Origin of the sequence: Phycobacter azelaicus (assembly GCF_014884385.1) — a bacterium.
In the GTDB taxonomy this organism is placed as follows: Bacteria; Pseudomonadota; Alphaproteobacteria; order Rhodobacterales; family Rhodobacteraceae; genus Phycobacter; species Phycobacter azelaicus.
In genome coordinates this window covers 1-56,643 of record NZ_WKFH01000003.1, presented here as the reverse complement: position 1 = coordinate 56,643, position 56,643 = coordinate 1, and the positions used below count along the sequence as shown (strand labels likewise).

50 protein-coding genes, 3 tRNA genes and 1 pseudogene (1 of these 54 only partly in view) are annotated in these 56,643 nt (G+C 61.3%); 33 read left to right on the top strand and 21 right to left on the bottom strand.

Going from position 1 to position 56,643, the window contains the following annotated elements; genetic code table 11:
- Positions 1-86: the 5' portion of a TetR/AcrR family transcriptional regulator gene (locus INS80_RS01390; RefSeq protein WP_192963827.1), read on the bottom strand. It extends 523 nt beyond the left edge of the window; the window shows 86 of its 609 coding nt (coding positions 1-86); its start codon is at positions 84-86; the stop codon falls past the left edge of the window.
- A gap of 99 nt (positions 87-185) precedes the next feature.
- Between INS80_RS01390 and INS80_RS01385 the strand changes: the two genes are divergently transcribed.
- Positions 186-815, top strand: a complete 630-nt coding sequence (locus tag INS80_RS01385) for a DUF2306 domain-containing protein (protein WP_192963826.1) — start codon at positions 186-188, stop codon at positions 813-815.
- 16 nt (positions 816-831) lie between these two features.
- Here the strand turns inward: INS80_RS01385 and hisB are convergent, their stop codons facing one another.
- Positions 832-1,419, bottom strand: coding sequence for an imidazoleglycerol-phosphate dehydratase HisB (gene hisB, locus INS80_RS01380; protein ID WP_192967144.1), 588 nt, complete (start codon positions 1,417-1,419; stop codon positions 832-834).
- Between the two features lie 213 nt (positions 1,420-1,632).
- Between hisB and INS80_RS01375 the strand changes: the two genes are divergently transcribed.
- Positions 1,633-1,872 (top strand): Lrp/AsnC family transcriptional regulator, encoded by a 240-nt coding sequence (locus tag INS80_RS01375; protein ID WP_192963825.1) that lies wholly within the window; start codon positions 1,633-1,635, stop codon positions 1,870-1,872.
- 74 nt (positions 1,873-1,946) lie between these two features.
- On the opposite strand, the gene INS80_RS01370 is transcribed toward INS80_RS01375, so the two are convergent.
- From INS80_RS01370 to INS80_RS01345, 6 genes are all read right to left on the bottom strand, one after another.
- The gene (locus tag INS80_RS01370) at positions 1,947-3,299 is read right to left on the bottom strand and encodes an aminotransferase (protein WP_192963824.1); all 1,353 of its coding nucleotides are present in this window, start codon (positions 3,297-3,299) and stop codon (positions 1,947-1,949) included.
- A 183-nt stretch (positions 3,300-3,482) separates the two neighbouring features.
- A tRNA-Gly gene (locus INS80_RS01365) sits at positions 3,483-3,557 on the bottom strand.
- 147 nt (positions 3,558-3,704) lie between these two features.
- Positions 3,705-3,779, bottom strand: a tRNA-Gly gene (locus INS80_RS01360).
- Positions 3,780-3,869: 90 nt separating this feature from the next.
- Positions 3,870-4,766, bottom strand: coding sequence for a NaeI family type II restriction endonuclease (locus INS80_RS01355; protein WP_192963823.1), 897 nt, complete (start codon positions 4,764-4,766; stop codon positions 3,870-3,872).
- A 50-nt stretch (positions 4,767-4,816) separates the two neighbouring features.
- The gene (locus tag INS80_RS01350; protein ID WP_192967143.1) at positions 4,817-5,776 is read right to left on the bottom strand and encodes a DNA cytosine methyltransferase; all 960 of its coding nucleotides are present in this window, start codon (positions 5,774-5,776) and stop codon (positions 4,817-4,819) included.
- A 173-nt stretch (positions 5,777-5,949) separates the two neighbouring features.
- Positions 5,950-6,024 (bottom strand) — tRNA-Gly (locus tag INS80_RS01345).
- A gap of 151 nt (positions 6,025-6,175) precedes the next feature.
- On the opposite strand from INS80_RS01345, the gene INS80_RS01340 reads away from it, so the two are divergent.
- Positions 6,176-6,391 (top strand): hypothetical protein, encoded by a 216-nt coding sequence (locus INS80_RS01340; protein WP_226892525.1) that lies wholly within the window; start codon positions 6,176-6,178, stop codon positions 6,389-6,391.
- A 3-nt stretch (positions 6,392-6,394) separates the two neighbouring features.
- Here INS80_RS01340 and INS80_RS01335 read toward each other — a convergent pair whose 3' ends face one another.
- On the bottom strand, positions 6,395-6,781 hold the full coding sequence (locus INS80_RS01335; protein WP_192963821.1) for an MAPEG family protein: 387 nt from the start codon (positions 6,779-6,781) through the stop codon (positions 6,395-6,397).
- Positions 6,782-7,003: 222 nt separating this feature from the next.
- Here INS80_RS01335 and INS80_RS01330 point away from each other — a divergent pair, with 222 nt between their 5' ends.
- Positions 7,004-7,672 (top strand): SGNH/GDSL hydrolase family protein, encoded by a 669-nt coding sequence (locus tag INS80_RS01330; RefSeq protein WP_226892524.1) that lies wholly within the window; start codon positions 7,004-7,006, stop codon positions 7,670-7,672.
- A 71-nt stretch (positions 7,673-7,743) separates the two neighbouring features.
- Here INS80_RS01330 and INS80_RS01325 read toward each other — a convergent pair whose 3' ends face one another.
- Complete coding sequence (locus tag INS80_RS01325; protein WP_192963820.1) at positions 7,744-11,184, bottom strand: pyruvate carboxylase; 3,441 nt, start codon at positions 11,182-11,184, stop codon at positions 7,744-7,746.
- 356 nt (positions 11,185-11,540) lie between these two features.
- Here INS80_RS01325 and INS80_RS01320 point away from each other — a divergent pair, with 356 nt between their 5' ends.
- Positions 11,541-11,852: a BLUF domain-containing protein gene (locus tag INS80_RS01320; protein WP_226892523.1), complete on the top strand. Its 312-nt coding sequence runs from the start codon at positions 11,541-11,543 to the stop codon at positions 11,850-11,852.
- A gap of 128 nt (positions 11,853-11,980) precedes the next feature.
- On the opposite strand, the gene INS80_RS01315 is transcribed toward INS80_RS01320, so the two are convergent.
- A complete protein-coding gene (locus tag INS80_RS01315; RefSeq protein ID WP_192963818.1) occupies positions 11,981-13,156 on the bottom strand; it encodes an alpha-hydroxy acid oxidase in 1,176 nt (391 codons plus the stop codon).
- 167 nt (positions 13,157-13,323) lie between these two features.
- Between INS80_RS01315 and INS80_RS01310 the strand changes: the two genes are divergently transcribed.
- Entirely contained in the window at positions 13,324-15,678 is a 2,355-nt protein-coding gene (locus tag INS80_RS01310; RefSeq protein ID WP_192963817.1) for an ATP-dependent helicase, read from the top strand.
- Between the two features lie 477 nt (positions 15,679-16,155).
- Here the strand turns inward: INS80_RS01310 and INS80_RS01305 are convergent, their stop codons facing one another.
- Positions 16,156-16,374, bottom strand: coding sequence for a DUF1127 domain-containing protein (locus tag INS80_RS01305; protein WP_192963816.1), 219 nt, complete (start codon positions 16,372-16,374; stop codon positions 16,156-16,158).
- 324 nt (positions 16,375-16,698) lie between these two features.
- On the opposite strand from INS80_RS01305, the gene INS80_RS01300 reads away from it, so the two are divergent.
- The 10 genes from INS80_RS01300 to murD all read left to right on the top strand — a co-directional run bounded on the left by INS80_RS01300 (position 16,699) and on the right by murD (position 28,419).
- The gene (locus tag INS80_RS01300; protein ID WP_192963815.1) at positions 16,699-17,778 is read left to right on the top strand and encodes an Mrp/NBP35 family ATP-binding protein; all 1,080 of its coding nucleotides are present in this window, start codon (positions 16,699-16,701) and stop codon (positions 17,776-17,778) included.
- Between the two features lie 318 nt (positions 17,779-18,096).
- Complete coding sequence (locus tag INS80_RS01295) at positions 18,097-18,318, top strand: hypothetical protein (RefSeq protein WP_192963814.1); 222 nt, start codon at positions 18,097-18,099, stop codon at positions 18,316-18,318.
- 804 nt (positions 18,319-19,122) lie between these two features.
- The gene (mraZ, locus tag INS80_RS01290; protein WP_192963813.1) at positions 19,123-19,629 is read left to right on the top strand and encodes a division/cell wall cluster transcriptional repressor MraZ; all 507 of its coding nucleotides are present in this window, start codon (positions 19,123-19,125) and stop codon (positions 19,627-19,629) included.
- 3 nt (positions 19,630-19,632) lie between these two features.
- On the top strand, positions 19,633-20,625 hold the full coding sequence (gene rsmH / locus INS80_RS01285; RefSeq protein ID WP_192963812.1) for a 16S rRNA (cytosine(1402)-N(4))-methyltransferase RsmH: 993 nt from the start codon (positions 19,633-19,635) through the stop codon (positions 20,623-20,625).
- Positions 20,622-20,984 (top strand): cell division protein FtsL, encoded by a 363-nt coding sequence (gene ftsL / locus INS80_RS01280; RefSeq protein ID WP_192963811.1) that lies wholly within the window; start codon positions 20,622-20,624, stop codon positions 20,982-20,984. The genes rsmH and ftsL overlap by 4 nt, the downstream gene beginning before the upstream one ends.
- A complete protein-coding gene (locus INS80_RS01275; protein ID WP_192963810.1) occupies positions 20,981-22,765 on the top strand; it encodes a peptidoglycan D,D-transpeptidase FtsI family protein in 1,785 nt (594 codons plus the stop codon). The genes ftsL and INS80_RS01275 overlap by 4 nt, the downstream gene beginning before the upstream one ends.
- 20 nt (positions 22,766-22,785) lie before the next feature.
- The gene (locus INS80_RS01270) at positions 22,786-24,288 is read left to right on the top strand and encodes a UDP-N-acetylmuramoyl-L-alanyl-D-glutamate--2,6-diaminopimelate ligase (protein WP_192963809.1); all 1,503 of its coding nucleotides are present in this window, start codon (positions 22,786-22,788) and stop codon (positions 24,286-24,288) included.
- Between the two features lie 2 nt (positions 24,289-24,290).
- Entirely contained in the window at positions 24,291-25,706 is a 1,416-nt protein-coding gene (locus tag INS80_RS01265) for a UDP-N-acetylmuramoyl-tripeptide--D-alanyl-D-alanine ligase (RefSeq protein ID WP_192967141.1), read from the top strand.
- A gap of 12 nt (positions 25,707-25,718) precedes the next feature.
- The gene (gene mraY, locus INS80_RS01260) at positions 25,719-26,801 is read left to right on the top strand and encodes a phospho-N-acetylmuramoyl-pentapeptide-transferase (protein WP_192963808.1); all 1,083 of its coding nucleotides are present in this window, start codon (positions 25,719-25,721) and stop codon (positions 26,799-26,801) included.
- A 220-nt stretch (positions 26,802-27,021) separates the two neighbouring features.
- The gene (murD, locus tag INS80_RS01255) at positions 27,022-28,419 is read left to right on the top strand and encodes a UDP-N-acetylmuramoyl-L-alanine--D-glutamate ligase (protein WP_192963807.1); all 1,398 of its coding nucleotides are present in this window, start codon (positions 27,022-27,024) and stop codon (positions 28,417-28,419) included.
- A gap of 51 nt (positions 28,420-28,470) precedes the next feature.
- Here murD and INS80_RS01250 read toward each other — a convergent pair whose 3' ends face one another.
- The gene (locus tag INS80_RS01250; RefSeq protein ID WP_192967140.1) at positions 28,471-29,664 is read right to left on the bottom strand and encodes a BaiN/RdsA family NAD(P)/FAD-dependent oxidoreductase; all 1,194 of its coding nucleotides are present in this window, start codon (positions 29,662-29,664) and stop codon (positions 28,471-28,473) included.
- Positions 29,665-29,841: 177 nt separating this feature from the next.
- On the opposite strand from INS80_RS01250, the gene ftsW reads away from it, so the two are divergent.
- The 15 genes from ftsW to INS80_RS01175 all read left to right on the top strand — a co-directional run bounded on the left by ftsW (position 29,842) and on the right by INS80_RS01175 (position 47,531).
- On the top strand, positions 29,842-31,011 hold the full coding sequence (gene ftsW / locus INS80_RS01245; protein WP_192963806.1) for a putative lipid II flippase FtsW: 1,170 nt from the start codon (positions 29,842-29,844) through the stop codon (positions 31,009-31,011).
- A gap of 28 nt (positions 31,012-31,039) precedes the next feature.
- Positions 31,040-32,134: a UDP-N-acetylglucosamine--N-acetylmuramyl-(pentapeptide) pyrophosphoryl-undecaprenol N-acetylglucosamine transferase gene (locus INS80_RS01240; protein ID WP_192963805.1), complete on the top strand. Its 1,095-nt coding sequence runs from the start codon at positions 31,040-31,042 to the stop codon at positions 32,132-32,134.
- A 4-nt stretch (positions 32,135-32,138) separates the two neighbouring features.
- The gene (murC, locus tag INS80_RS01235; RefSeq protein ID WP_192963804.1) at positions 32,139-33,554 is read left to right on the top strand and encodes a UDP-N-acetylmuramate--L-alanine ligase; all 1,416 of its coding nucleotides are present in this window, start codon (positions 32,139-32,141) and stop codon (positions 33,552-33,554) included.
- Positions 33,555-33,575: 21 nt separating this feature from the next.
- Entirely contained in the window at positions 33,576-34,775 is a 1,200-nt protein-coding gene (locus tag INS80_RS01230) for an APC family permease (protein WP_192963803.1), read from the top strand.
- A complete protein-coding gene (locus INS80_RS01225) occupies positions 34,772-35,032 on the top strand; it encodes a DUF2484 family protein (protein WP_192963802.1) in 261 nt (86 codons plus the stop codon). The genes INS80_RS01230 and INS80_RS01225 overlap by 4 nt, the downstream gene beginning before the upstream one ends.
- An 80-nt stretch (positions 35,033-35,112) precedes the next feature.
- On the top strand, positions 35,113-35,337 hold the full coding sequence (locus INS80_RS01220) for a hypothetical protein (RefSeq protein ID WP_192963801.1): 225 nt from the start codon (positions 35,113-35,115) through the stop codon (positions 35,335-35,337).
- Positions 35,334-36,284, top strand: a complete 951-nt coding sequence (gene murB / locus INS80_RS01215; protein ID WP_192963800.1) for a UDP-N-acetylmuramate dehydrogenase — start codon at positions 35,334-35,336, stop codon at positions 36,282-36,284. The genes INS80_RS01220 and murB overlap by 4 nt, the downstream gene beginning before the upstream one ends.
- Before the next feature lie 364 nt (positions 36,285-36,648).
- Complete coding sequence (locus tag INS80_RS01210; RefSeq protein ID WP_439650953.1) at positions 36,649-37,527, top strand: D-alanine--D-alanine ligase; 879 nt, start codon at positions 36,649-36,651, stop codon at positions 37,525-37,527.
- Positions 37,515-38,408 carry a cell division protein FtsQ/DivIB gene (locus INS80_RS01205; RefSeq protein WP_192963799.1) on the top strand — a complete coding sequence of 298 codons (894 nt, stop codon included), beginning with the start codon at positions 37,515-37,517 and terminating at the stop codon, positions 38,406-38,408. The genes INS80_RS01210 and INS80_RS01205 overlap by 13 nt, the downstream gene beginning before the upstream one ends.
- A 1-nt stretch (position 38,409) precedes the next feature.
- Entirely contained in the window at positions 38,410-39,744 is a 1,335-nt protein-coding gene (gene ftsA / locus INS80_RS01200; RefSeq protein ID WP_192963798.1) for a cell division protein FtsA, read from the top strand.
- A 404-nt stretch (positions 39,745-40,148) separates the two neighbouring features.
- Entirely contained in the window at positions 40,149-41,813 is a 1,665-nt protein-coding gene (gene ftsZ, locus INS80_RS01195) for a cell division protein FtsZ (protein WP_192963797.1), read from the top strand.
- A gap of 200 nt (positions 41,814-42,013) precedes the next feature.
- A complete protein-coding gene (lpxC, locus tag INS80_RS01190; RefSeq protein ID WP_192963796.1) occupies positions 42,014-42,961 on the top strand; it encodes a UDP-3-O-acyl-N-acetylglucosamine deacetylase in 948 nt (315 codons plus the stop codon).
- A 277-nt stretch (positions 42,962-43,238) separates the two neighbouring features.
- The gene (locus INS80_RS01185) at positions 43,239-44,087 is read left to right on the top strand and encodes an outer membrane protein assembly factor BamD (protein ID WP_192963795.1); all 849 of its coding nucleotides are present in this window, start codon (positions 43,239-43,241) and stop codon (positions 44,085-44,087) included.
- A 24-nt stretch (positions 44,088-44,111) separates the two neighbouring features.
- Positions 44,112-45,758 carry a DNA repair protein RecN gene (gene recN, locus INS80_RS01180; protein ID WP_192963794.1) on the top strand — a complete coding sequence of 549 codons (1,647 nt, stop codon included), beginning with the start codon at positions 44,112-44,114 and terminating at the stop codon, positions 45,756-45,758.
- Positions 45,759-45,845: 87 nt separating this feature from the next.
- Positions 45,846-47,531 (top strand): chloride channel protein, encoded by a 1,686-nt coding sequence (locus tag INS80_RS01175; RefSeq protein ID WP_192967138.1) that lies wholly within the window; start codon positions 45,846-45,848, stop codon positions 47,529-47,531.
- A gap of 26 nt (positions 47,532-47,557) precedes the next feature.
- Here the strand turns inward: INS80_RS01175 and INS80_RS01170 are convergent, their stop codons facing one another.
- Positions 47,558-48,460 carry a LysR family transcriptional regulator gene (locus INS80_RS01170; protein ID WP_192963793.1) on the bottom strand — a complete coding sequence of 301 codons (903 nt, stop codon included), beginning with the start codon at positions 48,458-48,460 and terminating at the stop codon, positions 47,558-47,560.
- A 91-nt stretch (positions 48,461-48,551) separates the two neighbouring features.
- On the opposite strand from INS80_RS01170, the gene INS80_RS01165 reads away from it, so the two are divergent.
- Complete coding sequence (locus tag INS80_RS01165; RefSeq protein ID WP_192963792.1) at positions 48,552-48,743, top strand: hypothetical protein; 192 nt, start codon at positions 48,552-48,554, stop codon at positions 48,741-48,743.
- Positions 48,744-48,875: 132 nt separating this feature from the next.
- On the opposite strand, the gene INS80_RS01160 is transcribed toward INS80_RS01165, so the two are convergent.
- The 6 genes and pseudogenes from INS80_RS01160 to INS80_RS01135 all read right to left on the bottom strand — a co-directional run bounded on the left by INS80_RS01160 (position 48,876) and on the right by INS80_RS01135 (position 55,714).
- Positions 48,876-49,217 (bottom strand): DUF427 domain-containing protein, encoded by a 342-nt coding sequence (locus tag INS80_RS01160; protein WP_192963791.1) that lies wholly within the window; start codon positions 49,215-49,217, stop codon positions 48,876-48,878.
- Positions 49,218-49,281: 64 nt separating this feature from the next.
- Positions 49,282-51,075: an aminopeptidase P family protein gene (locus INS80_RS01155; RefSeq protein ID WP_192963790.1), complete on the bottom strand. Its 1,794-nt coding sequence runs from the start codon at positions 51,073-51,075 to the stop codon at positions 49,282-49,284.
- Between the two features lie 73 nt (positions 51,076-51,148).
- Positions 51,149-51,799, bottom strand: coding sequence for a 2-hydroxychromene-2-carboxylate isomerase (locus INS80_RS01150; RefSeq protein ID WP_192963789.1), 651 nt, complete (start codon positions 51,797-51,799; stop codon positions 51,149-51,151).
- A 12-nt stretch (positions 51,800-51,811) separates the two neighbouring features.
- Positions 51,812-53,689: a cobaltochelatase subunit CobT gene (cobT, locus tag INS80_RS01145; RefSeq protein ID WP_192963788.1), complete on the bottom strand. Its 1,878-nt coding sequence runs from the start codon at positions 53,687-53,689 to the stop codon at positions 51,812-51,814.
- 163 nt (positions 53,690-53,852) lie between these two features.
- Positions 53,853-54,839, bottom strand: coding sequence for a cobaltochelatase subunit CobS (gene cobS, locus INS80_RS01140; RefSeq protein ID WP_192963787.1), 987 nt, complete (start codon positions 54,837-54,839; stop codon positions 53,853-53,855).
- Between the two features lie 252 nt (positions 54,840-55,091).
- Positions 55,092-55,714 (bottom strand): annotated as a pseudogene (locus INS80_RS01135) (J domain-containing protein).
- Positions 55,715-55,818: 104 nt separating this feature from the next.
- Between INS80_RS01135 and INS80_RS01130 the strand changes: the two are divergent.
- On the top strand, positions 55,819-56,073 hold the full coding sequence (locus INS80_RS01130) for a BolA family protein (protein WP_192963786.1): 255 nt from the start codon (positions 55,819-55,821) through the stop codon (positions 56,071-56,073).
- Positions 56,074-56,110: 37 nt separating this feature from the next.
- Here the strand turns inward: INS80_RS01130 and INS80_RS01125 are convergent, their stop codons facing one another.
- Positions 56,111-56,581 (bottom strand): DUF4177 domain-containing protein, encoded by a 471-nt coding sequence (locus INS80_RS01125; protein ID WP_192963785.1) that lies wholly within the window; start codon positions 56,579-56,581, stop codon positions 56,111-56,113.
- Positions 56,582-56,643: the final 62 nt, after the last annotated feature.

The window sequence follows — 56,643 nt, the reverse complement described above, 5'->3', positions numbered from 1 at the left end:
TCCTCCAGAAGGTCGATGCCCGCCTTGATCAGCGCAGGTTTGAGGTCGCCGTGGTGGTGGCGGCTTTTCACGTTTGTTTGTGACATGGGAGGTTTATCGCCGCGCAACTTGACGGCGTCAAGTTTCAGCGTATTTTGGCTGGTACTTGACAGTGTAAAGTTAATGTTGTGCCAAGGGGAAATGGGATGTCAATCAATGTGCGGCCTGCGGGCTTTCCAAAGTGGGTGGTCACCGCGATATGGGTTTCTGCGGTGCTGATCGCGGTTGGTTCCTATCGTTTTCTGATCGCAGATGTGGCCCTTGTGATGCCCGCGATGTTGCATCATGCGCTGGAGCGGCCGGTGATGTTCTATCTGCACGTTGGTCTTGCACCGATCGCACTGGCCTTGCTGCCGGTGCAGTTCTCCAAAGGCCTGCGAAAGAGCCGCCCGGCCGTGCATCGCTGGCTGGGGCGGCTTTATGGCGGTGCGATCCTTCTGGCGGGGATCAGCGGCATCTGGCTGGCCTATACGACCGAGGAGGGTCCGGTGGCCGCGGCGGGGCTGGGGCTGTTGTCGGTGGTCTGGCTATGGACGACGGGCACGGCGATCTGGCACGCGATGAAGCGCCGGATTGTGCAGCACCGTGCCTGGATGATCCGATCCGCCGCGCTGACGCTGGCCGCCGTGACCTTGCGGGTCTACCTGCCCATTGGTGCGGCGACGGTGGGGTTTGAGGCCAGCTATCCGATCATCTGCTGGCTGGCCTGGGTGCCCAATCTGATGCTCGCCGAATGGATCCTGCGCCGCCCGGCTCGCGTTGCTGCGGTGGCCTGACGGGACAGGAGATGGCTTAGAGCGCGCCCTTGGTCGAGGGGATCGCATCACCTTTGCGCGGATCGGTCTCGACCGCATCGCGCAAAGCGCGGGCCACGGCCTTGAAGGCAGCCTCGGCAATATGGTGGCTGTTGAACCCGTGGATCTGGTCGATATGGAGCGTGATGCCGCCGTGGGTGCTGAGCGCCTGGAAGAACTCGCGCACCAGTTCGGTATCGAAGGTGCCGATCTTGGGCGTCGGCAGGGTGACGTTCCAGATCAGGAAAGGGCGCGCCGACAGGTCCAGCGCGCAGCGCACCTGGGCGTCATCCATCGGCAGGTGGCATTCCCCGTAGCGGCGGATGCCCTTCTTGTCGCCGAGCGCCTTGACCAGTGCCTGACCTAGCGCAATGCCGGTATCCTCGACCGTGTGGTGGTCGTCGATGTGATAGTCGCCCTTGGCGCGGATGGTCATGTCGATCAGCGAGTGCCGCGCCAGCTGGTCCAGCATGTGATCGAAAAAGCCGACCCCGGTCTGGTTGTCATATGCTCCGGTGCCATCGAGGTTGATCTCCACCGAAATCTCGGTCTCGGCGGTGGAGCGGGTGATCTGTGCGCTGCGCATCTGCGGGCCATCCTTCGTCATGCTGCCCCGGGGGCCGTGCGGCCCCTTGGGTTGGTGCTGCGCTTATAGGGCGGTCAGGCCATGGCACTCAAGAGCGTCCATCGCGAAACCCGGTGCCTGTTGCATCCGCATCTGTGGGATTGCGCCTGCCAGCGCGTCGTGCAAGCTTGGCGGTCAAATCACATAGCCAAGAAACCCAGTGAAAGGGCGTCCATGTCGACCTGCGTTTTCATCCAGATCCGCTGCAAGCCCGGCACCACCTACAAGGTGGCCGAGGATATTGCGCTGCGGGAAATCCACTCCGAGCTTTACTCCACCAGCGGCGAATACGATCTCCTGATGAAGCTCTATATTCCCAAGGATGAGGATGTAGGCAAATACATCAATGACCACCTGCTGGTGATCCCGAATATCGAACGCTCTCTCACCACGATGACCTACAAGGTTTTCTGAGCCTCAGGTTTCAGAAACGAGAACACCCCGGTCTTGCGCCGGGGTGTTTTGGTTTTTTGGTGCGCAGTGGCCGATCAGGCGGCGATCAAGCCTTGCTCTTTCAGGCGCTCATAGGCGGTATCGATCGAGGTCTTGAGGCGTTTCAGCATCTCGTCCACCTCTGCCTTGGTGATGATCAGCGGCGGGCAGAGCGCCACCGCATTGCCGGCAACCGCACGCAGGATCAGGCCGTTTTCCTCGCAGAGCTTCTGCGCCATCGCACCGGCCGCGCCTTTTTCAAAGCTGGCGCCGGTTGTCTTGTTCGACACCAGCTCAAGCGCCGCGATCAGACCCTTGCCGCGCACCTCACCCACCAGCGGGTGACCCTCAAAGATCTCGCGCAGCTGTGCCTGCATGTGATCGCCGACCTCGGCGGCATGGCCGAACAGATTGTCGCGCTCGTAGATCTCCAGCGTTTTCAGGGCGGCGGCGCAGGCGGCGGGGTGGCCGGAATAGGTATAGCCGTGGCCGAAGACGCCGACCTCGTTCGAGGGGGCGACCATTTCCTTGTACATCCAGCCGGGAATAACCGATGCCGAGATGGGGAAATAGGCCGAGGAGAGCTGCTTGGCAAAAGTCATGAGGTCGGGCTTGATGCCCATGGTGGTGCAGCCGAAATCGGCGCCGGTGCGGCCAAAGCCACAGATCACCTCATCCGCCCAGACCAGAATGCCATGCTTGCGCAGCACCGCCTGGAGTTTCTCATAATAGCCTTCGGGCGGCACGATGACGCCCGAAGCACCGGTGATCGGCTCCACGATCATCGCGGCGATGGTGTCGGGGTCCTCGGCGATGATCTGCTGTTCCAGATTGTCGATGATCCGGTCCACGAACTGCGCTTCGGTCTCATTGCCCTTGCGGCCAGTATAGTAATGCGGCGCGTCCGAGCGCAGGATGTGCAGCGCCTCAACAGGCGCGTCGAAATGCGCCAGGTTCGCGGGCAGGGAGGTCAAAGAGCCTGCCGCCACGGTGACGCCGTGATAGCCACGTTCGCGGGTGATGATTTTACGCTTTTCCGGCTTGCCGATGGCGTTGAAGTAATAACGCAGCATCTTGTAGTGAGTGTCATTGGCATCCGAGCCTGAGTTGCCGAAGAAGAAATAGGCATCCTCCACCGGCACCATGGCTTTCAGTTTTTCCGCCAGTTTCTGGATCGGCTCGTGGGTCTTGCCGCCAAACGTGTGCGAGAAGGAGAGCTTGGTCAGCTGATCGGTGATCGCCTCGATCACTTCGGCGTTGCCATAGCCCAGCGAGGTGCACCACAGGCCCGCAAGCCCTTCAATGTATTCCTTTCCGTCCTTGTCGTAGACGTAGATTCCCTTGGCATGATCCAGGCAGAGTTGCTCCGTCGCGGTCAGGTTGGTGGTGGGATATATGACAGGGGCCATGGCTGAACTCCTTCAATTAAAGAAACGCGCGGGGCGGGATACGTGGCGCGGCGCGATGCCGCTGGCGCAAGCATTGGCGGGTTTTTGGCCCTGCGTCAAAAGGAATTTGATCAAAAGTGTGGGGCTGCGGCGAGAGGCACGAAACACAAAAACCGCCCCAGTGGGACGGCCTTTTGTATCGAATGGAGCGGGCGAGGCGATTCGAACGCCCGACCCTAACCTTGGCAAGGTTATGCTCTACCCCTGAGCTACGCCCGCGCTGCCATTCGGTAGGCGGCTTTTAGAAAATTGGCAGGACGGCTGCAAGCGGAAAATGTGATCCCCGCAGGCGATTTCTGGTGCCCCGACTGGGCAGCCGTGGACAAAAACAAAAGCCGCCCCATTGGGACGGCTCTTTGTTTCGAATGGAGCGGGCGAGGCGATTCGAACGCCCGACCCTAACCTTGGCAAGGTTATGCTCTACCCCTGAGCTACGCCCGCGCTGCCATTCGGTAGGCGGGTATTTAGGAAGTTCGGGCGCAAGGCGCAAGAGGAAAAACGCAGGCTTTTTTCAAGTCGCCTCGCAGAGGTCTATGCCTCAGGCAGGTCAAAGCCGGCTTGCCTTGCAAGACTGCGCTGCTGCGCGGATTGCGGCTCGCAGGAGATAAAAGCGCTGGCCGGGCAGGGCGGCAGGTCAAGCGCGCGGATTAGCTGGGAATCATATTGCCCCGAAAGCAGCAGGATCCCGTCGCGGGCCAGTATGTCGCGAGCACCGCGTCCCTTGTCCGAGCGGATCCGGCGCATGAAGTCTTTTTGCTGGGCCACTGCCTCTAAGACGTCGCGCGGGATCGGCCTGCGCTGCACCTGCCGGAACAGTTCAGCCATGCGGGCGTTGCCGGTCTCGGCGGCAAAGATGCGCAGGACCACCTCTTCGGGCAGCGGGCGCCAGAAATTGGCCGGATAGGGGTGGTCGCGGAACAGCCAGTAGATATGCCGGAACCCTTCGGCCGAGACCGAGCGTTTGGCGTCCTTGTTCTGCCCCGCCGTCAGGTATTCGGGGCGGGCTTTGATCAGGCCCAAATAGCAGCGTGCGCGTACCTCGTCGGCGGCAACGAGGAGGCAGACCTCTCCAAGCGCTTCGGTAGGAATCATCCAGTTGCTGCCCATGGTGTGCTTGATGTCGACATCATAGCCCTGGATCCGGGTGTCGAGCCGCCCCTTTTGCAAGCCCAGAAGCGCTCGTAGCTCGATCTCGACCCTTGTGCCGATATAGGTCTTTTCGGTCTTTTCCAGTTCCTCATATGCGCGACGCCCGGTCTTGGGCGTCATGATCACATCGTCGATGCACTGGCGCAGCATCTGCGGCACATCGTATTCCAGCGCCAGGCTGCCGCCCGCGCGGGTGGTGATCTCATCGGCGAGGGGGAACAGGATCCCGAAATCCGGATGGACGGGATCGACAAGGCTGTCGGGAATGTTCTGCTTCATGGAGACGAGCTTATTTCAAGAGCGCGCGGCCGGATAGGCGGCACTGCGACTCACGCCTGCACCGCGCGCAGATTCGGCTTTGCAATCGCCGCCCTCAGCTGGCGGGCCACCGCCTCGGCCACCGGGGGCGGGAAGGCATTGCCCACCTGGCGGTAGGCGTTGGTCTTGGCGCCGGTAAAGTGCCAGGCGTCTGGGAAGCCCTGGATGCGGGCCACCATGCGCACCGTGAGGCGCGGCATGTCGTTGTGAAAGGGATCGGGGGCCTCATAGGCGATGGTGCGCCCTTCGACGCCAAGCGCGGCCCAGGCGCGGCGTGCGCGGGTGGGGCCAAGATCCGGCCCGCCGTGTTTCTTGGAGCCGCCAACGATGGTGGGGGCGATCTCATCGGCCTTTGCCGCCCAGTCCTCGGCCCCGCGCCAGCCGCGTTCCTTCATCAGGTCCAGCAGCGTTTCCCCAACCGTTGGCGGATTGTGAGGCAAGGGATCCGGCCAGGCGAACTGATCGGTATATTCCTTGCGCAAGGCAACAATGGCGACGCGCGGGCGCAGTTGCGGCACCCCATAGTCCGAGGCATTCAAAAGGCGCCAGTCGGTCTCGTAGCCGAGTTTCGCAAGCTGCCCCTTCAGTTTCTCGCGATAGTCGTGAAACACCGCGTCCAGAAAGCCGCGCACGTTCTCGATCATCACCGCGCGGGGGCGGGTGGCATCGACGATATCGATGGCGTCATCAAAAAGGTTACGCTCATCCTTTTCGCCCAGTTGCTTGCCTGCAACTGAAAAGGGCGGGCAGGGCAGGCCGCCTGCCAGAAGGTCGATGCCCTTGTAGGCTGCGGCGTCTTCCTTGAAGGCACGCACGTCTTCTTCGAGAACATTCCAGGCGGGGCGGTTGTGGCGCAGGGTGGCGCAGCAATGCTTGTCGATCTCGACCAGCGCGGTGTGATCAAACCCGGCGCGCTCCAGCCCCAAAGCCTGCCCGCCTGCACCCGCACAGAGTTCAACTGACGTTAGCATCGTGTAGTGTCTGCCCCTGTATCGGCTCATGCGAGCCGTTCTTGCTCTGTTCCTTGGGTGACAGTCCTAATCGCAACAGCGATTCCGCGCAAGGTCATCTGCCTGTGTTCCGGTACATCTTGCGCTCAGAAACACGAAAGGCCGCCCTATGGCGGCCCTTTCAGTGTTCCAAATGGAGCGGGCGAGGCGATTCGAACGCCCGACCCTAACCTTGGCAAGGTTATGCTCTACCCCTGAGCTACGCCCGCGCTGCCATTCGGTGAGGGGGGGATATTCATTTCGCTGGAGGGCTGCAAGCAAAAAAATGGAGCTCGTTAGCAAATTCTTGTCCTTTTTTGCGACGGAAGGTGCCCGGGCGTGCGTTCAATCGGTAACATAGATCGCCGCAAGGGAGGCCCAATGATGTTGAGAGGAAAGAAACCGTCGGATTTCGCCCGGATGGCTGCCTTGATCGTGGCCATTGCGCTGGCCAAGGTTCTGATGCCCGGTGCGGTTGCTGATGAGATGGAGAGCGCCAGTCCGGTGCTCTCGCAGCCTGCTCCGATCTATGTGAAGACCATCCACGAACTGCACCTGCTGCCTCAGATCAGATCAGCTCAGGACCTAGACGTCTGACCGCTACACAATGGCGTGGGCGAGAAGACCAAGCCCCGCAGCCAGCAGCATGACGAGGTTCAGCACGATACCGGCCTGTCGCAGGATCAGGATTTGCGGACGTCTGGTAAACCCGATGGCATGCATGAGGCGTCCGCCGATCAGCATCGCGCCAAGTGCATGAACCGCCAGCTCGGGCGCGCCCCGGCTTTCGACGGCAGCCATCAGGATCAGGCCGATGGGTACGTATTCGACAAAATTGCCCTGGGCGCGAATTGCCACCAGGACGGCGCGGTTGTTGCCATCCCCGATTGAGACCTTGTGCCTGATCCGCTGTCGACTGACGCCCAGCGTCAGGTAGACAAACATCAGCGCCGCTGCGCCGGCATACATGGACGTGATAGCAAACATCGGCATTTCCTCCCGGTGGAGCCGTAACAATACTTGGGTTCGTTTTTGGAACTTATTGCATAGCAGGGTTTTTGAAGGCGTGAAGTCGCAACGTAGCGATGCTCACGTGAGGTCATGCGATTTCCCGATGCCATCAGTGTGACGGTATGGCCCGACGCGGACCATTGAAAATGCCAAAGGCAGACCCACCATCGGAGGGGTCCGTGATATTGGGGTTGTGGCTTGCGTGTTCTGCTGAGTGTTCTGTTTGTAACTATCCTTGCCTCCTGTGCGCCGACGCCGCGGCAGGATACCGACATTGTGGTGATCGGAGACTCCGTGATGGCCTGGAACAGGTCCGACGGCCGGGATATCGGGAGCGTCATCGCAGCTGAACTGCAGCGGCCTGTCCTGAGCCGCGCAAATTTTGGCGCGCAGGTTCGCGCTGGCAACGGGGCGTCCCTGTTGCGCCTCGGCATCCCTGATCAGTTGCCGGAGGGGCCGTGGAATTGGGTGGTGATGAACGGCGGGGCCAATGACCTGGGGTTTTCCTGTGGTTGCACGCGGTGCGCAGGCGAGATCGAGGCCTTGATTTCACCTGACGGGCAGGTTGGGGCAATCCCGGATCTGATTTCACGGGCGCAGGCGCAAGGCGCCCGGGTTTTGTGGCTTGGCTACTACCGCGCGCCCGAAACACGGTCTTTCGAAGGGTGCCGCCCTGGCTTGGTAGAGATCGAGCGACGCATCGCGCGGCTCGCGGCCACGCGCGCCGGTGTGTTTTTTCTGGATGCAGAGGATGTGCTGGACCCGCCGTTGCCTGAACACTTCGACCGTGATCGCACGCATCCTTCGGTGCTTGGCTCAAGCCTTATTGGCGCAGCGGTGGCGGACCTCATCAAGCGGCGGGGATAGGTTGACCTTTGCAAAGAAAGGGCGCCGCTCCAGAGTGGAGGGCGCCCTTTGGTTTAATCCGACACGTGGTCTTACTCCAGCTCGATCAACAGATCCTTGGCATCGATCTGTCCACCCGGCTGAACATGCACCGCCTTGACCACCGCATCGCGCTCGGCGTGCAGGCCGGTTTCCATCTTCATGGCTTCGATGGTCAGCAGAAGGTCGCCTTCGTGCACCTGCTGGCCCACCTGCGCTGCGACAGAGGCCACTACGCCCGGCATCGGCGCGCCGATGTGGTTGGCGTTGCCGGCTTCAGCCTTGGGCCGCGCTGCGGTGGTGGATTTCACCAACCGGTTCGGCACACGGATCACGCGCGGCTGGCCGTTCAGCTCAAAGAAGGCTTTCACCTCGCCGTTTTCATCGGTTTCACCGAGGGCCTGCAGACGGATTTCAAGCGTCTTGCCGGGGTCAATTTCGGCCGAGATCTCGTCACCGGGTTCCATACCGTAGAAGAAGGTATGTGTCGGCAGGGTGCGGACCGGGCCGTATTCGCGGTGGCGACCCATGTAATCAAGAAAGACCTTGGGATACATCAGGTAGCCGTTCAGATCCTCGTCATCGACCTTTTTGCCTTCCAGCTGCTGTGACAGCTCGGCGCGGGTTGCTTCCAGATCCACGGGCTCAAGGTGCTTGCCGGGGCGTTCCTCATTGGGCGCTTCGCCTTTCAACACCTTCGCGACGATGCCTTCCGGGAAGCCGCCCGGAGGCTGGCCAAGGTTGCCGCGCATCATGTCCACGACGGAATCCGGGAACGACACTTCTGTGGCCGGGTCTTCGACTTCGGCGCGGCTCAGGCCCTGGCTGACCATCATCAGCGCCATGTCGCCAACCACTTTTGAGGACGGCGTTACTTTCACGATGTCGCCAAACATCTGGTTCACATCCGCATAAGTCTGGGCGACCTCGTGCCAGCGCTCTTCCAGCCCGAGGGAGCGTGCCTGCGCCTTGAGGTTGGTGAACTGACCGCCGGGCATTTCGTGCAGGTAAACCTCGGAGGAGGGCGCCTGCATGCCGGATTCGAAGGCCGCGTAATGTGCGCGCACATCATCCCAGTAGTCCGAGATCTCGCGCACCGATCCGATGTCCAGCCCGGTGTCACGGTCGGTGTGGCGCAGTGCCTCCACCACCGTGCCCAGCGTCGCCTGCGATGTGTTGCCGGAAAAGGCGTCCATGGCGCAGTCCACCGCGTCAACGCCCGCCTCGGCAGCGGCGAGGATGGTGGCCACGGCCACGCCTGCGGTGTCATGGGTGTGGAAGTGGATCGGCAGGCCGACTTCTTCCTTCAGGGCCTTGATCAACTGGCGGGCGGCGACGGGTTTCAGAAGGCCCGCCATGTCCTTAAGACCCAGCACATGGGCGCCGGCCGCTTCCAGCTCCTTGGCCATGCCGACGTAGTATTTCACGTCATACTTGGCGCGGGCCGGATCGTTGATGTCGCCGGTATAGCAGATGGTGCCTTCGCAGATCTTTCCGCTCTCGTTCACGGCGTCCATGGCGACGCGCATGTTCTCGACCCAGTTGAGGCTATCGAAGACGCGGAAGACATCGATGCCCTTGGCGGCTTCCTTGACGAAGAACTGGACCACGTTGTCCGGGTAGTTGGTGTAGCCGACCCCGTTCGAGCCGCGCAGCAGCATTTGGGTCATCAGGTTCGGCATGGCCTCGCGCAGATCGCGCAGGCGTTGCCAGGGGCATTCCTGCAGGAACCGATAGGCCACATCAAAGGTCGCACCGCCCCAGCATTCGACCGAGAACAGCTGGGAGAGGTTCTGCGCATAGGCCGGGGCCACCTTGATCATGTCGATCGACCGCATCCGGGTCGCCAAGAGCGACTGGTGCCCGTCGCGCATGGTGGTGTCGGTGATCAGAAGCTGGCGCTGCGCCTTCATCCAGTCGGCGACCGCCTGCGGGCCTTTCTGCTCCAGAAGGTTGCGGGTGCCATAGGGCAGGTTGCCGGTCTCGACCCTTGGCGGGCGCGGATCCTTGAGGCCGGGCTTTGGCTCTGGCCGACCTTCGGTCTCGGGGTGGCCGTTGACGCTGATGTCGGCGATGTAGGTCAGAACCTTGGTGCCGCGGTCCTGGCGCTTGGCGAACTGGAACAGCTCGGGCGTCTCGTCGATGAACTTGGTGGTGTATTCATTGCTGAGGAAGGTCGGGTGCTTCAGCAGGTTTTCCACGAAGGCGATATTGGTGGAGACCCCGCGCACGCGGAATTCGCGCAGGGCGCGGTCCATGCGGGCAATCGCCTTTTCCGGGGTCGGTGCCCAGGCGGTCACTTTGGTGAGAAGGCTGTCATAGTAGCGGGTGATCACCCCGCCCGCATAGGCCGTGCCGCCATCAAGGCGAATGCCCATGCCGGTCGCGGACCGGTAGGCGGTGATGCGGCCATAGTCGGGGATGAAGTTGTTGAGCGGATCCTCGGTGGTGACGCGGGTCTGCAGCGCATGACCGTTAAGGCGGATTTCGGTCTGGTCCGCCTTGCCGGTGGCCTCGGCCAGGGGCTTGCCCTCGGCGATCAGGATCTGGGCCTGAACGATGTCGATGCCGGTGACTTCTTCGGTGACGGTATGTTCCACCTGAACGCGGGGGTTCACTTCGATGAAGTAGAAGTTGCCGGACTCCATATCCATCAGGAATTCGACGGTGCCCGCGCATTCATAATTCACATGGGCGCAGATCTTGCGGCCCAGATCACACAGTTCCTCGCGCTGGGCGTCCGTCAGGTAGGGGGCAGGGGCGCGCTCCACGACCTTCTGGTTGCGGCGCTGGACCGAACAGTCCCGCTCCCACAGGTGGTAGATCTCACCGTGCTTGTCGCCCAGGATCTGCACTTCCACGTGACGGGCGCGGGTGATCATCTTTTCGAGATACCCCTCGCCGTTGCCGAATGCGGCTTCGGCCTCGCGGCGCCCTTCCAGAACCTTCTCCTCCAGCTCATCCTCGGAGAAGATCGGGCGCATTCCGCGTCCGCCGCCGCCCCAGGAGGCTTTCAGCATCAAGGGATAGCCAACCTCGGCCGCTTCTTTCTTGATGGCGGCCATGTCATCGCCCAGCACCTCGGTCGCGGGGATGACCGGGACGCCCGCCTCTATCGCCACGCGGCGGGCAGAGGCCTTGTCGCCCAGGGCGCGCATGGTTTCGGCCTTGGGGCCGATGAAGGTGATGCCATTGCGCGCGCAGGCGTCGACAAAATCGGGGTTCTCCGACAGAAGGCCATAGCCCGGATGGATCGCATCTGCGCCCGACTCCTTGGCGACGCGGATGATCTCGTCGATGGACAGGTAGGCGGCCACCGGGCCAAGCCCCTCGCCGATCCGGTATGCCTCATCCGCCTTAAAGCGATGCAGGCCCAGCTTGTCCTCCTCGGCGTAGACCGCGACGGTCTTCTTGCCCATTTCATTGGCCGCACGCATCACGCGGATGGCGATCTCGCCGCGGTTGGCGATGAGGATTTTCTTGAAGTCGGTCATGTCTTCCCCCGAGGTCAGTCTCAGTCTTGCGACGTGTTAGGCGCTAGATGGCCCGCGGTATACTCGTAGTTCTGGGTATTTTGCAGCCTGATTGCGCTCTCATTTTGCATGATAGCGCCCCCATTTGGCGCAGAGGCGTCAGAGGCCATGTGGGGTTCCCGATAGAGCGGGGCTCTTTCAACGGGTTCGCCCGGATAGCGGCCTATCCTTTTGGAGGTAAAAGGAAGCTGGAACCTAAGCCGATGCACGATACCTGCCTTCTCCAACTTGCGATATAGAATTCTTCTACTCAGAGCCGCTCGGCGTCTCCTCTTCAAGCGGGAGATGCTGCAACCTTGAACCTCACAGGAGCCTCGATGCACAGAATTGTCTACTCTAGCCAATTGACCCGGAAAATGTCGGCAGGCGAGATCGAGCGTCTTGTCGAGGTGTCGCGGCGTAACAATCTGCGTGACGATGTGACTGGCTACCTGCTGCACAACGAGTTGCACTGTTTTCAGGTGCTTGAAGGACCCGAGGATGTCTTGATGGAGCGTTATGGCAAGATTGCAAGGGACTCTCGGCATGGCGACCTGCGTCTGGTGCGAAGCGAGCCCATTGCGGCACGGGAATTCGTCAACTGCCCGATGGGGGTGCTGACCTCCGAACACCTGCCGACCTGGTGCTGACGAAGCTTGTTGCCCTTGTTCTTGCAGGTGCTGGCCACGGGTGCTTTCCATTGGGATTATGGGCGGGCTCTTGGGCCAATGCACGGGGCGTTCTCTGGATTTGAGGCGGCCATCGCCGCCTGAGCCGATCACGTCAACTCTCGTCGGGGCAAATTGCGAACTTGCGCCAGGGTGGCAAGGCCGAGCTGTCCCATATTGGCCTCCAAGTCTTTTTTCAGAATATCGATCAGGTGATCCGGACCAGTCGGCCCGAGCGCTGCAAGGGCATAGTGAAAGGCACGGCCGAACATCACGAAATCGGCGCCAAGCGCCAGGGCGCGCAGAATGTCGAGACCGCCCTCGACGCCACTGTCAAAGATCAGCGGCAGATCTGTTGCCGCGCGGAGCCCGGGCAGCACCTCGATCGCGGCAGGGCCTCCGTCGAACTGGCGTCCTGCATGGTTCGAGACCCAAAGCGCATCGACACCAATCTGTTTTAGCGGTTCCGCATCCTTGCTGCGCATCACACCCTTGATGACAAAGGGGCCATCCCAATGGTCGCGGAGCCAACGGGCGTATTCCCAGTCTGGCGAGGTGCGCAAAAGATAGCCGATATGCGCCGTGGACGAGAGGCTCTCCCCCTTTGCCTCGGCGGTGTATTTGTCCAGCGTGCGCATATGCGGCATGCCACCTTCATTGCGATGCTGGCGGGCCATTCCCAAAGCCCAGGTCGGACGCATGGCGACCTGCGCCAACAGGCGCGGGGTCAGGCGCGGCGGCTGGGTGAGGCCGGATCGCGTTTGTCTTTCCCTGCGCGAGGCGACAGGCACGTCCACCGTCAGTACCAGCACTTTGAAGCCTGCATCGCGCGCGCGGGCCAGCATGTCCTTGCGAATGCCTTCATCCTTGGGCGGGTAGAGTTGATACCAGGCCTCTGGCCCAAGGTGGGGTGCCAAATCCTCTGGCGCCTGGCTGGCAACGGTCGACATGCTGTAGGGAATGCAATTGCGCGCGCCGCAGCGGGCAAGGTGACCTTCGGCATCGGGCCAGATCAACCCCGACATTCCCACAGGAGCGATGCCAAAGGGCAGAGGGAGTGTGTTTCCGAACAGCTGAACCGACAGATCGATATCCAGCGGTCCATGAAGGATCGAGGGCAAAAAGCCGATCCGGTCCAGAGCAACGCGATTGCGGGCCTTTGTGGCCTCAACGCCAGTAGCGCTGTCCAGGTACTCCCAGACAAAACGGGGTAGCCGCCGCCGCGCCTGCTTTCGCAGATCGGAAAGGCCGGGATAAAGCGAGTGCAAATCTTGAGCCGCTGTCATGCGCGCATAATTGCTGCTTTGCGGCGAGAGTCTAGCGGAAATGTTACAGAAATCTAACAGTCGACCTGCAGGCGGGCGAAAGAATGGATGCTTTTGGAAATGTAAGATGTGAACATAGTGTGAACGTCCTCTTTCCCATACTCATGAATCGCGCTAGAATAACGGACATGAGCAGTTTCGATGAAATGGACGCCTTCGAGGGCGCCTCTCTCTCCGCCCGCGCCATGGCCGCGCGCCCGAAGCCCTATCTGGACGGGCTCAACCCCGCTCAGCGAGAGGCGGTGGAATGTCTGGATGGTCCGGTGCTGATGCTGGCAGGGGCGGGTACCGGCAAGACCAAGGCGCTGACCACGCGGATCGTACATCTTTTGTCGCTCGGGCAGGCCCGCCCAAACGAGATCCTGGCTGTGACCTTCACAAACAAGGCCGCGCGCGAGATGAAGGAACGGGTGGGGCGTATGCTGGGCCAGCCCGCCGAAGGCATGCCCTGGCTGGGCACCTTCCATTCAATCTGCGTCAAGCTCCTGCGCCGCCATGCGGAACTGGCCGGGCTGAAGTCGAACTTCACCATTCTGGACACGGACGATCAGATCCGCCTTTTGAAACAGCTGATCCAGGCGGCCGGGATCGATGACAAACGCTGGCCCGCGCGGATGCTGGCGGGGATCATCGACGACTGGAAAAACCGCGCGCTGACGCCGGAAAAGGTGCCTGCCGCAGATGCCAGCGCCTATAATCACCGCGGCACCGAGTTCTACGCCCAGTACCAGACGCGCCTGAAAGAGCTGAACGCCGTCGATTTCGGCGATCTCCTTTTGCACATGGTGACGATCTTTCAGACCCACCCGGATGTTCTGGCGCAGTACCAGCGCTGGTTCCGCTACATCATGGTGGACGAATATCAGGATACCAACGTGGCGCAGTACATGTGGCTGCGGCTCTTGGCGGCGGGGCACAAGAACATCTGCTGTGTGGGCGATGACGACCAGTCGATCTACGGTTGGCGCGGCGCCGAGGTGGGCAACATCCTGCGCTTTGAAAAGGACTTCCCCGGCGCCAAGGTGGTGCGGCTGGAGCAGAACTACCGCTCGACCGAACATATTCTGGCGGCGGCCTCTGGCGTGATCCGGGGCAATGCAGGGAGGCTGGGCAAAGAGCTGTGGACCGATGCGACGGGCGGTGAAAAGGTCCGTCTGATCGGCCATTGGGACGGCGAGGAAGAGGCGCGCTGGATCGGTGAGGAAATCGAAGCGATGCAGCGCGGCACTCGTGGGCAGGCGCCGGTGGATCTGAACAATATGGCGATTCTGGTGCGCGCCTCGCACCAGATGCGGGCCTTCGAGGATCGGTTTCTTACCATCGGTCTGCCCTACCGGGTGATTGGCGGTCCGCGCTTTTATGAACGGCTCGAGATACGCGATGCCATGGCCTATTTCCGGCTGGTGGTCTCGCCCGAGGATGATCTGGCGTTCGAACGTATCGTCAACACCCCCAAACGCGGTCTGGGCGACAAGGCCCAGCAAAAAATCCAGGTGATCGCCCGCGAGAATGGTGTTCCCCTGCTGGAGGGCGCGCGCCTTGCCGTCGAAAGCGGTGAGATCAAGGGTAAGGGCGGCGCGGCGCTGCGCCAGCTGGTCGAGGATCTGCGCCGCTGGGGGCGGATGACCGGTGATCCAGACATCAGCCATATGGAACTGGCCGAGATCGTACTGGACGAGTCGGGTTACACGACCATGTGGCAGATGGACAAGAACCCCGACAGCCCAGGCCGCCTTGAAAACCTCAAGGAACTGGTCAAAGCGCTTGAGAATTTTGAGAATCTGCAAGGGTTTCTCGAACATGTCAGCCTGGTGATGGACAATGACAAACAGGACGCCGAGCAGAAGGTCTCGATCATGACCCTGCACGCGGCCAAGGGGCTGGAGTTTCCGGCCGTCTTCCTGCCGGGCTGGGAAGATGGCCTTTTTCCGTCGCAGCGCTCGATGGATGAAAGCGGCCTCAAGGGGCTCGAGGAGGAGCGGCGTCTGGCCTATGTGGGCATCACCCGCGCCGAAGAGATCTGCACCATTTCCTTTGCAGGAAACCGGCGGGTGTTCGGGCAGTGGCAATCGCAGTTGCCCTCGCGGTTTATTGATGAGCTGCCCGAGGAACACGTGGAGGTGCTGACGCCGCCCGGCCTTTATGGTGGTGGCTACGGCGCGGCGGCGGGCGGCGCCGAGGTGAAATCGCGCATCGACGAACGTGTGGCGCAAGCCGATGGTTACAATTCGCCCGGCTGGAGGCGCATGCAGGCCCGCGCCAGCGAACGTGGCCTCTCGCAGCCCCGCGAAAGCCGGACCCAGGTGATTGACCTGACGGCGACCTCAAGCTTCACGCTGGGAGAGCGCGTGTTTCACCAGAAATTCGGCTATGGCGCGATCACGGATATCGAAGGTGACAAGCTGGAAGTGGATTTTGAAAAGGCGGGTCTCAAGAAGGTCGTTGCGAAATTTGTGACGACCCATGACGATGTACCCTTCTGAGATACTGATCTGAGACAGAGGCGGTCGGATCGCTTTGCGATCCGATCCGGGCGCGGGGGGCGCTGGCAGCAAAGCTGCCAGCGCCCCCCGCGCCATTCCCCTGTCGATGCCAATGCGACCATAGCCATGCTTCCATCAGAAGCGCCTGCGCCGATGTCTGTTCATATTCTGGAAAAGAAAAACGACGGTGCCAGGGAGGAGGAGAGGCACCGTCGTTCTTTGCAACATTCAGCCAAATGGGAGGAGGGGCCGAATGTATCAGATCCCGGGTTCGAGCCCGGTATGAGGTGCGGCGACACCAGGGAGGAGGAGAGGTGCCGCCGCTCTGAGCAACACCCGGCCAAATGGGAGGAGGAGACCGGATGTATCAGATCCCGGGTTTGAGCCCGGTATGGGGTGCGGTGACATCAGGGAGGAGGAAGATGCCACCGCAATTTACAGACCCTAAAGGGAGGAGGAGAAAGGGTCTGATCTCTGTTATGCGTTTTCGTATGCGGCCTGCAGGGCCAGACGCTTGATCATCGAGCGGTTCAGGCCCAGATCCGCAAGTTCGCGGTTGCTGAGCGAGGACAGCTCGTTGACGGTTTCACGGTACACGCGGTAACGTGCGAATTTGACTTTCAGCGCTTCAACAAAAGCCAGGCCGTTCTCAGCCACGGTGCCTTTGGAGGCGGAGATGTGATTTACTGCGGCCATCGGGCAGCTCCTCAATCTGGTTTCAAACAGTGTTGTCTTGCGGTGCCGGTTAAGGCGTTTCTTGAACACCAATTTAAGGTTATGCTGCAGGTGCACAATCCCCTGAGTTGGCATTTCTGCTATGCGGCATTTGCATGGGTCTTGAGGGGGCGTTGCTCTCAAATGTGCAAAATGACACCGGAAATATCTTAATTGCCTCCATATTGGGCGTACCGTGTCTGGTGCGGAGAGGGTGCCGTTACGGCAATTTTGCTTGGGCTCACGGTGGCGAACCTATATCAGGTGGAGCGCGCTGCCGGGGCGCCCAAGAATAAGGAGACACCGATGGCCGTGACCCAGGATCAGATTCGTGAGGCCCTTGAGCGGCTGGAGCTCCCGGATGGCGGCACCCTTGTGTCGCGGGACATGCTGCGGGCCCTGCAGATCGACAGCACAAAGGTCAGTTTCGTGATTGAAGCTCCCAGTCCTGCTATCGCCCAGCAGATGGAGCCACTGCGCCGCGCAGCCGAGGCGGTTGTCATGTCGCTTGCGGGGGTGGAGACTGTATCGGTGGCCCTGACAGCGCATGGGCCTGCTGCGCAGCCTGCGGGAAAACCAGGCGGTGGGCTCAAGATCGGGGGGCACCCAAAGCCGCAGCAGGGGCCGATCAGGCCGAAGGGGGTTGCGCGTATTCTGGCAGTTGGATCCGGCAAGGGCGGCGTTGGCAAATCCACTGTCAGTGCCAACCTCGCTGTTGCGCTTGCACGGCAGGGGCGCAAGGTCGGTCTCTTGGATGCAGACATATATGGCCCCAGCCAGCCGCGGATGATGGGGGTCACTGGCAGCCCATCGAGCCCTGATGGGCAGCGGATCACGCCTTTGCAGGCTCATGGGGTCACTCTGATGTCCATCGGCCTGATGGTGGACGACGCCAAGGCGGTGATCTGGCGCGGCCCGATGCTGATGGGCGCCCTGCAACAGATGCTGGGCCAGGTGGACTGGGGAGAGCTTGACGTTCTGATCGTGGATCTGCCGCCCGGCACTGGCGATGTGCAGCTTACCTTGTGCACCAAGGCCGAACTGACGGGCGCAATCGTGGTCAGCACGCCGCAGGATGTGGCTCTTATTGATGCCCGCAAGGCGCTCAACATGTTCGAGCAGTTGAAGGTGCCGGTACTGGGGCTGGTGGAAAACATGTCCTTCTTTACTTGCCCGGACTGCGGCGGCGAGCATCATATCTTTGGCCACGGTGGCACAGCGGCCGAGGCAAAGCGGCTTGACCTTCCGTTGCTGGGGATGCTGCCGATCGATCTGGAGACGCGTCTGGCTGCCGATGGCGGCACGCCGATAGCAGCAGGGGATGGCGCCATGGCCGAGGCTTATGGGCGCATTGCAGCGGGCCTGGTGCAAGGCGGCATGGCCTGACGAGGCCGTCGGTAAGGCCAAGCCCAAAGCAGCGCGCAAGCTGCAGGTCAACCGACGGCCCTGTTACGTTGCACAGGCGACGGCTTTGGCGCGCAGGCTATGAAGGATGGGCAAAAAGTTGTGATTTGATCCTTGAGGTGGTGAGAGCTGTTGGGTTTTGGGACTGTTCCACCTTGGGTGGATTGGGGGGGCATGAAGACGACTTTGTTTGCGGCATGCCTTGTCGCATGCACAGGCACGGCGCAGGCTGTAACCATAACCTTGGGTCCGGGGTCAAATACGCATAGCTCCTATCCCTACTTGGATTTTGACAACCTCGTGACGCCGACGTCGATCTCTGGCGATGCGGTGCTGTCCTTTGTCATTGAAGAAGGTGACGTCAAAAACTCCTCTGAGTACCTCGACGTGTCCATCGATGGGGTCAGCCTGGAACGTCTCCTGACGGGGCGGGCTTTGTCATTTCTGGCGGATGCCTTTTCGTCCCTCATCAAAACCTGCTCCTGTGGCCGCGTGGGCGGACCTGTCGCCGGGCGGGTTTGATCAGGGCGGTGCTTTCTATCTGCCGGGCTGCGCGAATGCTCTGCATATGTGCGCAAGTCACATCAATGGTGAAAGGCGGCGCGTAGCGCCAAAAGCCTTCGGGGTGGGCGGTGGTCTCTTTTGCTGCGCGTTCTGGGGGCGTGAGGGTCTCATGGGAATTCATGGGCGCGCCTTGGCTGCCCTGCGCTGCGCGGGGGATCGGGGGGCGATTTAGGCGAATCGCAAGTGGCGCTTTGGGAGTGATTCTGGCTGGGAATGGCCTGCTTGTGACCGAATTGGGGGTGCGAGCTCGAGAATGTAACGTGAACATCTGGCCTGCCACAAAAATGCCTTATTTTTTTTCTGGGAAACTATGGGTGCTTGGGGGATGTTCCGTGACCACTACATATAGGTGTGAAAGTTAAAATTGGCGCAATTTAGGCTGTGCGATTTGAGAAGGTTAAAAGTGTCTTAATAGGATTTGCCCGTCTTAACCGGTGTTTTCCCGTGTCTTGGTGAAGAAACTTATTGCCGTACCCTAATTTCCCATAGTATCCCTTTTGTCATCGAAAGAGAGCAAGGACGGGGCACCAAACGACCCCACGCGAAAACACAAAAAGCAGGTTTCATACAGGCCTTCGCTTTCATCGAACCAAGAGCTCCGGCGCGCGGGCGAGCAGACATCCCCCCAGGTGGCGCGCGCAGTCGGACATCCCCGCAAGGCGGGACAAGGCGGCGGGTTGATCAGTGGCAGCAGATCAACCCGCCGCTTTCACTTCCAGGGGGCAAAACACACCGCGAGGGACGCGAAAAAGGGACGGTAAATTGGGCCGCAGGTTCAGAGGCGAAAGCCACCACAAGGTGGACAGCAAGGGGCGGGTGTCTATCCCGGCTTCCTTTCGCCGCGTTCTGGAGGCTTGCGATCCCAACTGGCAGCAGCCCGGCGACAACCCCGAACTCGTGATCGTCTACGGTGACGACAGCCGCAAATTCCTTGAGTGCTATACGATGGAGGCAATCGAAGAAGTCGATGCCAAGATCGCCGAACTGCCGCGCGGATCCTTTCAGCGCAAGCTGCTTGAGCGCATGTTCAACGGTCAATCCCTGCCGACCACCGTGGACGAGACCGGCCGCCTCGTCCTGCCTGCCAAGCTGCGCAACAAGATCGGGCTTGAGGGTGAGGCATTTTTCATTGCATCAGGTGATACCTTCCAGATCTGGAAGCCGCAGACCTATGAAGAAGTCGAGATGGCCGAAGTCGAAAAACGGATGGCGGAACTGCCAGAAGGCTTTGATCCGCTTCAGTTTCTTGATGGCGCCGGAGGGGTTTGAGGCATGACTTCGGGCCAATCCGTTTCCTCCGGTCCTCACATTCCCGTATTGCTGCGTCCATTGCTCAAGGCTGTTGCTCCGGTATCAGGGCGGTGGCTTGATGGCACCTTTGGCGCGGGCGGCTACACGCGCGCGCTGCTTGATGCAGGCGCGGATCAGGTAATTGCGGTGGATCGCGATCCGCTGGCCTTTGAGATGGCCAGCGCCTGGGCCGGAGACTACGGCGACCGGCTGGTGCAGCAGCAGGGCGTTTTTTCCCGCATGGACGAATATGCGCAGGATCTGGATGGCGTCGTGCTGGATCTTGGCGTCTCGTCCATGCAGCTCGATCTTGCCGAGCGCGGTTTTTCCTTCATGAAGGATGGCCCCCTTGATATGCGCATGTCGCAGGAGGGGCCTTCGGCGGCGGATCTGGTGGCGGAGCTTGGCGAAGAAGAGCTGGCCGACATCCTGTTCCACTATGGCGAAGAGCGCGCCAGCCGCCGCATTGCTCGCGCTATCGTCAAGGCCCGCGCGCTGGAGCCGATCACAACCACTCTGCAACTGGCCGCGATTATCGAATCCTGTCTGCCGCGCCCCAAGCCGGGCCAGTCCCATCCTGCGACGCGCAGCTTTCAGGCGCTGCGCATTGCGGTGAATGCCGAGTACGATGAGCTGTTCGAAGGGCTGCTCGCCGCGGAGCGCGCGCTCAAACCCGGTGGCCTTCTGGCGGTTGTGACCTTCCATTCGGTCGAGGACCGCATGGTCAAACGTTTCTTTCAGCACCGTGCGGGCAAGACCGGGCGCGCCAATCGCTACGCGCCCGAGATCGAAGAAACGCCCGCGCAGTTCGAAATCGTCACCCGCAAGGCCATTGGCCCTGACGATCAGGAGCTTGCGGAGAACCCGCGCTCCCGCTCGGCCCGTTTGCGGGTAGGTCGGCGCACTGATGCGCCGCCACAGCCCATCTCCGCCCGTGAGCTGGGCATGCCACAGTTGAAGGAGGCGCGCAGATGAAGTCGCTCTTATATGCCGTCACCGCTTTGGCGGTCTTTGGTCTTGCCTTCTGGGCTTACCGCGAGAATTACGCCACGCAGCAGGTACTCAAGGAAACGCGCCAGTTGCAGCGTGACATTGGCGCGGCTCAGGTGCGCCTTGGCGTGCTGAAGGCCGAATGGGCCTATCTAAACCGCCCCGACCGTTTGATCGGTCTGGCGGAGCTGAACTTTGACAGGCTTGGCCTCTTGCCCCTGCGCCCCGATCAGTTTGGCCGAGTCGATGAGGTGGCCTATCCCCCCATTCCCGCGCTTGCGATCACTGGCGGTATTGATGTTTCGGGGCTGAATGCGACCTCCGGCGGGGAGGATCAGCCATGATCCGCACGCCTTTGCGCCCCCTGGCCCGTATCCTGAATGCCCGTGCCAAAGGGCAGAATCCCGATGTCATCGAAAAGGAAAACATCCGTCTGCGTCACGAGGATATGCAGGCCAAGGCCCGCCAGCGCGCCGAGGGGCGCCTTTTGGTACTTGGGGTCTTTTTCGTTTGCGCCTATGTGGCGGTTGCAGGGCGCATGGGCGTTCTGGCCACGTCCGAGCCGAGCGAGCCTGTCGCTAGCGTGGCGGGCAGCGTCATTGCCGCGCAGCGCGCCGATATCGTGGACCGGCAGGGTCGGATCCTGGCGACCAATTTCGAAACGCATTCCCTTTACGCGCAACCCCGGCAGATGATCGACCCCGAAGGCGCCGCCACGCGTCTGGCAGAGATCTTCCCGGATCTTGATCGCGATGAGCTGATCGAGAAATTTACGGGCAAGCGCAAGTTCTTGTGGATCAAAAAGAAAATCAGCCCCGAGCAAAAGCAGGCGGTGCATGATATCGGCGATCCCGGCCTGCTGTTTGGCCCGCGCGAGATGCGCCTTTACCCTAACGGCAGCGTTGCGGCTCACATCCTGGGCGGCGCTGGCTTTGGCAAAGAGGGCGTCTCTGCCGCCGAGGTGATCGGCGTGGCCGGTGTCGAGAAGGAGTTTGACGACTACCTGCGTGATCCGTCCAATGGCGACAGGCCGCTTCAGCTTTCTCTTGATCTGACTGTGCAGGCTGCGGCCGAGCGGGTGCTGGATGGCGGCATGAAGCTGATGAATGCCAAGGGGGCGACCTCCATCCTACTGGATGTGCACACCGGCGAGGTGATTTCAGTTGTCTCGCTGCCAGATTTTGACCCGAATGATCGCCCGCGCCCGCCAACATCCGGGTTTGACCCGTCCGTCAGCCCACTGTTCAACCGGGCGGTCCAGGGTGTTTATGAGCTTGGGTCCACGTTCAAGATCTTCACCGCCGCTCAGGCGATCGATCTGGGGCTGGTGTCTTCGGATACCGTGATAGATACTCGTGGGCCTTTGCGCTGGGGCAAATTCACGATCCGCGATTTTCGTCACTACGGGAACTCCATGACGGTCAGCGAGATCATCGAGAAGTCGTCCAACATCGGAACGGCGCGCCTTGCACAGCAGATCGGTGCGGACCGTCAAAGAAGCTTTTTGAACGAACTTGGCATGCTGGAGCCAACCCCGATCGAGATTGTCGAAGCAAGCGGCGGTCAGCCGCTGACACCAAAGAACTGGTCGGAGCTGTCGGCCATGACGATTTCCTACGGCCACGGCATTTCCACCACGGCTATGCATCTGGCCGCGGGTTATGCGGCGATCGCCAATGGCGGCTATCGTGTCAACCCGACCATTCTGAAGCAGAACGGTCCCCGGCGCGGCGCGCGGGTGATGTCGGCCGAAGCGGCTAATGCCGCGCGCACCATGCTGCGCCGTGTGGTCACCGAAGGCACCGCCAGCTTTGCCCGTGTTCCGGGCTATCAGGTGGGCGGCAAGACCGGCACGGCTGACAAGCCCAAACCGCGGGGTGGCTATTACGAAGACAAGGTGATCGCCACCTTCGCCTCGATCTTCCCGTCCAGCAACCCGAGGTATGTTCTGGTCGTAACCCTTGATGAGCCTTCCGTCATTGCCCATGGCGAAGAGCGCCGCACCGCTGGCTGGACGGCGACACCTGTTGCAGCTGAAATGGTGAAACGCATCGCGCCGCTTCTGGGCCTCAGGCCGCAAGTTGAACCTCCTCAACTGACTGATATAACCCTCACCTCAAACTGACGATTGGCGAGGGTGCCCGGATGAGTCGCACTTCTGAACAGGATAAACCGGCGCCGCGGCGTCTGAGCCAGCTTGGTCTCACGGCTCGCGGCGGCGCGGACCCGCTGATCTCGGACCTTGTGGTGGACAGCCGCAAGGTGGGGGAAGGTGCCTTGTTTGTAGCCTTGCCTGGTAGCACCGTGCATGGCGCCAATTTCATTCCGGCCGCGTTGGCCGAGGGGGCCGCTGCTATCCTGACCGATGCCGCCGGAGCGGAACTTTCCACCGGCGCGTTGGCCGAGAGCCATGCCGCGCTGATCGTGGTCGAGGATCCCCGGCAGGTGCTCGCCTTCACTGCCGCGCTCTGGTTCGGCGCTCAGCCGCAGACAATGGTCGCGGTTACCGGCACCAATGGTAAGACTTCGGTCTCGACCTTCGTGCGCCAGATTTGGATGGCGATGGGATACGAGGCGGTGAACTTAGGCACGACAGGCGTTGAAGGCGGTTGGAGCTATCCGCTGGCCCATACGACGCCCGAGCCGATCACCCTGCATCGCGCACTGGCGGCTGCGGCCTCTGCCGGGGTTACGCATGCAGCGATGGAAGCCTCCTCTCACGGGCTCGATCAGCGGCGCCTTGATGGTGTGGAGCTGGCGGCGGCAGGCTTTACCAATCTCAGCCAGGATCATCTGGATTATCACCACACATTCGAAGAGTATTTTGCCGCCAAGGCAGGGCTCTTCCGCCGGGTGCTGCCCGAAGAAGGTGTTGCAGTCATCAACATGGACGATCCGCGCGGGGCGGAGATGCGCGCCATCGCGGCGGCCCGCGGGCAGGAGGTGATCACCATAGGGCGCGGTCTTGGCGATCTCTCCCTCGTTGGGCAGCGCTATGATGGCACCGGGCAGGACATCCGGTTTTCCTGGCATGATAGGCCCTTCATGGCGCGGCTCAATCTCATTGGCGGGTTTCAGGCAGAGAATGTTCTGATGGCCTGCGGTCTGGTCATCGCCAGCGGTGAAGAGCCGGAGCGGGTGTTCGAGACCCTGGGTGAACTCACGACCGTGCGCGGGCGGATGCAACTGGCGGCAACCCGCGACAATGGGGCCTCGGTCTTTGTCGATTATGCCCACACGCCCGATGCTGTCTCGACCGCGATCAAGGCGCTGCGTCCGCATGTGCTGGGGCGCCTGATTGCCATCGTTGGCGCCGGGGGCGATCGGGATACGGGTAAACGCCCGCTTATGGGCAAGGCAGCGCATGACAATGCGGATATGGTGATTGTGACCGATGATAACCCACGCAGCGAAGACCCTGCCGTGATCCGCGCTGCCGTCAAAGGCGGGGCGCCGGACGCGCTGGAAGTCGGCGACCGCGCCGAGGCGATCCTGCGTGGCGTCGCCGCGCTCGAGCCGGGTGATGCGCTTCTGGTTTGCGGCAAAGGGCACGAGACCGGTCAGGTTGTGGGTAGCGATGTCCTGCCCTTTGACGATGTGGAGCAGGCCAGCATGGCTGTCGCGGCGCTGGACGGGAAAACAGTATGACTATGCCCCTTTGGACCGCTGCCGAAGCTGCTGCCGCCACTGGCGGACAGGTCTTTGGCGAATGGAGCGTCACCGGCGTATCCATCGACACCCGCACCCTGCGTAAAGGCGATCTGTTTTTGGCCCTCAAGGCCGTGCGGGATGGGCATGATTTTGTGGCCCAAGCGCTGGAGGCCGGGGCGGGCGCTGCGCTTGTCTCACGCATTCCCGAAGGTGTGCCCGAGGGGGCGCCTATTTTGCTGGTGGAGGATGTGCAGACGGGGCTGGAGGCCTTGGGCCGCGCCGCCCGCGCCCGCACCGATGCGCGTGTGGTGGCTGTGACCGGGTCCGTCGGGAAAACCTCGACCAAGGAAATGCTGGCGCGCATTCTGTCCGATCAGGGCCGCACCCATGCCGCCGTAGCCAGTTACAACAATCATTGGGGCGTGCCGCTGACCCTTGCACGGATGCCGCGGGAGTCGGAGTTTGCCGTGATCGAGATCGGCATGAACCACCCCGGAGAAATCGCGCCGCTGGCCCGTCAGGCCCGCCCGCATGTGGCCATGGTGACCACCGTTGCCGCAGTGCATTTGGAGGCGTTTGAGAATGTTGCCGGGATCGCGCGCGAGAAGGCCTCGATCCTGGAAGGGCTCGAGCCGGGCGGGGTGGCGGTTCTCAACGCGGATATCGCCGAAGCGCCGATCCTGAAAGAGACTGCCGAGAGTGTAGGCGCAAAGACGCGCTGGTTTGGCCGAGATGGCGCGGATGCGCGCCTGTTGGACGTGCGCCTGAGCGGTGAAGAGACCGTAGCGAGGGCGAACCTCCTTGGCGATCCAGCAGAGTTGCACATTCAGTCGCTGGGGGCGCATTTCGCGATGAATGCGCTGGGTGCTCTCCTGTGCGTAAAAGAGCTTGGCGCGGATCTGGATATGGCGATTTCCAGTCTTGCACTGTGGTCGCCGGTCACAGGGCGCGGCGCACGTGAAGAGGTGGCGCTCCCAGAAGGGCAGGTTCTACTTCTGGATGACAGCTACAACGCCAACCCGACCTCGGTGAAAGCGGCGCTGGATGTGCTGGCGGCGACACCGGTCGGCGCTGGTGGGCGCCGCATCGCTTATTTGGGCGACATGAAAGAACTTGGCCCGCAGGAGGCAGAGTTGCACCGCGCTCTGGCCGAGCACCCGGCGCTGGAAAGCGTCGACCAGCTCCATTGCATTGGACCCTTGATGCGTCATCTGTTCGATGCACTACCCGAGAGCAAACGCGGCAGCTGGCAAGAGGTCAGCGGAAATGGTCTGGCAGATCTGGCAGGGCAGATCCGGGCGGGTGATATCGTGCTGGTCAAGGGCTCGCTCAGCATGAAACTGGCATCCATCGTTGACGGCATCCGCGAATTGGGTCATGGCAGCCAGAACTCTGATACCGATGTAACCAAGTGAGGACCGGCTGACATGCTCTATTGGCTGACGGCGCTGTCGGATGGCGGTGATTTCTACAACCTCTTCCGCTATATCACCTTCCGCGCGGGCGGCGCCTTTATGACGGCGCTGGTCTTCGGCTTTCTGTTTGGGCGGCCCCTGATAAATGTGCTGCGCAAGCGGCAGGGCAAGGGGCAGCCGATCCGGGATGACGGCCCCGAGGCGCATCTGTCGAAGGCCGGCACGCCGACCATGGGCGGCTTGCTGATCGTGGGGGCACTGATCACCTCGACCCTTTTGTGGGCGCGCTGGGACAACGCTTTTGTATGGCTGGTCCTGTTTGTGACACTGTCTTTTGCACTCATTGGCTTTGCCGATGACTACGCCAAGGTCTCGAAGCAAAACACCGCCGGTGTGCCGGGAAAGGTGCGGCTGGGGCTTGGCATTCTGATTGCCATTATTGCGGCCCTGTGGGCGGCGGCCTATCACCCGGTGGAGCTGCAGAACCAGCTGGCGCTGCCGGTGTTCAAGGACACCCTGATAAATCTCGGCCTGTTCTACGTGCCGTTCTCGATCTGCGTGATCGTGGGAGCGGCCAATGCTGTGAACCTGACCGACGGGCTGGATGGCCTTGCCATCATGCCTGTGATGATCGCCGGTGGTACGCTGGGCGTGATTGCCTATGCTGTGGGCCGGGTCGATTTCACGGAATACCTGGACGTGCACTATGTGCCTGGAACGGGCGAGATCCTGATCTTCGCCGCAGCCCTATTTGGCGCAGGTCTCGGGTTCCTGTGGTACAATGCGCCGCCCGCTGCTGTGTTTATGGGCGATACCGGTTCGCTGGCCCTCGGCGGGGCGTTGGGCGCCATTGCGGTTGCCACCAAGCACGAGCTGGTTCTGGCCATCGTGGGCGGGCTATTTGTCGTTGAGGCGCTGAGCGTCATCATCCAGGTGCTCTATTTCAAGCGCACCGGAAAGCGTGTCTTCCTGATGGCGCCGATCCATCACCATTACGAGAAGAAGGGCTGGGCAGAGCCGACCATCGTGATCCGGTTCTGGATCATATCTCTGATCCTCGCGATGATCGGTCTTGCGACGCTGAAAGTGCGCTAGGTTTGCGTGACAATTCAGGTGTTCGGGGAAGGGGGCCGCGGCCTCCTTTTTCGTTGCAGCGGCCTGCGCTCCCGCCCCCTTCGCCGGGCAAGGCCCGTCTGCCAGGGGTTGGGCGTGGCACGCGCCATGTGGCGCGTGTCGGCGCCTTCCATGACGTCTTGCAAAGCCGTTTTCGCCGGTGCACTCTGCGCCGAAATTTGATCCAAGAATGAGGCTGGGCATGATCCCTGTACGCGGGTTTGAAGGGACGAAGGTTGCCGTTCTGGGGCTTGGACGGTCGGGGCTTGCTGCGGCACGGGCTCTGAAAGAGGGCGGCGCAGTCCCGCTGTGCTGGGATGACAATCCGGGCGCTCGGGAGCGGGCCGAGGCGGAGGGATTTTCCTGCGCCGATCTGGGCCGCGTCGGCGCTTTTGATGAGGTTGCGACGCTGATCGTCTCGCCCGGCATTCCGCATCTTTATCCCAAACCCAATCCGGTGGTGCGGGCGGCCCTTCTGGCGGGGGTGCCGGTGGACAACGATATAGGGCTGTTCTTCCGATCCGTTGCAACGGGAGAGTGGGACGAGTTCGATCAGCCTCCCAAAGTGGTGGCAATCACCGGATCGAACGGGAAGTCCACCACGGTGGCCCTGTTGCATCATATCCTCGAGGAAGCGGGTCGCGACAGCCAGATGGCGGGCAATATCGGGCGCGGGGTGCTGGATATCGACCCACCCGGCAATGGCGGCGTCGTCGTTTTGGAACTGTCGAGCTACCAGACCGAACTTGCGCGTGCCCTGACACCGGATATTGCGGTCTTTACCAACCTCAGCCCCGACCATCTGGACAGGCACGGCGGTATGGGCGGCTATTTCGCAGCCAAGCGGCGGCTGTTCTCTGAAGGCGGGCCGGATCGTGCCATAATCGGCATCGATGAGGAAGAGGGGCTGTTTCTGGCGGGGCAGCTATCGGAGGCTGCAAGCGATGACCGGGTGATCCGCATCTCGGCGGCGCAAAAACTCACCGGGCCGGGTTGGCAGGTCTTTGCCCGCAAGGGGTTCCTCAGCGAGTACCGCAAGGGGCGACAGGTGGCCTCGATCGATCTGCGCCCCATGCAGGGCCTGCCGGGCGCGCATAACCACCAGAACGCCTGCGCGGCCTATGCGGCGGCGCGTGCGTTGGGTCTGGCCCCGCGCGTGATCGAGGCGGGGCTGGCGAGTTATCCGGGTCTGCCGCACCGCAGTCAGACCATCGCCGAGGCGGGCGGGGTGCGCTACGTCAACGATAGCAAGGCGACAAATGTCGACAGCGCTCTGAAGGCGCTTGGGGCCTTCAAGAACATCCGCTGGATTTGCGGCGGGCTTGAAAAAGACGGCGGTCTTGATGCGTTGAAAGGACAGGCGGGCGCCGTGCGCAAGGCCTATGTGATTGGCCGGGAGGCTGCCGCTTTTGCGATGCGGCTGGAGGTCGAAGCCGAGGTCTGTACAACGATGGCGGAAGCGGTTGCGCGGGCGATGGAAGAGGCCGAGCAGGGCGACACTGTCCTTCTGGCCCCTGCGGCGGCCAGTTTCGACCAATACGACAATTTCGAGCAGCGCGGCGAGGATTTCATCGCCGAGGTCCGAAAGAAACTCGGCTAGGGCAATGGGGGTCGGGTTCACCTAAGCGGAAATTCCGGGGAGCGGTACGGCTCAGCGTTTGGTCGCGATGGCAGTGCCTGCCGCATGGCCCGAGGCCCAGGCCCACTGGAAGTTGTATCCACCCAGCCAGCCGGTGACATCCACGGCTTCGCCAATGGCGTAAAGGCAGGGGCGGGATTTGGCCTCCATGGTTTTGGAGGAGAGCGCATCGGTGTCGATACCGCCCAAAGTGACCTCGGCTGTGCGATAGCCTTCGGTGCCGCCCGGCGTCAGGTGCCAGTCCGTCAGTTGATTGCAGAGCGCCTGCAGCGCCGTGTCTGATTGATCGGCAAGTCGTGCCGAAAGGTCGTAGGTGGGCGCCAGAGTTTCTTTCAGGTGGTCCACCAGTCGCGCGGGCAGATGGCGGGAGAGTTCGGTTGCGATCGCGCGTTTTCCTGCCGTATGCCGCTGAGCGCGCAGCAGTGAAAAGAGATCAATCTGCGGTGCAAGGTTTGCCGCGATCTCCTCTCCTTCACGCCAGTAGGAGGAGAGCTGCAACACTGCGGGTCCTGAAAGACCCCGATGCGTGAACAGGAGCGCCTCGTCAAAGCTGGTGCGCGCATTTGAAAGGCGCGCGGGCAGCGACACCCCCGCAAGCGATGAAAAGCGCCCCTCGGGAAAGGTGAAGGGCACAAGCGCAGGCCGGGTCTCGGTGACAGGTAGTCCAAATTGGCGGGCAAGGTCATAGGCAAGACCTGTAGCGCCCATCTTGGGGATCGACTTACCGCCCGTTGCGAGGACCAGATTGCGGCAGGTGACGGTCTGGGGCTTACCGTCTTTGCGCAGCGACAGGGTGAAGGTGTCACCTGCATGGCTCACGCTCTCAATTTCACTATGTAGCCAAAGATCGGCACCGGCGGCCTTCAGTTCTTCCACCAGCATGGCGACGATCTGCTTGGCCGAGCCATTGCAGAACAACTGGCCAAGGGTCTTTTCATGCCAGGCGATGCCGTGGCGATCCACCAGCGAAATAAAATCCCATTGGGTGTAGCGGGCCATCGCCGATTTGCAGAAATGGGGGTTGCCGGACAGGTAGTTCGCTGGCTCGGCGTACAGATTGGTGAAGTTGCAGCGCCCGCCACCAGAGATGCGGATCTTTTCCCCCGGTGCCTTGGCATGGTCCACCACAAGGGTATCGCCGCCCGCGTGGGCTGCGCACATCATACCGGCCGCGCCGGCGCCGAGAATCACGGTGTTGAACTGCATGAGAGGCATCGACCACGGAACGGCGAAGGGCGCAAGGGTTGGCCATTGACCTTGCAGGCTCGCAAAATCCTGCCGGATGCGAATCATGGCGCTGGCCTGGGAGGCGTTTTCGGGTTACTGTTTTGGAACAGACCCCGACAAGGGGCGTATCTTGAGGCAAACAGTAGCGGTGTTTCCATGACTGAAATGGTCTATGGTGCGGTCCCCGTACAATCGGGTGAACCCATCCTTCCCAAATGGTGGCGGACGTTGGACAAGTGGACCATGTCCTCGGTCCTGATGCTTTTTGTGCTTGGGCTGCTGCTGGGGCTTGCCGCCTCTGTACCGCTGGCCGAGCGCAATGGCTTTGGCAACTTCCACTACGTGCAACGGCAGGCGGTGTTCGGCGGAGTCGCCCTGATCGCCATGGTTCTGACTTCGATGATGTCACCGACGCTTGTGCGGCGCCTTGCGATCATCGGTTTTGCTTTTGCCTTTGTTGCATTGGCGCTGTTGCCGATCTTTGGCACCGATTTCGGTAAGGGCGCAGTGCGCTGGTATTCGCTTGGTTTTGCCTCGCTGCAGCCTTCAGAGTTTCTGAAGCCTGGCTTCATCGTTGTCGCCGCCTGGATGATCGCTGCGAGCCAGCAGATCAACGGTCCCCCGGGAACCCTGATCTCCTTTGGCCTGTGTGTGAGCGTCGTTCTGATGCTGGTGATGCAGCCGGATTTCGGCCAGGCATCGCTGACGCTCTTTGGTTGGGGTGTGATGTACTTTGTTGCGGGCGCGCCGATGGTTCTTTTGGTTGGCATGGCAGCCGTCGTGGTGATGGGCGGTGTGGTTGCCTATTCCAACTCCGAGCACTTCGCGCGCCGCATTGATGGCTTTCTGAGCCCCGACGTGGACCCCACCACGCAGCTTGGGTATGCCACCAACGCGATCCGTGAAGGTGGTCTTTTTGGCGTCGGTGTGGGGGAGGGCCAGGTAAAATGGTCGCTGCCTGATGCACACACCGATTTCATCGTTGCGGTAGCGGCTGAAGAGTACGGTCTGGTGATGGTCGTCGTGTTGATCGGGCTTTACGCCACCGTTGTGGTGCGTTCGCTGTTCCGGCTGATGCGCGAGCGTGACACTTTCGTGCGCCTTGCCGGAACCGGTCTTGTGTGCATGTTCGGCGTGCAGGCGATGATCAACATGGGCGTGGCCGTGCGCCTGCTGCCGGCCAAAGGCATGACCTTGCCGTTTGTGAGCTATGGTGGTTCTTCCCTGATTGCCACGGGCATTGCCATGGGTATGCTATTGGCCTTTACCCGGTCGCGGCCGCAGGGCGAAATCGCGGACTACCTGCGTGGTCGCGGGCGCGGCTGAGGCGACTGGAACAAAGCGGCGAAGTGACATGACGGACAGACTGCTCTTGATGGCTGCGGGTGGCACCGGAGGACATATGTTCCCTGCCCAGGCCCTGGCCGAGGCGATGCTGGAACTGGGCTGGCGGGTTAAGCTGTCAACAGATGCGCGCGGCGCCCGTTATACCGGAGCCTTTCCCGAGGCGGTCCAGATCACACAAGTGTCTTCCGCGACTTTTGCACGCGGAGGCATGATGGCCAAAGCTCTGGTCGGGCCAAAGATCGCCGGGGGCATCGCAAGCATGGCCCTGCAAATGCGCAAGGATCGGCCCGATGTGGTGGTCGGCTTTGGCGGGTATCCATCCATTCCAGCGCTGGCCGCGGCGACGCTTCTGGGGCTGCCGCGCATGATCCATGAACAGAACGGAGTTCTGGGCCGGGTCAATCAACTCTTTGCAAAGCGCGTTGCCCATGTGGCCTGCGGCGTTTGGCCAACCGAATTGCCGGACGGGGCCAATGGCCTTCATGTGGGCAACCCGGTGCGCGGCGCCGTTCTGGAACGCGCAGGGGCCGCCTATATACCCCCCGGCGATTATCCGATGTCTTTGCTGGTGATGGGGGGTAGCCAGGGCGCGCGCATCCTCTCCGATGTGGTGCCGGGCGCCATTGCGGCCTTGCCCGAACAAATCCGTCGGCACCTGCGTGTGTCGCATCAGGCGCGCGACGAGGACGGCGAACGGGTTGCAACATTCTACGCCGAGCACGGCATACATGCGGACGTTCAGCCCTTCTTTCACGACGTGCCCGCTAGGATGAGCGAGGCACAGCTGGTGATCTCGCGTTCGGGGGCTTCGTCGGTTGCCGATATTTCGGTCATAGGGCGCCCGTCGATACTGGTGCCCTTTGCAGCGGCGGCAGGCGATCATCAAACCGCCAATGCGCGCGGACTGGTCGATGCGGGCGGTGCGATCCTGATCCCGGAAAGTGCCCTTGACGTTTCGGCCCTGTCAGAGCAGATCACGGCCGTTCTGAGCAACCCGAAGGCGGCCACTCAGATGGCAAATGCAGCACTCAGCACTGGCGTTCCCGATGCCACCACACGCCTGGTGGCCCTGGTCGAGCAGCTGGCCGAAGAAGGAAAATAGAGACATGACACCAGCCACCAAACTGCCCGGAGACGTCGGCCCGATCCATTTCGTCGGCATCGGCGGCATAGGTATGTCGGGCATTGCCGAGGTGCTTTTGAACCTTGGCTATGTGGTGCAGGGTTCGGACCTCAAATCCTCCAAGATCACCCAACGGCTCGAAGGTCTGGGGGCGCTTGTCTTCGAAGGACAGCGGGCCGAAAACCTTGAGGATGCCGAGGTCGTGGTGATTTCTTCCGCGATCAAGCCGGGCAATCCGGAACTCGATGAGGCGCGCCGCCGTGGCCTGCCCATCGTGCGCCGGGCCGAGATGCTGGCAGAGCTGATGCGCCTCAAGTCCAACATCGCCATTGCCGGCACCCACGGCAAGACGACGACCACCACGATGATGGCCGAACTGATGGTGGCCGGGAACTTTGATCCGACCGTGGTCAACGGCGGCATCATTCACGCCTATGGTTCGAATGCGCGCATGGGGCAGGGTGAATGGATGGTGGTCGAAGCGGATGAGAGCGACGGCACCTTCAACCGTCTGCCCGCGACCATCGCCGTCGTGACCAATATCGACCCCGAGCACATGGAGCATTGGGGTGACTTCGACACTTTGCGCGACGGGTTCTATAACTTTGTCTCCAACATCCCCTTTTACGGTGTTGCGGTCTGCTGCACCGACCACCCCGAGGTTCAGTCCCTGGTCGGGCGCATCACCGACCGCCGCGTCGTCACATATGGATTCAACGCGCAGGCCGATGTGCGGGCCGTGAACCTGACCTACAAGGCGGGCGTGGCCCATTTCGACATTCTGCTTCAGGCAGAGGGTAAGAAGATCGAGGGCTGCACCCTGCCGATGCCCGGCGATCACAATGTCTCGAACGCCCTGTCTGCGGTGGCTGTTGCCCGCCATCTGGGCATGAAGGGGGACGAGATCCGTGCTGCCCTTGCAGCCTTTGGCGGGGTCAATCGCCGCTTCACCAAGGTGGGCGAGGTGGACGGCGTCACCATCATTGACGACTACGGGCACCACCCGGTCGAGATCGCGGCCGTGCTGAAGGCCGCACGTCAAGCCATCGGGGCGGATAGCGACGCCCGTGTCATAGCGGTGCACCAGCCACACCGTTATTCGCGCTTGTCGTCCCTGTTTGACGATTTTTGCGCCTGTTTCAACGATGCCGACGTGGTCGCCATTGCCGAGGTCTTTGCCGCTGGCGAGGATCCCATCGAAGGCGCCAGCCGCGATGATCTGGTGGCTGGCCTCATCCGTCACGGGCACCGACATGCCCGCGCCATCTTGAGCGAAGACGATCTGGAGCGCCTGGTGCGCGAACAGGCCCGCCCCGGTGATATGGTTGTCTGTCTTGGCGCCGGCACCATCAGCGCCTGGGCCAACGGTCTGCCAGAGCGTCTGAAGCAAAGCCAGTAGAGACCCGCAAAGGATAGTCCCATGGCAGAGCCGCTGAAACGCCGTATTGGATTGGGTCTTCTGACTGCCTACGGCGTTGGCGTCATGGTGGGGGCGGGGATCTATGTTCTGGTGGGGGCCGTTGTCGCCGATGCGGGGATCTGGGCGCCGCTTGCCTTCATTCTGGCCGGTCTCATCGCAGCGCCCACCGCGCTCAGCTATGCCGAGTTTTCCACCCGCCTGCCCGAAGCCGCAGGCGAGGCCGCCTTTGTGGGGCAGGGGTTTTCCTCCCAAGGCATGGCGCTCTTGGTCGGGCTTGCGGTTGTCGTTGCCGGGACGGTCTCGGCCGGAGCCGTCCTGCGTGGCGGGGCAGGCTATCTGACGGCGGCCACTGGCGTGGATGGCTCATTGGCCATCATCGCGATGGGGCTCGCGCTTGTTGCCGTGGCGGTGATCGGCGTCCTTGAAAGCCTGTCGTTGGCGGCCGTCTTCACAGCCATCGAAATCATCGGCCTGGCGCTGGTGATCTGGGCGGGCGGTACGGCGGAGCCTTCGGCAGACTGGGCGGCGCCCATGGCGCTGCCGGGCATTCCGGTCTGGGCGGGCGTCGGCCTTGGGGCGGTGCTGGCTTTCTTTGCCTTCATCGGCTTTGAGGACATCGTCAACATGGCCGAGGAGGTGTCCGAGCCGACCCGCACCATGCCACGGGCGATCCTTCTGTCGCTGGCGATCACCTCGATCATCTATGCGCTGGTCTGCTGGGCGGCGGTGCGCACGGTGCCGGTTGCGGAGCTGTCTCAGTCCACCAGCCCGCTGGCACTGGTCTGGCAAGTGGCACGCGGCTCAAACGCTGATTTTCTGTCCTATATCGCGGTGTTTGCCGCGCTCAACGGGGTACTGGCGCAGATCGTAATGGCCTCGCGCGTGCTGTTTGGTCTGGGCAAGCGCACGCCTGCGCTTGGCCTTTTCCGTCATGCGCACCCAAGGTTCGGAACGCCGGTTCTGGCCACGCTGGTGCTGGGCGCCGCAGTAATCCTGACTGGCCTGTTCTTTTCGGTCGGGCGTCTGGCGGAGGTTACGTCCTCGGTCCTGCTCTCGGTCTTTGTGCTGGTGAACCTCGCCCTGATCCTGCAGAAACGCCGCGCGCCCGCCGCGCCCTTTGAGGTGCCAATGGCGGTGCCGGTGGTGGGCCTTATCCTGTCGGCCATGGCCCTGATCACAGCACTGGGAGGCATGTTGTGACCCTGTCCCTGACCCTCGCCGCCATTTGGGCGCTGGCTGCGAACCTATTGGCAGTGCTGCCGAGCCGCGACAACCACTGGCGCCGCGCCTATGCGCTGATCGCCGTGGGCATTCCGATCCTTGGCTATGTGACCTATGAGAATGGTCCGTGGTGGGGGCTGGCGGTGCTGATCGCGGGGATGAGCGTATTGCGCTACCCGGTGATCTATCTGGGCCGCTGGCTTCGCAAGCGCGCCCCGTTCGGATCGAGGCGCTGAACGAAGTGGCCTCATTCGTCGTTGGATTGCTTGCTGCATTGAGTCTGATTGCAGGCTTGCTGGGGAAGGTCAGGCTCTTCTTGATTGTCTTCGCTGCGGTCTGGCTGTTCATCGCAGCAGTGACGTACTATGACTATCAGCTGAGAATTGTGCCGGGTTTCGCAGACGGAAACGGCGACGATGGATCGGGGATGGGGCTTGCCTTCGCTCTGGTCTACATGGGGATCAGTTTCGTGACCATGTTGGGAGCGTTCTGCATCGGGTTCGTCGGCAGTTCACTCGTACGCTGGATGAAAACACTATGACACTGACCAATTTCGAACTCCCCGAAGTGCGCGGACGCCTGACCGAGGGGCGCAGCCTGTCGGAGCTGACATGGCTGCGTGTGGGCGGACCTGCCGATGTGCTGTTCCAGCCCGCTGACCTTGCGGATCTTCAGGCCTTTTTGCGCGCTCTGCCTGCTGAGGTGGAGGTTTTTCCCATGGGGGTCGGCTCGAACCTCATCGTGCGCGACGGTGGCATCCGGGCTGTGGTGGTCCGCCTTGGTCGCGGCTTCAACCAGATCGAGATCGAGGGCGATACCGTCACCGCTGGCGCTGCGGCGCTGGATGCCCATGTGGCGCGCAAGGCGGCTGATGCGGGGCTGGACCTGACCTTCCTGCGCACCATCCCAGGATCGATCGGCGGGGCCGTGCGGATGAATGCGGGCTGTTATGGTTCATACACGGCGGATGTGTTCCAGTCGGCCGCCGTTGTCACACGGGAGGGCGAGGTGCAGGAGTTGAAAGCCGAGGATCTGCAGTTCGCTTATCGCCAGACAAAGTTTCCTGAAGGGGCCGTTCTGGTCTCTGCCACTTTCAAGGCACCGGAAGGCGCGCCCGAGGCGCTTCATGCTCGTATGGAAGAGCAGCTGAGGAAACGGGACGAGACCCAGCCAGTTAAGGATCGCTCGGCAGGCTCCACCTTTCGGAACCCTGCGGGATACTCCTCGACCGGGCAGGCGGGGGATGTGCATGATCTGAAGGCCTGGAAAGTCATCGATGATGCGGGCCTGCGCGGCGCGCGGCTTGGCGGGGCGCAGATGAGCGAAAAGCATCCGAACTTCCTGATCAATACCGGCGATGCTACGGCTGCCGATCTTGAAGGATTGGGCGAAAAAGTGCGCGAAACCGTCCGAAAGGCCTCGGGCATCACACTCCAGTGGGAGATCATGCGCGTGGGCGATCCGCTGCCGGAAGCGGCGCAAGACTGACCTCGGTGATGCACCGATGCGCAATTGACACGAGTTATACAGATCAGCGTTGATTTGGCTGGATCGCGGTGCAAAACTCGGGCTAGAAAGAGACATCCATTAAGGATGGTAAAGAGGACGTTAAGGTCCCGGTAACTCTTTGGGCAGTATGATGACCTACGGTATGTGATTTGTCGCATGTCGACTGGCGCAATTGCCTTCAGATGACACAACAGGGTTTCCGCCGCGGGTAGCGGGGGCGATCCGACAAGAATAAGACGTGGGCCACGCAATGGCCCCAAGAAACAAGGGCGAACAGCCCGATAGGATTGAGGCGCTTGTGGTGAGTTTGTCGAGCAGGACACTCCCGAAAGTGGCGGTACTGATGGGTGGCCCCTCGGCCGAGCGCGAGGTGTCCCTGTCTTCCGGGCGTGAATGTGCCGCCGCGCTGAGGGGGGAAGGCTTTGAGGTTGTCGAGGTGGATGCGGGGCGCGATCTGTGTGCCCGGCTTGAGGCGATAAAGCCTGACGTTGTCTTCAATGCGCTGCATGGGCGGTGGGGTGAAGATGGCTGCGTTCAGGGCATTTTGGAATGGATGCGCCTGCCTTACACCCATTCCGGCGTTCTTGCTTCGGCCATCGCAATGGACAAGGAACGCAGCAAGGCGATGTTCCGCTCGATCGGGCTGCCAGTTGCTGACAGCGGGTTGTTTGCAAGCACCGAGGTTCAGGAACGTCACGTGATGGCACCGCCCTATGTGGTCAAACCTCATAATGAAGGGTCCAGCGTCGGCATCTACCTGGTGCATGAGGCCGCCAATCGCCCGCCGCAGCTTTCCGATCAGATGCCGGATCAGGTCATGGTCGAGGCCTATGTGCCGGGGCGTGAATTGACGGTGTCAGTCATGGGCGACAAGGCGCTGAGCGTCACCGAAATCCTAACCGATGGCTGGTATGATTATGAAGCCAAATACACGCCGGGCGGCTCCCGTCACGAAATGCCTGCCAGGATCCCGACTGAAGTCTTTGACCAGTGTCTCGATTACGCGCTGCGCGCTCATCAGGTTCTGGGCTGCAAGGGCGTAAGCCGCACAGATTTTCGCTGGGACGACAGCAAGGGGGCGGCTGGCTTGATCCTGCTTGAAACCAACACACAGCCTGGGATGACACCGACGTCGCTCACACCCGAACATGCCTCAGTCGTTGGAATGACATTTGGCCAGATGTGTGCCTGGATGGTGGAGGATGCCTCATGCGATCGCTGATCCGTCGCAAGATCAAAGGGCAGGGCACGGCGGCCGATCCGGCGCCCTCCCGACTGAAGTATCGTCTTCAACGCTGGATGCTGACCCCCGGCATTCGCTTTGGTTTGCGCTTCGGTTTGCCCTTGTGCCTGATCGGCGTGGCCGCAGCGGGCTTTATGGCCGATGAAGGGCGCCGCGACATGGTCTGGGGCACCGTGCATTCCATCCGTGCGTCGATTGAGGAACGCCCGGAGTTCCGCGTCAACGTCATGGCAATCGATGGCGCGGGGACAAGCGTTGCTGCCGATATTCGTGAGGTGGTGCCGCTCGATTTCCCGGTGAGCTCATTTGATCTTGACCTTGAGCAGATCCGTGACCTGATTGAAGGCCTGGATCCTGTCAAAACCGCCAGCGTCCGCATCCGTCCGGGCGGTATTCTTCAGATCGACGTGGAGGAACGTCAGCCAGCGCTTATCTGGCGCAGTCGTGATGGGCTGGCGTTGCTTGACGAAACCGGCGCCCACGTGGCCGAACTCGGGCGGCGCAGCCTGCATCCGGATCTGCCATTGATTGCCGGAAAGGGCGCCGACCGTAATGCGCCCGAGGCGCTGCGCCTTGTTGCAGCAGCCAAGCCGCTTGGCGCGCGCCTGCGGGGGCTGGTGCGCGTGGGTGATCGCCGCTGGGATGTGGTGCTCGACCGAGGACAACGTATCATGCTGCCCGAGGCGAACCCGGCACAGGCGTTGGAGCGGGTGATCGTGGTCAGCGAAGTCAAGGATCTGCTTGAACGGGATGTGGCCGTGGTGGATATGCGCATTGCAGAACGTCCGACGGTGCGTATGACACAGGCAGCGGTAGAAGACTGGTGGCGGATCAGGGAAATGAACGGCGGGGGGCTGTAGGATGACAGATCTTTATCAATCGCAGCGCGCCATGCGCCAGATGCGGCGTCAGGCATTGCAGCGCGGAGTGGTCGCGATCCTGGACGTGGGCAGTTCCAAAATCGCTTGTCTCGTTTTGCGCTTTGACGGCGCAGGAGGGCTCAGCGAGGATGGATCGATTGGCTCGCTTGCGGGCCAGTCGGGGTTCCGGGTCATCGGAGCGGCGACAACCCGGTCCCGTGGCGTCCAGTTCGGCGAAATCTCTGCCATGCAGGAAACCGAGCGCGCCATTCGCACCGCAGTGCAGGGCGCCCAGAAAATGGCGGGTGTACGTGTAGATCACGTGATCGCCTGTTTTTCCGGAGCGAACCCGCGCTCTTATGGTCTCGATGCCAAGGTGGAGCTGCAGGGACATGAGGTCTCGGAGAATGAGATCGCCCGCGTTCTGGCCGCCTGCGAGGTTCCGGACTACGGCGCCGGTCGTGAGGTGATCCATGCGCAGCCGGTGAACTTTGCGCTTGATAACCGCTCGGGCCTGTCTGACCCGCGCGGGCAGATGGGGCAGACCCTTTCAGTGGACATGCACATGCTGACAGTCGATTCATCGACCGTTCAAAACCTGATGCGCTGCATCCAGCGCTGCGATCTGGAGCTGGCGGGGATTGCTTCGTCGGCCTATGCCTCGGGGTATGCTGCCCTGGTCGAGGACGAGCAGGAGCTTGGCGCTGCCTGCATCGACATGGGGGGCGGTTCGACCTCAATTTCGATCTTTATGAAAAAGCACATGATCTATGCCGATGCGGTGCGTATGGGCGGAGATCACATCACCAGTGATATTTCCATGGGGCTAGGCGTGCCAATGGCCAATGCTGAGAGGATCAAGACCTTCTGCGGCGGGGTCCACGCCACCGGCGCGGATGATCGCGACATGATCGATATCGGCGGCGATACCGGCGACTGGGAACACGATCGCCGTACCGTCAGCCGCGCCGAGCTGATTGGCATCATGCGCCCGCGTGTCGAGGAGATCCTCGAAGAGGTGCGCGTTCGTCTGGATGCGGCTGGCTTTGAGTGCCTGCCGAGCCAGCAGATCGTTCTGACCGGTGGGTCGAGCCAGATCATGGGGCTGGACTCCCTGGCAAGCCGCATTCTGGGTCAGCAGGTGCGCCTTGGCCGTCCCTTGCGGGTTCACGGCTTGCCGCAGTCGGCAACCGGACCGGGGTTCGCCTCGGCTGTGGGACTCAGCCTTTTTGCGGCGCACCCGCAGGACGAGTGGTGGGATTTCGAGATGCCCGTGGACCGCTATCCGGCCCATTCTCTTCGCCGGGTTTTGAAGTGGGTCAAGGACAACTGGTGAACGCGGGATTGGGTTGCGATCCGGCGGGGGCTGTCGAGACAAAAAAACCGCAAACCTGCCCCCTATCCCCCGTGACAGAGCGGTGCAGAGACGTTAGATTCTTGTTAACGGACGCGAAAAGCGACGAGTCATATGGCCGGGCAGTGGCCAAACCGCGATACTTTAGGATCTGATCCGGTGGCCCGAAGGCGCCGGAGTGATCTGGTTTTTGTATAGCGGTTGCTTTGTTCCCGCTATATCTGTCTTGGTCGGCGAAATACTGCGAAAAAATATGGGTCGGGTCCCATATTTTGTGACGTATTTCGCTTTTTGGGATGACGTGAGTCCGTGGCTGCGGTACAGTTTTCGCAGAAAAGTCAGGAAAAGGCCCTTGCGGGAGGGCTGCAAACACAGGCGGAAAGAGCATGACATTGAACCTCTCGTTGCCCGGACAGGAAGAGTTGAAGCCCAAGATCACCGTCTTTGGTGTTGGGGGTGCTGGTGGTAATGCGGTCAATAATATGATCGCCAAGGCGCTTGAGGGGGTCGATTTCGTCGTCGCCAACACGGACGCGCAGGCCCTGCAGCAAAGCGCTGCGAAAAGCCGGATTCAGCTCGGGATCAAAGTGACCGAAGGTCTGGGCGCTGGCGCCCGCCCGCAAGTCGGCTCTGCCGCTGCAGAGGAAAGCATCGAACAGATCGTGGATCACCTGGCCGGCGCGCACATGTGCTTTATCACTGCCGGTATGGGCGGTGGCACTGGGACCGGTGCAGCCCCAATTATTGCGCAGGCCGCACGAGAGCTGGGCGTTCTGACTGTTGGGGTTGTGACCAAGCCCTTCCAGTTTGAAGGCGGCAAACGCATGCGTCAGGCCGAGGACGGTGTTGAGGCGCTGCAAAAGGTCGTTGATACGCTGATCATCATTCCCAACCAGAACCTGTTCCGTCTGGCCAATGAGAAGACCACCTTCACCGAGGCTTTTTCGATGGCGGACGATGTCCTTTATCAGGGCGTTAAGGGCGTGACGGACCTGATGGTCCGTCCGGGCCTCATCAACCTCGACTTTGCCGATGTTCGCGCCGTGATGGACGAGATGGGCAAGGCGATGATGGGCACAGGCGAGGCCGAGGGCGAAGATCGCGCCATTCAGGCGGCCGAGAAAGCCATCGCGAACCCGCTCTTGGATGAAATCTCCTTGCGCGGTGCCCGCGGCGTTCTGATCAACATCACAGGTGCCCATGATCTGACGCTGTTCGAGTTGGACGAAGCGGCCAACCGTATCCGCGAAGAGGTGGATCCGGATGCGAATATCATCGTTGGCTCCACGCTCGACACCGAGATGGAAGGCAAGATGCGCGTTTCGGTCGTTGCGACCGGTATTGACGCTTCTGAAGTGAATACCGACATGCCGGTGCCGCGCCGTCCGATGGCTGCGCCTCTCAAGAAAACCGTCAGCGTGGAAGAAACCCGCGCCGCACCGCTGGAGCTGGAGGAAACGGTTGAGCAGCAGCCTGCCGCAGTTGCAGCCGAGAGTGTAGGCGCGCCGGAGCCAAACCTGTTTGAGGGTATGGAAGCTGCACCGGTCGCCGCCGAGACGAGCCAGCCTGCGGCCACCTCCGAGGTGTATGATGACGACGGTCTGCCGCCACCCGCCTACCAGCCGCAGGTGCCGGAGTTCCAGCCACAGTCAGATGCGGCTGCAGAGCACGCGGCCGAGGCCTTTGTTGCGCCCAAGCCGCCCGCGCCTGGCACCCCGTCGCCCGAGGCTATCGTGCGCCTGCAAGCCGCCGCTCAAAAAGCGCAGCCGCAGCAGCAGGCGCCACAGCAACAGCGTCCTGTCGCCGCCCAGCCTCAGCAGGCACCAGCGCAGCCGCAGGAGCAGCGCCGCTTTGGCCTTAACTCGCTGATCCACAGGATGACCGGCAGCGCGGCCGAAGGCGCTGAAGGCAAGCCGCAGACCTTGCGTCAGCAGCCGCCAGCACCGCAGCAAGCAGCCGCCCCGCAGGCTGCGCCGCAGCCTGCGCAGGAGGCCGATCCGGATCAGGAACGCATCGAAATCCCGGCTTTTCTGCGTCGTCAGGCAAACTGACAGGTCGGAAATCCGCAAGTTTAGGGTCGCCGAGAGGCGGCCCTTTTCTTTTGCAATCAATGTTTTGGGCGGGGTTGAGCAGTGTTTTGCCTATTTGTTACACGCATGTTTCAATCCGTTACAAAGATTGAGTTGAGCCCTTGCGCGAGACTCCTTACCTATCGTGTTCAAGCCAGCCCCAGCAGGTTGGACGCAGTTGAATGAGGCCCAAGGTGCAAAATACCCTGAAAGCATCGGTGACATTTGAAGGCGCAGGCCTGCATTCCGGCCAGCCCGCGCGAATGGTTCTGAAGCCCGCTCCGGCAGGTCATGGCATTCGCTTCAAGCGGACCGATATTGCTTTGGGGGATAGCATCATCCCGGCACGCTGGGATTACGTGGAGCGCACGGCATTGTGCACGCGCCTGGTCAATGCGGCAGGCGTGTCCGTTTCTACAGTCGAACACGTCATGGCCGCTCTGGCCGGCTGCGGTGTTCACAATGCGCTGGTGGAGATTGACGGTCCGGAAGTGCCGATTTTGGATGGATCTTCTGCTCCCTTCGTACGCGGCATCATGCAGGATGGGGTGCGCCGCCTGAATGCGCCAGTGCAGGCCCTTCAGGTTCTGAAGGAAGTCAGTGTCGAAAAGGACGGGGCCAAGGCAACCCTGCTGCCGAGCGACCGTCTGGTGATCGAATTCCACATCGATTTTGCCGAAAAAGCAATCGGCCGTCAAAGCAAGGTGCTGGACCTGCGCAATGGCGCATTCGCCCGTGAGCTTTGCGACAGCCGTACCTTCTGTCGCCGCGTCGATGTTGAAGCAATGCAGGCCAGTGGTCTGGCGCTGGGCGGTGTGCCCGGCGAAAATGCAATCGTTTTTGATGGCGACAGGATTGAAAGCGGCGAGGGGTTGCGTCACGGCGATGAGCCGGTGCGCCACAAGATGCTCGATGCGCTTGGCGACCTTGCGCTTGCAGGCGCTCCGATCATGGGGCGCTACATCGGGGAGCGTGCGGGCCACGCTTTGACAAACACGCTGCTCCGGGCTCTCTTTGCGACGCCGGGCGCCGTGCGCATGGTTGAATGTGATCCTTCGATGGTGGCACGTCTTCCCGGGCAGGGGCTGGTCTGGGGCGAAATTCCGGGCGCGAACCGCCGGGTGGCCTGAGCCCGCACCTGAAACTCTAGTGGACCGACGAGACGGGGCGCCTTGGCGCCCTTTGTCTTTTGAGAAGTATGCGATAGGGGCTACGGGCATCTGCTGCCCTGTTTCAACGAGGCAAGACGCCGACAAAGCTGCCAGTGACGCTTGACCAAAGTGGACAATCTCTGCCAAGTGAAGCCCTAGGTGGGTTATTGGCGTTTTGCATGCTTAATGAATGTGCTAGACCGGGCTGAACCCGGGGCGGACACCCGCGAGTCACAGGCGGTAAGGTGAGGCAAATATGATCGGCATCAGGGCAGGAGCCAAATTGATCGGCGCGGTTCTTGTGATGGCTGCTTTGTCGGGCTGCGGCGGCGACGGTGGAGCGGCGCAAAGCTCAACGCCACTGGATGGCTACACCCCCAAGCAGATCTTTGAACGCGGCGAGTTCGAATTGCAGCGCAATCGCTCAAAGGATGCAGCCTACTACTTCTCCGAAATCGAGCGACTGTACCCCTATTCCGAATGGGCCAAGCAAGCCTTGATCATGCAGGCCTATTCGCTGCACAGGTCAAAGGATTATGAGAACAGCCGCGCCGCTGCGCAGCGTTTCATCGACTTTTATCCGACCGAAGAAGATGCCGCCTATGCGCAGTACCTTCTGGCTCTGAGCTATTATGACCAGATCGATGAGGTCGGCCGGGATCAGGGGCTTACGTTCCAGGCTCTTCAGGCGCTGCGGACTGTGATCGAAGTGTATCCCGACAGCGAATATGCAACGGCGGCGATCCTGAAGTTTGACCTGGCCTTTGATCACTTGGCGGCCAAGGAAATGGAAATCGGTCGCTACTACCTGCGCAAGAAACACTACACCTCGGCGATCAACCGGTTCCGCGTGGTGGTTGAGGACTTCCAGACCACAAGCCACACCCCCGAAGCGCTCCATCGCCTGGTCGAAGCCTATCTCTCCCTTGGCCTTGTTGATGAAGCCCAGACAGCGGGTGCAATCCTTGGTCATAACTACCAGTCGACCGAATGGTATCAGGACAGCTACAAGCTTTTGACTGCGCAAGGACTAAAGATGCGCGATCGGGGTAACAACTGGCTGAGCCAGATCTACCGGCAGTCGATCAAAGGCCAGTGGCTCTAACGGCGCTGGCAACGGGGCAAGGCAATGCTGCGTGCGCTTGATATTCGCGATATCCTGATCATCGATCATCTCGAGCTGTACTTTCAGCCCGGTCTGAATGTGCTGACCGGTGAGACGGGTGCCGGCAAGTCGATCCTGCTGGATTCGCTCGGTTTTGTTCTTGGCTGGCGTGGGCGCGCTGAATTGGTGCGGCAAGGGGCCAAACAGGGGGAGGTCGTAGCAGAATTCGACCTTGCAGAGGATCACCCGGCCCATCGCGTACTGGAAGAGGCAGGCCTGCCGACGGGGCGCGAGTTGATCCTAAGGCGGGTCAATACGTCCGAAGGGCGCAAGACAGCCTGGGTCAACGACCGGCGCTGCTCGGGCGAGGTATTGCGTGCCTTGTCCGAAACGCTGGTGGAACTGCACGGCCAGCATGACGATCGTGGGCTTCTGGATCCCAAGGGTCACCGCGGCCTTCTGGATGCTTTCGCAGGCGCTGAGCAGGCCTTGGCGGCCACGCGCAGCGCATGGAGCGACATGGCACGGGCCCGCAAAACGGTAGAGGCTACCCGGGCGGCGCTCGATGCGGTGAAGGCTGAAGAGGAATTCCTACGTCACGCCGTGGCGGAGCTGGACAAACTGGCGCCCGAACCCGGTGAGGATGAAGCACTGGACGCGCGTCGTCGCCAGATGCAAGGCGCAGAGCGTATCCGCGGAGACATCGCGCGCGCCCATGCCCTTTTGAGCGAAGGCGCGGATCCGGCCTTGGGAGAGGCGCAGCGTTGGCTGGAAGGGGTCACAGGCGCCGATGAGGCAAGCCTTGACGAGCCGCTGGCCGCGCTAAGCCGTGCCATGATCGAATTGGCGGATGCCCAGGACGGGGTTGAGCGTGTTCTTGAAAGCCTCGATTTCAATCCCGCAGATCTGGAAGCCTGCGAAGAGAGGCTTTTTGCCATACGTGCCATGGCACGAAAGCATGATGTCTTGCCGGATGACCTGTCTGTCCACGCGGATGCTCTGCGCGCGAAACTCGCGGCTCTGGATGCGGGGGATCAGGATCTGGCGGATCAGGAGACCGCCTTGCGAGAGGCAGAGGACCGCTATGCAAAAGCGGCTGAAGCGTTGAGCGACCTGCGCCGCAAGCAGGCCTCCGCACTGGACACAGCGGTGATGGCGGAACTTGCGCCACTCAAGATGGAGCGCGCTGTCTTTGAAACGCGGATCGCGAAAGGTCAGGCAGGTCCCGACGGGCAAGACGATGTGGCCTTTACGGTGGCCACCAATCCCGGTGCACCGGCAGGACCATTGAACAAGATTGCATCTGGCGGGGAACTCAGCCGGTTTCTGCTGGCGTTGAAGGTTTGTCTGCGCGGTGATGAGCAGGACAAGACGCTGATTTTCGACGAGATCGATCGCGGTGTTGGCGGCGCAACGGCCGATGCCGTAGGGCGCAGACTTAAATCCCTGGCTGAAGGCGGTCAGGTGCTTGTGGTGACGCACTCCCCTCAGGTGGCCGCCCAGGGCGCGCATCACTGGCGGGTACAAAAACGAGTCATGGAGGGCATGACACTATCTGAAGTCGTGCCCCTGAGCGAGGCTGAGCGTGTTGATGAAATCGCTCGTATGGTATCTGGCGACACGATCACCAAAGAGGCGCGTGCGGCGGCAGGAGCCTTGTTGACCGGATAGGTTTTTTGCCTGCTTTTGGTGTCAGGGGTTTGCAGTTTGGCAACCTGTTCTGCCTAAATGGATAAATCAGATGAATTTAGGCGCACCATGATTGAGCACCCCAGACAAGGATTGAGAGCCCTAGCCCTGCAGGGGCTAGCATGGCTGCGGGACATCTGGCGTATCCTGCTACATCGCGGACCCAGTCAGTTTCAGTTCTGGCTGATTGCTCTTTTGATCGGTGTGGCCGCCGGATTTGCAGCGCTCGCCTTTCGCAAGGGCATTACGGCGCTGCAGGGCTGGGTCTATGGTGCGGATGACGTCGATTTCCTGCATAGTTTTGCACAAGGCCTGCCCTGGTATGTGCTTTTGATCATACCCACCGTGGGTGGGCTGATCGTTGGGCTGATCCTGCACCATTTCACGCCGGATGGGCGGGTGCGATCCGTGGCCGATGTGATCGAGGGCGCCGCGATGCGCAACGGGCGGGTGGAAATCCGCGAAGGGCTGGGCTCGGCCATGGCTTCATTCCTGACGCTGTCTACCGGCGGCTCTTCGGGGCGCGAAGGGCCTGTCGTACATCTGGCAGGGGTCATCTCGAGCTGGGTGAGCGACCGGATCAAGGCAGATGGTATCACCGGGCGGGATCTCTTGGGCTGCGCTGTTGCCGCTGCCGTGTCCGCCAGTTTCAACGCCCCCATCGCAGGGGCTTTGTTCGCGCTGGAAGTGGTGCTGCGCCATTTCGCGGTCCATGCTTTCGCGCCAATCGTGATCGCTTCGGTCGCCGGGACTGTGATCAACCGGCTCGCGTACGGTGACGTCACCGAATTCACCCTGAACACGCCCGGAGCGCTCCAGTTTTATGTGGAGCTGCCCGCCTTTTTGATCTTGGGGCTGGTGTGCGGCCTGGTGGCGGTGATCCTGATGCGCTCGATTTTTTGGGCCGACAACCTGGGAACCGAGGTGCAAAACGCTCTGTCGCTGCCGCGCTGGCTGCGTCCGGCTGTCTCCGGGGCGCTTCTGGGCGTGATTGCTATCTGGTTTCCCCATATCATTGGTGTCGGCTATGAGACCACGGTACTGGCGCTGACCGGCGGTCTGGTACTTTCGCAGGCGATCCTCTTTACACTGGTCAAGGCTGTCGCGGTTGCGGTGACCATGGGCGGGCGCATGGGAGGAGGGGTCTTCTCTCCGTCCTTGATGATTGGGGCGATGACTGGGCTGGCTTTTGGGCTGATCGCAACCTCGATCCTGCCGGATGTGTCCGGCACGCATACGCTGTATGCCTTTGCGGGCATGGGTGCAGTGGCGGCGGCGGTTCTTGGCGCGCCGATTTCCACAACGCTGATCGTATTCGAGCTGACCGGCGACTGGCAGATCGGTCTTGCCGTCATGGTGGCGGTCTCCCTGTCAACAGCGCTGGCCTCACGGCTGGTGGACCGCTCTTTCTTCCTGACGCAGCTTGAGCGTAGGAACATCCACTGTGCGGCCGGCCCGCAGGCCTATCTTCTTGCACTGTTGAGCGTTGGCAGCCTGATGCGGCCGTTGGGCGATCCGCGTGGTGCCACCGAAGAGGACTGTGCGTTGATGATGGAGCAGGGGCTGGTCCTGCGGTCAGATCAATCGCTTGAGGCCGCTTTGCCGGTGTTCGATCGTGCGGATGTGCCTTACTTGCCGGTCGTGGATGCGACACAGGGAGGGGATCTCGTCCTGCTGGGCACGCTGCATCATGTGGATGCGCTCAAGGCTTATAACCGCGCCTTGGTTGCCACCGCCGCAGAAGAACATAGCTAGCCGGGCAGTGGATTGCCGCGCCTGTCTCAGGCCTTGAAAACCCGGGTCAGAGTATCACGCAGCCAACGCAGGCGCGCACTGTCGTCATAGCGCTGATGCCAGATCAGATCGAAACGCGCCGCAGGAATGCTGAGGGGGAGCGTGCAATGATCGAGATGGCGGAAGGCCGAGAATTGCAACATCCTTGGCAGGGTCGCAATCATGTCGGTTCCGCGGATCAGTTCTGCCAGAAGCCAGACATTCGGGACTTTCACTGCGACGTTGCGACTGAGGTTCAGATCGTCGAGAAATGTTTGAACGATGCTTTTGGTCGAGCCACCAAAGTCCAGGGTTGCATGGCGCGCGGCGCTGTACTCGTAGATGTCCTTGATCGGGTCTCGGGCCTGAGGGTCGTAAAAGACTTTGAAGTCTTCGGTGAACAGATGTGTATGCTTCAGCGTCAGTGGAAAATTTGCGGGCCGCGGCGTGATTGCAAAATCCGCTTCTCCTTTTCCCAGCATGCTTTCGGCGTTCCCACGCGTTCCCAATTCCCGGAATACCAGCTTCTTTGAAGGCACTTCACGCCAGATCGTCTGGCAAATCTTGGTGACCTCTGGGACCAGCACGCCACCGTTCGTCGCGATGACGAAGGGGTCTGGATCGTTTTGTGGCACATACTCGCCCGTGTCGAGGAGGGCATCCATTTGTGCCAGCAGACGGCGAACCTTTGGGGCAAGACGTTCAGCCCGTGCGCTTGGGACGATCCCGCGCCCCGAGGGCAGGAACAGCTTGTCACCAATGATGCTGCGCAGCTTTTCAAGGTTGTGGCTCACGGTCGATTGGCTGGTATGCAACCGCTCGGCGGCCTTGCTGACCGACATTTCGTCGTAGACCGTGATGAAAACGCGCAACAAACGGCCACTTAATTGCGATGCATCTGCGTCACGCATGTATTAATTTTTTCTTTCGCTTGATTGGACCAGTGCTGTTGTGAACTATGGTTAACAGTAACGGGCGTTACTTGGGTGCGGAAGGAAAATTATGCGTACTTATGAATTCGACCCGCAAGAGGTCGAAGCAAAAAACAAATTGAGCGAGCAGGACAAAGAACAGGCGGCCCTACAAGCCTTGGTCAACTACGCGATAGAATGCGCCAAAGAGGCAAACGTCTTTGGCTCAGGTGAGGCGTTGGAGCAGGCCAAGAGGCATCTAGCGCGTAGCGTTCTTCTGTAAGTCTGTTTGTCAGCGGCTTTTTGACCTTTCCGGGGCATCGCGCGGAAGGGTTCATCAAGACTGGCATCATTTCTTGCTTGCCGACGAGCAGGGCCAGCCCAAGCCGCATTGGCTCGGGCTGATCCTGATATATCAGAGCTGCTCGACCTTGACGGAGTCACTGGTGTAGAACGCCAGATATCCCTTGATTTCAGATACAGCCTCGATCGGGTTTTCATAGCTCCAGGCGGCATTCTCGGTCACTGAGGACTTGTTCACGATCGAGAAATAGCTGGCATCCCCCTTGTGCGGGCAATGGCTGGTCTTGCTGCTTGGATCGAGAAAGGCCATCGCGATATCTTCGCGTGGGAAATAGATCACCGGCTCGTATCCGTCCTCGCTCAGCTCCAGTGCGCGGCTTGTCTCGCCAAGAACGGCGCCGCCAGAGCGGACCACCCAGGTGCCTTCTGCTTTGCGAATTCGAATATTGCTCATGTGTTCTGTCCCATCTCGTCAGTGTCCAAATGTCGTCTTGCCCGCGTTTTGTAACATCGGGGTATCAGATCGCAGCCGTCGCGTCATCAAGCCAGGCCTGCGCGGCCGGGCTGACGTGAGGTCGGATTTTCTGGGCGACTTCGGCATGATAGGCGTTCAGCCAGGTGCGTTCTTCCCCTGATAGCAGATCTGCGTCAATCAGCCGCCGGTCGATGGGAGCGAAGGTCAACGTGCGCCAACTGAGCATATCCCGGTCCGCGTCGCCTCCGGCAATGCGCGGCGCGGCCTCGGCAACGATGAGGTTTTCGATGCGGATGCCAAAGGCGCCTTCGCGGTAATACCCCGGTTCGTTCGAAAGGATCATGCCCGCCTGCAAGGGAACGGCAGAAGCACGGCTCAGTCGCTGCGGCCCTTCATGGACGCTGAGATAGGCGCCGACACCGTGACCGAGACCGTGATTGAAATCCTGTCCCGCCATCCACAGAGGCATACGACCAATGGCTTCGATATCGCGGCCCGAAAGCCCTTTGGGCCAGCGCAGTCGGGATATGGCGATCATGCCCTGCAGCACGCGCGTAAACGCCGCACGTTCATCAGATCCGGGCGTTCCGATCGCGATGGTGCGGGTAATATCTGTAGTGCCGTCCAGATACTGCCCGCCGCTGTCCAGAACCAAGAGATCGCCCTCCTTGAGGACTGTGTCAGTTTCGGTTGTGACCCGGTAGTGGATCACCGCGCCATTGGCTCCAGTTCCTGCGATGGTGTCAAAGCTGATATCGCGCAGGCGCTCGTCCCTGCGGCGCAACTCCTCTAGCTTTTTGACGACATCGATTTCCGTGACCGTTCCCGGCGCCTGCGCATCCAGCCAGGCCAGGAGTTCAACCACGGCCGCGCCATCACGCAGATGTGCAGCGGCGCTACCCTCGATCTCGGCCGCGTTCTTGCAGGCCTTGGGCAGGGCGCAGGGATCACCTCCGGGAACGAGGCGCTCGCCAAGGGTTTCGGCAACGATCTGCGGAACCGTATCGATATCCACTGCGATGTTCCCGTTGAGTGCAGCGACGGCTTCGAGGAAGGCAGCGGGAGGGCGCACAGTAACCGAAGCGCCAAGGTGGTCTGACAGCCCCGCCAGTTTCTCTTCGGCCATGAAGAGGTCAACGCGTGCATCGCTGTGGAGGATGGCAAAGCCATGGGCAACTGGATTGCGCGGGATGTCCGAGCCGCGAATATTGAGCAGCCACATAATGCTGTCGGGAAGGGTGATCAGAGCAGCTGTCTGCCCGGCGTTTTCCAGATCTTTGGCAAGCCGCGTGCATTTGTCAGCGGCGCTTTCTCCGGCGTAAGCGTCCGGGTGCGCGACCACGGGCTTCATGGGGGCAGGGGGCTGATCCTCCCAGATGCGGTCAACCAGGTTGTCGCATGGTTCCAGGAGGATGCCTGTCCCCTCAAGCCTATCGCTTAGCGACGAGATCTGCCCCGCCGCATGAAGCCAGGCGTCGAATCCGATGCGTCCGCCCCTTGGCAGTTGTTCCTTCAGCCAGTCGTGCAACTGCACTTCGGGCCAGGGTACGGGCGTATAGGCCTGTTCCGCGACCTGTTGTTTGACCTGGGTCCGGTAACGTCCGTCGATGAAAACACCCGCGATATTCTGCAGCACGGCGCAAAACCCTGCCGAGCCGGTAAAGCCCGTGAGCCAGGAGAGACGCTCATCGCGGGCCGCGACGTATTCGCCCTGATGCGCGTCCGCGCGGGGGATCAGAAAGCCGTCCAATGCCGCGCTCGACAGCTCTTTGCGCAGGGCCTCAAGCCGTGGTGGCCCCTGTTCGGGACGGGCTGTCACATTGAATGACTGGTACATGGGGCCTCCTTCGCCAGCGAGTATGATCCGCGCTAGAGAACCGCGAAGCGGGGCCGGGTGCAACCCGGGAAACTCAATCTGGGTCGACAGACGGGTTTCGGAAGGCTCCCTTTGGGAAGGGGTGGCGCAGCGCGTGCTCAAGAAGTTCGAGGCGGTCCTGTCCGTAGTAGGGATCCCCATCCAGCACGTAGGTGGGCGAGCCAAAGAGGTGCATCTCCAGCGCTGCATCTGTGTTGGCCTGAAGAACCGCCTGCACCTCCGGCTCCAGCGCGCCTGCAAGCAGCGGTGCGGGATCAAGGCCCGCCTCGCGGGCCGCTTCCGACAGCTGGTCGGGGTTCATAAGGTCGATGTCGTCGCGCCAATGCCCCGCAAGCAGGGCGTGGGCCAGGGCGTCGACATCCTGCCCCAGACGCTCGGCCATGATCACCATTCCGCTTGAAAGCGTCAGCGGGTTGTCATGGTAGGTCGGGCGATAGTCGATGATGGAGACGCCGCGAAAGGCGGCCCAGCGTTCGATTTCCCGTCCGAAGAAATAGTCCACATGCGCTTGGCTGCGTTTGGCGAATGGCTGACCGCCCGCCTGTTCCACCACAGGGGACAAAAGGAAAGGCCGGTGGATCAGCTGGCAGTCATGGGCGGCACAGATCTCTGAAAGGCGCCGAGAGCCCAGATAGGCAAAGGCGGAATGCGTAGAGTAGAAATACTCGATCCTGTGCTGCGCCATGGAGCTGCTCGCTTACATTGCCTTTTTCATGCCCATGATGCGCGCGCGTGCGCGCGGATCGCTATCAAAGAGGGCGGCAAGCTGCTCGGTCATTGCGCCGGCCAGCTGCTCAACATCGGTGATGGTCACCGCCCGGTCGTAATAGCGCGTCACATCATGGCCGATGCCGATCGCCAGAAGCTCCACCTGCTTGCGTCGCTCCACCATGGCGATCACATCGCGCAGGTGTTTTTCCAGATAGTTCGCCGGGTTCACCGACAGGGTTGAGTCATCCACCGGCGCACCATCGGAGATCACCATCAGGATCTTGCGCGCTTCGGGGCGGCCCACCATGCGGCGGTGCGCCCATTCCAGCGCCTCGCCGTCGATGTTCTCCTTCAACAGGCCTTCTTTCATCATCAGACCGAGGTTCGGGCGAACCCGGCGCCAGGGCGCATCGGCGCCCTTGTAGATGATGTGGCGCAGGTCGTTCAGGCGTCCGGGTTGCTGCGGGCGACCGTCGTTCAGCCAGGCCTCGCGCGCGAGGCCGCCTTTCCAGGCGCGGGTGGTAAAGCCGAGGATCTCTACCTTGACGTTGCAGCGCTCCAGCGTGCGGGCCAGAACATCTGCGCAGATCGCCGCGATCGAGATCGGGCGGCCCCGCATGGAGCCAGAGTTATCAAGGAGCAGCGTCACCACCGTGTCGCGGAACTCGGTGTCCTTCTCGCGCTTGAACGACAGGGGCGTGGTCGGGTTGGCGACAACCCGTGCCAGACGTCCTGCATCCAGAATGCCTTCTTCGAGGTCGAACTCCCAGGATCGGTTCTGCTGCGCCTGCAGGCGGCGCTGCAGCTTGTTGGCAAGGCGCGACACAGCTCCCTTCAGCGGTTCAAGCTGCTGATCCAGATAGGCACGCAGGCGCTCCAGTTCGGCAGGCTCCGCCAGATCTTCGGCGGCGATTTCCTCGTCGTAGGTGTCCAGGAAGACCTTGTAATCCGGATCAGCCTCGGAAACGGGCGGCGGCGGGGGCGGCTCGAGCGGTGCCTCGCCATCGGGCATTTCGGTCTCTTCGGTCAGCTCGTCCTCGGCCATCTCGTCCATCGAGACCTGGGCCTGGCTTTCGTCCTGCTGCTGTTCCTGGGCCTGCTCGGCATCCGCATCAGCCTGCTCGTCGTCCGAGTCATCTTCGCCGGTGCTGTCGGGGTCCTGTTGCTCTTCGGCGTCCTCTTCGGCCTGATCTTCCTGATCGTCATCGAGCTGATCGGGATCCTCGCCCAGCTGATCGCCATAGCCGAGATCGGTGATGATCTGGCGGGCAAAGCGGGCAAATTCCGCCTGATCGGCGATCTTCTCGTCGAGGTTTTCCAGCGTCTCACCCGCTTCGGCCTCGATGAAGCCGCGCCACAGCTCGGCGACGTTGGCGGCGCCTTCAGGCAGGGGACGTCCGGTGGCCATCTGGCGCACCAGATACCCTGCGGCAGCGGCCAGAGGCGCCTCGGATGAGGATTTCATCTGGTCATAGCCGCGCCGGATCGCCTCGTTGCGGATCTTGACGTCGATGTTCGATGCGGTGCCGGGCATGTGACGCGCGCCCATCGCCTCGCAGCGGGCGGTTTCCATCGCCTCATAGATGTCGCGGGCCATTTCGCCTTGCGGCGCGTATTTCGCATGGACCCCATCGTCGTGGAACTTGTGCCGCAGCGCCAATGCATCCGCCGTGCCACGCGCCAAAAGCACCTCTTCGCGCGTCATCCGGCGGGAGACTTGCGGCAGCCGCATGGAGTCGCCCGACAAACCAGACGGGTCGACCGAGTAGCTGACCGACAGTTCCGCATCGTCAGCCATAACCTTGGTCGCTTCGGCCAGGGCCTTCTTGAACGGATCGGCGGGGTTGTCGTTTTGTTTGGTCATGGCGCAAGCGGTCCTTGGTCCGATCATTTCGCCAGGCGCCACTGATGTCCAGACTTCAGTTCTGGTTCAAAGGGCGGTGCCTGACCGCGGGCGGAAACGAAGTGCCCGGCCATGGGGGCGGTCGGGCACTGCCCGGACTTCCGACCGGGCGGGTCTTTTCGCGTCAGCCGAGGCTCACGTTTGCCGCGCTTTCGGGCAGTTCCTCGTCAAAGCAACGCTGGTAGAATTCGGCCACGGTCTGGCGCTCCAGCTCGTCGCATTTGTTGAGGAACGACAGGCGGAAGGCATAGCCCACGTCGCGGAAGATCTCGGCGTTTTGTGCCCAGTTGATCACGGTCCGGGGCGACATCACGGTGGACAGATCCCCGTTCATGAAGGCGGTGCGGGTCAGGTCCGCGACGGTCACCATCTGGCTGACGGCCTTGCGGCCCTTCTCGGTGTTGTAATGTGGCGCTTTGGACAAAACGATGGCGGTTTCCGCATCATGGCTGAGATAGTTCAGCGTCGCGACCAGCGACCAGCGGTCCATCTGGGCCTGGTTGATCTGCTGGGTGCCGTGATAGAGGCCGGTGGTGTCGCCCAGACCCACCGTGTTTGCGGTGGCAAACAGGCGGAAGAAGGGGTTCGGGGTGATGATCTCGTTCTGATCGAGGAGGGTCAGCTTGCCGTCATGCTCCAGCACACGCTGGATCACGAACATTACGTCGGCGCGGCCGGCGTCATATTCGTCAAAGACGATGGCAACCGGGTTGCGCAGCGCCCACGGCAGGATGCCTTCGTGGAATTCGGTCACCTGCTTGCCGTCGCGCAGTTTGATCGCGTCCTTGCCGATCAGGTCGATCCGGCTGATGTGACTGTCGAGGTTCACGCGAACCGACGGCCAGTTCAGGCGCGCGGCAACCTGTTCGATATGGGTCGACTTACCCGTGCCGTGATAACCTTGGATCATCACGCGGCGATTGTGGCTGAAGCCTGCCAGGATTGCCAGCGTGGTGTCCGGGTCGAACTTGTAGGTGGGATCCAGCGCGGGCACACGGTCAGAGCCTTCTGCAAAGCCCTTTACGGTCATGTCGGTGTCAATCCCAAACACATCGCGGACCGAAACGGTCTCGGTCGGTTTCGCATTCATATCCAGCATGCCGTCGCTCATCGCAGTCGATCCTTATCTCTGTGCCCTGTTTCAACCAGCAGGGCGTAATTCGGGGGATTGGTGCCTGATCTGACCGGTAAGGGCAAGCGAAAGGTGGACGTGAAACCATATGACGCGGTGTTTGGCCCGAAAGTGATCTGAAACTGGCCTGATCTGCCCGGTCCTCAGGGGCTGCGATGGGCAGTCATCCACAAAAGGCGCCCAAGATCTGGAGCGCCCGGCAGAGCGACCTGATGCAGTGCCGCAGGCAGGTTACTTGAAGCTACGGCTGTCCTTGATTTGATCCCAGGCCCAGACCACTTCTTGCAGCTGTTCTTCCTGGCTGCGATCGCCGCCATTCATGTCGGGGTGCAAAACCTTGATCAGCTTTTGTAGGCTTTCCGGATTTCGGCCTTGGACCAGTCATCCTTGGCCTCCAGAATTTCGATCGCGCGGCGTTCCGTGGCAGGCAGGCGGCGGCCAGCTTTGGCGTTCTTGCCGGGGTTGCGCGTGGCATTGGCGCCCAGCACCTGATGCGGATCCTCAATGCCAAGACGCGCCCAAGCGCGGGCTTCCGGATCACCCATGGGGCGGGTCTGACGCTCCCAGACCTTGTCCTTGGAGGCCTGGGCATTCAGTTCGGCCTCTGTCGTACCCTGAAGAAGTTCCATTTCTGATTATATTAGCGCACGTGCTCCTGACAGAACCAGACATATTCGTCCAGAACGTCAGGCGCTTTGGGCGCGCGGAACTTGCCTGGATCGTCGCAGCCTTCCTTGGCGCAGGTGCGCACGGATGTTTCCTGGGCTACGGAGGACTGCCCTTCGTCCGCGTGGGTTCTTCTTTTTTCGCGGAGCGGACGGACATATCGAAACCAAAGGATCTGATTTGCTCATGGGCGCACCTTCTAATTCGGTTCTGCTCGACTCGGAGCAAGCAGTTTAGTCTAAGGGGCGGAAGATAGAAGGGGGAGGGAAATTTTTATGAGAGTGAGCGGAAAATGAGCATCAAACAAGAAATGGAAAATCGCCTGCAGGAGGCGTTCAATCCGAGCCACCTGGAGGTCGTTGACTACAGCGACAGCCACATCGGTCATGCGGGCCATGACGGGCGCGGCGAGAGTCACTTTAATGTGATGATCCGGGCTGAGGCCTTTGCGGGGATGAACCGGGTGGCCCAGCATCGCGCTGTGCACAAGGCGCTGGGGGACATCGTGCCCCGCATTCATGCGCTGGCGCTCGATATCGGCAGTTGACCATCGCTGCCCTGCGCGGTTTGCGCGGCGGTCTGGTTTACTGTTCGTCCCGCGAGTCTGACACGCGGATATGGCGATGCAGCGGACGGCTGTTATCATCTGCCATTGGCTCTTCAGGGGGCTGCTGCGTGCCGGTCGCCTCCTCTTGAGCTTGAACTTCGGCGGTCATATCCGGGGCTGGACTGTGCGTTTCTACATCAGAAAGCGCCTGAGCGGTCAGTGGTGGCTCAGCGGGCGCGGTGTCCTGAAACGGGGCCGCTTGGACCGGAGCAGGCGACATCTGACGCCGAAAGATCAGCACGTTCCGCCAGTTGGTGGTCGAGCCGGTCAGCCCTGAACGTTCTTCGGACGGGAGCAATTCGGCGCGCTGATACTCCCAGCCTTCAGCCGCCATCTGATTGAGGATATTTTCGATCGAATAGGCAAAGCGGTCCTCCGGCGTCTTCACGCCCTTGGCTTTTGTGCCTTTGTGGGGGGCAGGAACAACTTTGTACTCGAACTCTTGCATCGTGATCTCCTGAGCGATCGCCGGACTGGCCCCCGAGGTTTAGCGGAAGGGAGGCCGGGTCA

Excerpts from the sequence above, each read along its gene's own strand:
- ftsW (WP_192963806.1), top strand. The coding sequence starts at position 29,842 with ATGACTGAAATGGTCTATGGTGCGGTCCCCGTACAATCGGGTGAACCC.
- INS80_RS01335 (WP_192963821.1), bottom strand. The coding sequence starts at position 6,781 with ATGTTTGCTATCACGTCCATGTATGCCGGCGCAGCGGCGCTGATGTTT.
- murC (WP_192963804.1), top strand. The coding sequence starts at position 32,139 with ATGACACCAGCCACCAAACTGCCCGGAGACGTCGGCCCGATCCATTTC.
- INS80_RS01355 (WP_192963823.1), bottom strand. The coding sequence starts at position 4,766 with ATGAAGCAGAACATTCCCGACAGCCTTGTCGATCCCGTCCATCCGGAT.
- rsmH (WP_192963812.1), top strand. The coding sequence starts at position 19,633 with ATGACTTCGGGCCAATCCGTTTCCTCCGGTCCTCACATTCCCGTATTG.
- INS80_RS01210 (WP_439650953.1), top strand. The coding sequence starts at position 36,649 with ATGGGTGGCCCCTCGGCCGAGCGCGAGGTGTCCCTGTCTTCCGGGCGT.
- INS80_RS01350 (WP_192967143.1), bottom strand. The coding sequence starts at position 5,776 with ATGCTAACGTCAGTTGAACTCTGTGCGGGTGCAGGCGGGCAGGCTTTG.
- INS80_RS01230 (WP_192963803.1), top strand. The coding sequence starts at position 33,576 with ATGGCAGAGCCGCTGAAACGCCGTATTGGATTGGGTCTTCTGACTGCC.
- cobT (WP_192963788.1), bottom strand. The coding sequence starts at position 53,689 with ATGACCAAACAAAACGACAACCCCGCCGATCCGTTCAAGAAGGCCCTG.
- ftsZ (WP_192963797.1), top strand. The coding sequence starts at position 40,149 with ATGACATTGAACCTCTCGTTGCCCGGACAGGAAGAGTTGAAGCCCAAG.
- ftsA (WP_192963798.1), top strand. The coding sequence starts at position 38,410 with ATGACAGATCTTTATCAATCGCAGCGCGCCATGCGCCAGATGCGGCGT.
- INS80_RS01325 (WP_192963820.1), bottom strand. The coding sequence starts at position 11,184 with ATGACCGACTTCAAGAAAATCCTCATCGCCAACCGCGGCGAGATCGCC.
- INS80_RS01265 (WP_192967141.1), top strand. The coding sequence starts at position 24,291 with ATGCCCCTTTGGACCGCTGCCGAAGCTGCTGCCGCCACTGGCGGACAG.
- INS80_RS01125 (WP_192963785.1), bottom strand. The coding sequence starts at position 56,581 with ATGCAAGAGTTCGAGTACAAAGTTGTTCCTGCCCCCCACAAAGGCACA.
- INS80_RS01205 (WP_192963799.1), top strand. The coding sequence starts at position 37,515 with ATGCGATCGCTGATCCGTCGCAAGATCAAAGGGCAGGGCACGGCGGCC.
- INS80_RS01250 (WP_192967140.1), bottom strand. The coding sequence starts at position 29,664 with ATGCAGTTCAACACCGTGATTCTCGGCGCCGGCGCGGCCGGTATGATG.
- cobS (WP_192963787.1), bottom strand. The coding sequence starts at position 54,839 with ATGAGCGACGGCATGCTGGATATGAATGCGAAACCGACCGAGACCGTT.
- INS80_RS01165 (WP_192963792.1), top strand. The coding sequence starts at position 48,552 with ATGCGTACTTATGAATTCGACCCGCAAGAGGTCGAAGCAAAAAACAAA.
- INS80_RS01275 (WP_192963810.1), top strand. The coding sequence starts at position 20,981 with ATGATCCGCACGCCTTTGCGCCCCCTGGCCCGTATCCTGAATGCCCGT.
- INS80_RS01300 (WP_192963815.1), top strand. The coding sequence starts at position 16,699 with ATGGCCGTGACCCAGGATCAGATTCGTGAGGCCCTTGAGCGGCTGGAG.
- INS80_RS01155 (WP_192963790.1), bottom strand. The coding sequence starts at position 51,075 with ATGTACCAGTCATTCAATGTGACAGCCCGTCCCGAACAGGGGCCACCA.
- recN (WP_192963794.1), top strand. The coding sequence starts at position 44,112 with ATGCTGCGTGCGCTTGATATTCGCGATATCCTGATCATCGATCATCTC.
- INS80_RS01130 (WP_192963786.1), top strand. The coding sequence starts at position 55,819 with ATGAGCATCAAACAAGAAATGGAAAATCGCCTGCAGGAGGCGTTCAAT.
- INS80_RS01160 (WP_192963791.1), bottom strand. The coding sequence starts at position 49,217 with ATGAGCAATATTCGAATTCGCAAAGCAGAAGGCACCTGGGTGGTCCGC.
- murD (WP_192963807.1), top strand. The coding sequence starts at position 27,022 with ATGATCCCTGTACGCGGGTTTGAAGGGACGAAGGTTGCCGTTCTGGGG.
- INS80_RS01270 (WP_192963809.1), top strand. The coding sequence starts at position 22,786 with ATGAGTCGCACTTCTGAACAGGATAAACCGGCGCCGCGGCGTCTGAGC.
- lpxC (WP_192963796.1), top strand. The coding sequence starts at position 42,014 with ATGAGGCCCAAGGTGCAAAATACCCTGAAAGCATCGGTGACATTTGAA.
- INS80_RS01375 (WP_192963825.1), top strand. The coding sequence starts at position 1,633 with ATGTCGACCTGCGTTTTCATCCAGATCCGCTGCAAGCCCGGCACCACC.
- ftsL (WP_192963811.1), top strand. The coding sequence starts at position 20,622 with ATGAAGTCGCTCTTATATGCCGTCACCGCTTTGGCGGTCTTTGGTCTT.
- INS80_RS01340 (WP_226892525.1), top strand. The coding sequence starts at position 6,176 with ATGATGTTGAGAGGAAAGAAACCGTCGGATTTCGCCCGGATGGCTGCC.
- INS80_RS01170 (WP_192963793.1), bottom strand. The coding sequence starts at position 48,460 with ATGCGTGACGCAGATGCATCGCAATTAAGTGGCCGTTTGTTGCGCGTT.
- mraY (WP_192963808.1), top strand. The coding sequence starts at position 25,719 with ATGCTCTATTGGCTGACGGCGCTGTCGGATGGCGGTGATTTCTACAAC.
- INS80_RS01175 (WP_192967138.1), top strand. The coding sequence starts at position 45,846 with ATGATTGAGCACCCCAGACAAGGATTGAGAGCCCTAGCCCTGCAGGGG.
- murB (WP_192963800.1), top strand. The coding sequence starts at position 35,334 with ATGACACTGACCAATTTCGAACTCCCCGAAGTGCGCGGACGCCTGACC.
- hisB (WP_192967144.1), bottom strand. The coding sequence starts at position 1,419 with ATGCGCAGCGCACAGATCACCCGCTCCACCGCCGAGACCGAGATTTCG.
- INS80_RS01370 (WP_192963824.1), bottom strand. The coding sequence starts at position 3,299 with ATGGCCCCTGTCATATATCCCACCACCAACCTGACCGCGACGGAGCAA.
- INS80_RS01240 (WP_192963805.1), top strand. The coding sequence starts at position 31,040 with ATGACGGACAGACTGCTCTTGATGGCTGCGGGTGGCACCGGAGGACAT.
- INS80_RS01385 (WP_192963826.1), top strand. The coding sequence starts at position 186 with ATGTCAATCAATGTGCGGCCTGCGGGCTTTCCAAAGTGGGTGGTCACC.
- INS80_RS01310 (WP_192963817.1), top strand. The coding sequence starts at position 13,324 with ATGAGCAGTTTCGATGAAATGGACGCCTTCGAGGGCGCCTCTCTCTCC.
- INS80_RS01150 (WP_192963789.1), bottom strand. The coding sequence starts at position 51,799 with ATGGCGCAGCACAGGATCGAGTATTTCTACTCTACGCATTCCGCCTTT.
- INS80_RS01185 (WP_192963795.1), top strand. The coding sequence starts at position 43,239 with ATGATCGGCATCAGGGCAGGAGCCAAATTGATCGGCGCGGTTCTTGTG.
- INS80_RS01320 (WP_226892523.1), top strand. The coding sequence starts at position 11,541 with ATGCACAGAATTGTCTACTCTAGCCAATTGACCCGGAAAATGTCGGCA.
- INS80_RS01315 (WP_192963818.1), bottom strand. The coding sequence starts at position 13,156 with ATGACAGCGGCTCAAGATTTGCACTCGCTTTATCCCGGCCTTTCCGAT.
- INS80_RS01305 (WP_192963816.1), bottom strand. The coding sequence starts at position 16,374 with ATGGCCGCAGTAAATCACATCTCCGCCTCCAAAGGCACCGTGGCTGAG.